The 57671-nt window shown below is 59.4% G+C and carries 47 protein-coding genes and 1 pseudogene (1 of these 48 running past the window's edge); 23 read left to right on the top strand and 25 right to left on the bottom strand.

The genetic code is table 11. From position 1 onward, the window contains the following. Positions 1 to 811: the 5' portion of an alpha/beta hydrolase gene (locus NKI63_RS18025; RefSeq protein WP_352507211.1), read on the bottom strand. The gene continues 50 nt to the left of window position 1, outside the view; only the first 811 of its 861 coding nucleotides appear in the window; its start codon is at positions 809 to 811; the stop codon falls past the left edge of the window. 239 nt (positions 812 to 1050) lie between these two features. Here NKI63_RS18025 and minC point away from each other — a divergent pair, with 239 nt between their 5' ends. The 3 genes from minC to minE are packed head-to-tail and all read left to right on the top strand — an operon-like array spanning position 1051 to position 2874. After that, on the top strand, positions 1051 to 1770 hold the full coding sequence (gene minC, locus NKI63_RS18020) for a septum site-determining protein MinC (RefSeq protein ID WP_352507212.1): 720 nt from the start codon (positions 1051 to 1053) through the stop codon (positions 1768 to 1770). Positions 1771 to 1789: 19 nt separating this feature from the next. Further along, on the top strand, positions 1790 to 2605 hold the full coding sequence (gene minD, locus NKI63_RS18015; protein ID WP_254819515.1) for a septum site-determining protein MinD: 816 nt from the start codon (positions 1790 to 1792) through the stop codon (positions 2603 to 2605). Beyond that, positions 2602 to 2874, top strand: coding sequence for a cell division topological specificity factor MinE (gene minE / locus NKI63_RS18010; RefSeq protein ID WP_023677151.1), 273 nt, complete (start codon positions 2602 to 2604; stop codon positions 2872 to 2874). The genes minD and minE overlap by 4 nt, the downstream gene beginning before the upstream one ends. Positions 2875 to 3057: 183 nt before the next feature. On the opposite strand, the gene NKI63_RS18005 is transcribed toward minE, so the two are convergent. From NKI63_RS18005 to NKI63_RS17980, 6 genes are all read right to left on the bottom strand, one after another. Further along, positions 3058 to 4377, bottom strand: coding sequence for an ABC transporter substrate-binding protein (locus NKI63_RS18005; RefSeq protein WP_352475706.1), 1320 nt, complete (start codon positions 4375 to 4377; stop codon positions 3058 to 3060). Positions 4378 to 4471: 94 nt separating this feature from the next. Continuing rightward, complete coding sequence (locus NKI63_RS18000; protein ID WP_352507214.1) at positions 4472 to 5320, bottom strand: carbohydrate ABC transporter permease; 849 nt, start codon at positions 5318 to 5320, stop codon at positions 4472 to 4474. After that, on the bottom strand, positions 5317 to 6252 hold the full coding sequence (locus NKI63_RS17995) for a carbohydrate ABC transporter permease (RefSeq protein WP_352507215.1): 936 nt from the start codon (positions 6250 to 6252) through the stop codon (positions 5317 to 5319). The genes NKI63_RS18000 and NKI63_RS17995 overlap by 4 nt, the downstream gene beginning before the upstream one ends. 1 nt (position 6253) lies before the next feature. Next, positions 6254 to 7345 (bottom strand): ABC transporter ATP-binding protein, encoded by a 1092-nt coding sequence (locus tag NKI63_RS17990; RefSeq protein ID WP_352507216.1) that lies wholly within the window; start codon positions 7343 to 7345, stop codon positions 6254 to 6256. A gap of 49 nt (positions 7346 to 7394) precedes the next feature. After that, complete coding sequence (gene arfA, locus NKI63_RS17985; RefSeq protein WP_352507217.1) at positions 7395 to 8906, bottom strand: arabinosylfuranosidase ArfA; 1512 nt, start codon at positions 8904 to 8906, stop codon at positions 7395 to 7397. Between the two features lie 185 nt (positions 8907 to 9091). Further along, positions 9092 to 10018, bottom strand: coding sequence for an ArsR/SmtB family transcription factor (locus tag NKI63_RS17980; RefSeq protein WP_352507219.1), 927 nt, complete (start codon positions 10016 to 10018; stop codon positions 9092 to 9094). A 252-nt stretch (positions 10019 to 10270) separates the two neighbouring features. Between NKI63_RS17980 and NKI63_RS17975 the strand changes: the two genes are divergently transcribed. Genes NKI63_RS17975 through NKI63_RS17960 form a run of 4 tightly spaced genes read left to right on the top strand, consistent with a single transcriptional unit; the run spans position 10271 to position 14300 of the window. Next, positions 10271 to 11149, top strand: a complete 879-nt coding sequence (locus tag NKI63_RS17975; protein WP_254819522.1) for an ABC transporter permease — start codon at positions 10271 to 10273, stop codon at positions 11147 to 11149. Beyond that, entirely contained in the window at positions 11146 to 11967 is an 822-nt protein-coding gene (locus tag NKI63_RS17970; protein WP_352507220.1) for an ABC transporter permease, read from the top strand. The genes NKI63_RS17975 and NKI63_RS17970 overlap by 4 nt, the downstream gene beginning before the upstream one ends. 22 nt (positions 11968 to 11989) lie before the next feature. Then, entirely contained in the window at positions 11990 to 13132 is a 1143-nt protein-coding gene (locus NKI63_RS17965; RefSeq protein ID WP_254819524.1) for an extracellular solute-binding protein, read from the top strand. After that, a complete protein-coding gene (locus NKI63_RS17960) occupies positions 13125 to 14300 on the top strand; it encodes an ABC transporter ATP-binding protein (protein WP_352507221.1) in 1176 nt (391 codons plus the stop codon). The genes NKI63_RS17965 and NKI63_RS17960 overlap by 8 nt, the downstream gene beginning before the upstream one ends. A 19-nt stretch (positions 14301 to 14319) precedes the next feature. Here NKI63_RS17960 and NKI63_RS17955 read toward each other — a convergent pair whose 3' ends face one another. From NKI63_RS17955 to NKI63_RS30750, 6 genes are all read right to left on the bottom strand, one after another. After that, the gene (locus tag NKI63_RS17955) at positions 14320 to 15297 is read right to left on the bottom strand and encodes a branched-chain amino acid ABC transporter permease (protein WP_352507222.1); all 978 of its coding nucleotides are present in this window, start codon (positions 15295 to 15297) and stop codon (positions 14320 to 14322) included. Between the two features lies 1 nt (position 15298). Next, positions 15299 to 16186, bottom strand: a complete 888-nt coding sequence (locus NKI63_RS17950; protein WP_352822607.1) for a branched-chain amino acid ABC transporter permease — start codon at positions 16184 to 16186, stop codon at positions 15299 to 15301. A gap of 7 nt (positions 16187 to 16193) precedes the next feature. Beyond that, positions 16194 to 16904, bottom strand: coding sequence for an ABC transporter ATP-binding protein (locus NKI63_RS17945; protein WP_352822604.1), 711 nt, complete (start codon positions 16902 to 16904; stop codon positions 16194 to 16196). Then, positions 16897 to 17670, bottom strand: coding sequence for an ABC transporter ATP-binding protein (locus NKI63_RS17940; RefSeq protein ID WP_352822601.1), 774 nt, complete (start codon positions 17668 to 17670; stop codon positions 16897 to 16899). The genes NKI63_RS17945 and NKI63_RS17940 overlap by 8 nt, the downstream gene beginning before the upstream one ends. 11 nt (positions 17671 to 17681) lie before the next feature. Further along, positions 17682 to 18890, bottom strand: a complete 1209-nt coding sequence (locus tag NKI63_RS17935; protein WP_352737317.1) for an ABC transporter substrate-binding protein — start codon at positions 18888 to 18890, stop codon at positions 17682 to 17684. 311 nt (positions 18891 to 19201) lie between these two features. After that, entirely contained in the window at positions 19202 to 19552 is a 351-nt protein-coding gene (locus NKI63_RS30750; protein WP_352879867.1) for an oligopeptide/dipeptide ABC transporter ATP-binding protein, read from the bottom strand. On the opposite strand from NKI63_RS30750, the pseudogene NKI63_RS17925 reads away from it, so the two are divergent. The 7 genes and pseudogenes from NKI63_RS17925 to NKI63_RS17895 all read left to right on the top strand — a co-directional run. Beyond that, positions 19433 to 19744 (top strand): annotated as a pseudogene (locus NKI63_RS17925) (proline iminopeptidase-family hydrolase); the annotation flags it as partial. The gene NKI63_RS30750 and the pseudogene NKI63_RS17925 sit on opposite strands and share 120 nt — an antisense overlap. 261 nt (positions 19745 to 20005) lie before the next feature. Then, positions 20006 to 20254 (top strand): hypothetical protein, encoded by a 249-nt coding sequence (locus tag NKI63_RS17920; RefSeq protein WP_352803004.1) that lies wholly within the window; start codon positions 20006 to 20008, stop codon positions 20252 to 20254. Between the two features lie 259 nt (positions 20255 to 20513). Then, positions 20514 to 23252, top strand: a complete 2739-nt coding sequence (locus tag NKI63_RS17915) for an AMP-binding protein (protein WP_502900482.1) — start codon at positions 20514 to 20516, stop codon at positions 23250 to 23252. After that, positions 23249 to 24232 (top strand): NAD(+) synthase, encoded by a 984-nt coding sequence (gene nadE / locus NKI63_RS17910; RefSeq protein WP_352737391.1) that lies wholly within the window; start codon positions 23249 to 23251, stop codon positions 24230 to 24232. The genes NKI63_RS17915 and nadE overlap by 4 nt, the downstream gene beginning before the upstream one ends. A gap of 3 nt (positions 24233 to 24235) precedes the next feature. Beyond that, positions 24236 to 26257 (top strand): asparagine synthase (glutamine-hydrolyzing), encoded by a 2022-nt coding sequence (gene asnB, locus NKI63_RS17905; protein ID WP_352737314.1) that lies wholly within the window; start codon positions 24236 to 24238, stop codon positions 26255 to 26257. Continuing rightward, on the top strand, positions 26254 to 27810 hold the full coding sequence (locus tag NKI63_RS17900) for a class I adenylate-forming enzyme family protein (RefSeq protein ID WP_352737313.1): 1557 nt from the start codon (positions 26254 to 26256) through the stop codon (positions 27808 to 27810). Before asnB (NKI63_RS17905) ends, NKI63_RS17900 begins: the two co-directional genes overlap by 4 nt. A 56-nt stretch (positions 27811 to 27866) precedes the next feature. Continuing rightward, complete coding sequence (locus NKI63_RS17895; protein WP_254819389.1) at positions 27867 to 28133, top strand: acyl carrier protein; 267 nt, start codon at positions 27867 to 27869, stop codon at positions 28131 to 28133. 85 nt (positions 28134 to 28218) lie between these two features. Here NKI63_RS17895 and NKI63_RS17890 read toward each other — a convergent pair whose 3' ends face one another. Then, positions 28219 to 28911 carry a N5-glutamine methyltransferase family protein gene (locus NKI63_RS17890; RefSeq protein WP_352802995.1) on the bottom strand — a complete coding sequence of 231 codons (693 nt, stop codon included), beginning with the start codon at positions 28909 to 28911 and terminating at the stop codon, positions 28219 to 28221. A gap of 406 nt (positions 28912 to 29317) precedes the next feature. Here NKI63_RS17890 and NKI63_RS17885 point away from each other — a divergent pair, with 406 nt between their 5' ends. Further along, entirely contained in the window at positions 29318 to 31069 is a 1752-nt protein-coding gene (locus NKI63_RS17885) for a type I secretion system permease/ATPase (RefSeq protein WP_352822594.1), read from the top strand. 242 nt (positions 31070 to 31311) lie between these two features. Then, complete coding sequence (locus NKI63_RS17880; RefSeq protein ID WP_352507233.1) at positions 31312 to 32610, top strand: HlyD family type I secretion periplasmic adaptor subunit; 1299 nt, start codon at positions 31312 to 31314, stop codon at positions 32608 to 32610. A gap of 37 nt (positions 32611 to 32647) precedes the next feature. Here the strand turns inward: NKI63_RS17880 and NKI63_RS17875 are convergent, their stop codons facing one another. From NKI63_RS17875 to NKI63_RS17850, 6 genes are all read right to left on the bottom strand, one after another. Next, positions 32648 to 33910 (bottom strand): polysaccharide biosynthesis/export family protein, encoded by a 1263-nt coding sequence (locus NKI63_RS17875; RefSeq protein ID WP_352507234.1) that lies wholly within the window; start codon positions 33908 to 33910, stop codon positions 32648 to 32650. Beyond that, the gene (locus NKI63_RS17870) at positions 33897 to 35171 is read right to left on the bottom strand and encodes a hypothetical protein (RefSeq protein WP_352507235.1); all 1275 of its coding nucleotides are present in this window, start codon (positions 35169 to 35171) and stop codon (positions 33897 to 33899) included. The genes NKI63_RS17875 and NKI63_RS17870 overlap by 14 nt, the downstream gene beginning before the upstream one ends. Continuing rightward, a complete protein-coding gene (locus NKI63_RS17865; protein WP_352480477.1) occupies positions 35168 to 36172 on the bottom strand; it encodes an SDR family NAD(P)-dependent oxidoreductase in 1005 nt (334 codons plus the stop codon). Before NKI63_RS17865 ends, NKI63_RS17870 begins: the two co-directional genes overlap by 4 nt. Before the next feature lie 74 nt (positions 36173 to 36246). Further along, positions 36247 to 36921 carry a sugar transferase gene (locus tag NKI63_RS17860; protein ID WP_352507236.1) on the bottom strand — a complete coding sequence of 225 codons (675 nt, stop codon included), beginning with the start codon at positions 36919 to 36921 and terminating at the stop codon, positions 36247 to 36249. After that, positions 36918 to 38054 (bottom strand): DegT/DnrJ/EryC1/StrS family aminotransferase, encoded by a 1137-nt coding sequence (locus NKI63_RS17855; protein ID WP_352480475.1) that lies wholly within the window; start codon positions 38052 to 38054, stop codon positions 36918 to 36920. The genes NKI63_RS17860 and NKI63_RS17855 overlap by 4 nt, the downstream gene beginning before the upstream one ends. 47 nt (positions 38055 to 38101) lie before the next feature. Next, positions 38102 to 38824: a nucleotidyltransferase family protein gene (locus tag NKI63_RS17850; RefSeq protein WP_023675619.1), complete on the bottom strand. Its 723-nt coding sequence runs from the start codon at positions 38822 to 38824 to the stop codon at positions 38102 to 38104. Positions 38825 to 39335: 511 nt separating this feature from the next. On the opposite strand from NKI63_RS17850, the gene NKI63_RS17845 reads away from it, so the two are divergent. Next, positions 39336 to 40010, top strand: coding sequence for a LuxR C-terminal-related transcriptional regulator (locus NKI63_RS17845; protein ID WP_352480474.1), 675 nt, complete (start codon positions 39336 to 39338; stop codon positions 40008 to 40010). 181 nt (positions 40011 to 40191) lie between these two features. Here the strand turns inward: NKI63_RS17845 and NKI63_RS17840 are convergent, their stop codons facing one another. Continuing rightward, positions 40192 to 41931, bottom strand: a complete 1740-nt coding sequence (locus tag NKI63_RS17840; RefSeq protein ID WP_352507237.1) for a PAS domain S-box protein — start codon at positions 41929 to 41931, stop codon at positions 40192 to 40194. A 287-nt stretch (positions 41932 to 42218) separates the two neighbouring features. On the opposite strand from NKI63_RS17840, the gene NKI63_RS17835 reads away from it, so the two are divergent. The 5 genes from NKI63_RS17835 (at position 42219) to NKI63_RS17815 (ending at position 48135) form a co-directional block, all read left to right on the top strand. Next, the gene (locus NKI63_RS17835) at positions 42219 to 42929 is read left to right on the top strand and encodes a helix-turn-helix transcriptional regulator (protein ID WP_352507238.1); all 711 of its coding nucleotides are present in this window, start codon (positions 42219 to 42221) and stop codon (positions 42927 to 42929) included. A gap of 243 nt (positions 42930 to 43172) precedes the next feature. Beyond that, positions 43173 to 44255, top strand: a complete 1083-nt coding sequence (locus tag NKI63_RS17830) for an NAD-dependent epimerase/dehydratase family protein (protein ID WP_352689632.1) — start codon at positions 43173 to 43175, stop codon at positions 44253 to 44255. A 447-nt stretch (positions 44256 to 44702) separates the two neighbouring features. Then, positions 44703 to 45953, top strand: coding sequence for a lipopolysaccharide biosynthesis protein (locus NKI63_RS17825; RefSeq protein ID WP_352507239.1), 1251 nt, complete (start codon positions 44703 to 44705; stop codon positions 45951 to 45953). Continuing rightward, positions 45950 to 46993 carry a glycosyltransferase family 2 protein gene (locus NKI63_RS17820; protein WP_352507240.1) on the top strand — a complete coding sequence of 348 codons (1044 nt, stop codon included), beginning with the start codon at positions 45950 to 45952 and terminating at the stop codon, positions 46991 to 46993. The genes NKI63_RS17825 and NKI63_RS17820 overlap by 4 nt, the downstream gene beginning before the upstream one ends. Before the next feature lie 95 nt (positions 46994 to 47088). Next, positions 47089 to 48135 carry a class I SAM-dependent methyltransferase gene (locus tag NKI63_RS17815; protein WP_352507241.1) on the top strand — a complete coding sequence of 349 codons (1047 nt, stop codon included), beginning with the start codon at positions 47089 to 47091 and terminating at the stop codon, positions 48133 to 48135. Between the two features lie 315 nt (positions 48136 to 48450). On the opposite strand, the gene NKI63_RS17810 is transcribed toward NKI63_RS17815, so the two are convergent. Genes NKI63_RS17810 through NKI63_RS17795 form a run of 4 tightly spaced genes read right to left on the bottom strand, consistent with a single transcriptional unit; the run spans position 48451 to position 55141 of the window. Continuing rightward, a complete protein-coding gene (locus tag NKI63_RS17810) occupies positions 48451 to 50667 on the bottom strand; it encodes a GumC family protein (protein ID WP_352507242.1) in 2217 nt (738 codons plus the stop codon). A 1-nt stretch (position 50668) separates the two neighbouring features. Continuing rightward, entirely contained in the window at positions 50669 to 52663 is a 1995-nt protein-coding gene (asnB, locus tag NKI63_RS17805) for an asparagine synthase (glutamine-hydrolyzing) (protein ID WP_352507243.1), read from the bottom strand. A 4-nt stretch (positions 52664 to 52667) separates the two neighbouring features. Further along, positions 52668 to 53924: an O-antigen ligase family protein gene (locus NKI63_RS17800; RefSeq protein ID WP_352752861.1), complete on the bottom strand. Its 1257-nt coding sequence runs from the start codon at positions 53922 to 53924 to the stop codon at positions 52668 to 52670. Continuing rightward, positions 53921 to 55141 carry a glycosyltransferase family 4 protein gene (locus NKI63_RS17795; protein ID WP_352507247.1) on the bottom strand — a complete coding sequence of 407 codons (1221 nt, stop codon included), beginning with the start codon at positions 55139 to 55141 and terminating at the stop codon, positions 53921 to 53923. The genes NKI63_RS17800 and NKI63_RS17795 overlap by 4 nt, the downstream gene beginning before the upstream one ends. An 888-nt stretch (positions 55142 to 56029) precedes the next feature. Here NKI63_RS17795 and NKI63_RS17790 point away from each other — a divergent pair. After that, positions 56030 to 57671 (top strand): calcium-binding protein (locus NKI63_RS17790; RefSeq protein WP_352754661.1); only part of this gene is annotated, 1642 nt, incomplete at its 3' end.

Here is a 57671-nt window from a genome sequence, read left to right as displayed (position 1 = left end):
TGACGGAATCGAGAACCGCGTCCCGTTCATGAGATACGCCTGGCAGCAAATCGAAACGCACGCGCGCACCCGCCTCCTCGAACGATCGACACAATGCCCTGAGGCGTTCCGGCCGTGTTCGCCCGGCATCGTTGGCGCCTGGCATCCAATGGGTGCTGCCTTGGACATGAGTGATTTCCCAAGTCTCCAGGTCAGCGTCGCCGATGATCATCTGGAAAGGCACTTTTGCCAGCGCTGCGGCATCGACGGTGATGCCGAACTTCTCCGGCAGATCGCGAATGCCCACCCACCAGTCATGCGTCGGATCGAGTAAGGTCACCGAGCCTGGCGCGCCGATTGAGGCCGCCCAGAGCCTGTCGGGATGCAGGATAGCAAAACGATGCGTGAAATGCCCGCCGCCGGAAAATCCGAACATGGCAAAGCGGCTCCAATCCTGACTGTATTTGGCGCTGACCTCCTCAATCATGGCGAGCAGCACCTGATCGTAGCGTATGTTGCCCTCGAGCATATATTTGTACCCGCTGCGGGCATCGTCCCCGAGAACGCCGATCGGAAACAGCGGACACAACACGGCGCAGCCGTTCCAGCGTCCGAACTCGGAAAACGCGTCGCGGAATCCAAGAAAAGAGGTGCGGCCGGTGCCATGGACAGCAACCATCAGGTCGACTTTGGCCCCTTCTCCAACCGCGGGAGGCACATACAGGCAATAGTGAAAGCGCGGGTCTGATTTGGAAGCAAAGATGGCGGTCGCGCCAAGGTCATAGGTAACGCGACCGCGATCTGCGACAGACCCCCTGGCAACGCTTGTCAAACCGATAACTCCTTAATAAGCCCGGCGTTCACGACAATCTTATACCGGTCGGCCGACCTCGTGAACTGGATGCGCCTCCAGGCAGCCGCGAGGAGGACCTCGTCGTGCACCGGAAGCAGGGCGCCGGCGGGACGATCGGAGGCAAAAAGAATGCCTCCGCCAAGGCCTCGAGAAGCCGCCATTAACTTTTCGTTAACCATGCCGGGCTAGCCTTAACCAATCAGTAAGGACTCGCCTCTGTGACCTGCGTCGCTCCCATCCAAAACAAGTCCATACGCTTTCGAGCGCGCTCGTTTGTAGCCTTCACCCTCACCCCTGAGGCCCCGCTAGGGGAATGGCTGCAAAGCCTCGATCACTGGACCGAAAACTCTCCCGGCTTCTTTGCCGGCCGCCCGGTTGTGCTCGATCTGACTATGTTCAAGCCCGAGGTGGGCGAGATGCGGGATCTGGTCTCACAACTCGCGGAGCGCGGGATTCGCATTTACGCGATCGAGGCCGATGGCAATGTTGCTCTTGATGCCGATCTGCCGCCGCTCCTCGTTGGCACCAAGGAGGCCACCGCTGATACGCTTTACGCGCAGCCGAACCCGAAGGCCGCCGCTGAGGCCAAGACGGAAGAGCCGCAGGCGCCGAACTCATTGATGATCAAGGCACCGATCCGCTCCGGCCAGTCGATCTTTCACCCCGATGGCGACGTGGTCATTGTCGGCTCCGTCAGTTCCGGATCCGAGATCATCGCCGGAGGATCGATCCACGTCTACGGCACGTTGCGTGGACGTGCCTTCGCCGGCGCCACGGGAAATTCCGCAGCTCGCATCTTTTGCCGGAAAAATGAAGCCGAACTTCTGGCGGTAGACGGCTGGTACCGCACCGCCGAGGAGATGGACGCCTCCTCGCGAGGAAGGCCGGTACAGGCCTTTCTCGAGGACGGCGCACTTTGCGTCGCACCGCTCAACTAACAACATTGGAGGCACAAATATGGGCAAGGTAGTGGTTGTCACATCCGGCAAAGGGGGTGTCGGCAAGACGACCTCGACGGCCGCTCTCGGCGCCGCGGTCGCGAAAACCGGCAAGCGGGTGGCCCTCGTCGACTTCGATGTCGGCCTGCGCAACCTCGATCTGATCATGGGCGCCGAGCGGCGCGTTGTTTTCGATATCGTCAACGTCATTCAGGGAACCGCCAAGCTCTCGCAGGCGCTGATCCGTGACAAGCGGCTCGAAACGCTGTTCCTGCTGCCGGCCTCGCAAACGCGCGACAAGGATGCTCTCACCGAGGAAGGCGTCGCCGACGTCATCGACAAGCTGCGCTCGGTTTTCGACTACGTCTTCTGCGACAGCCCGGCCGGCATAGAGCGGGGCGCGCAACTTGCCATGCGCTTTGCCGACGAGGCGGTAATCGTCACCAACCCCGAAGTGAGCTCGGTCCGCGATTCCGATCGCATCATCGGCCTGCTCGACTCCAGGACGATGAAAGCAGAGCAAGGTGAATCGATTGCCAAACACGTCCTCGTCACGCGCTACGACGCTGCCCGCGCTGCCCGCGGCGAGATGCTCAGCATTGATGACGTTCTCGAGATCCTGTCCACGCCTCTGCTGGGAATAATTCCCGAGAGCCAGGACGTGCTGCGCGCATCCAATGTGGGCGCGCCGGTTACGCTCAGCGAAAACACCAACCCCGCCGCACGCGCCTATATCGACGCGGCAAGAAGACTCGAGGGCGAGGACCTGCCGGTCATTCTGCCTTTCGAACGGAGGGGCCTCCTCGACCGGCTGTTGGGAAGGAGGGCAGCATGAACCTGCTCGATATCTTCAAGCGCCGCGGCAGCGCGCCCGTGGCGCGCGAGCGCTTGCAACTGCTGTTGGCTTACGAGCGTCGAAGCCGCAACCAGCCCGATCTCGTCTCCGTGTTGCGCGAGGAGATCATGGCGGTGATCGCCCGGCATGTTCAGGTCGACCAGGATTTCCTGCAGGTAAGCATGGATCACGGCGAAACGACGTCGAGATTGGAGATCGACATCCAGATCCCCAACAAAGTCGCAATGCCCATGGCCGCGGCGTTCTAACGAAACCCTCCGGTCAGGGCTTGCGTCGGCTGCTGCCGAAATTGCGGCGCCGTGGTTGGTGTGCTTGAGCCGATCGCCACCGGCAAGTTCTCGCAATTCGAGGACAATAACCACTCCCTCACCAAAACCCCGCGGCCGTTTCCAGCCGCGGGGCGCCTTGGGAGGGCCTTTCGAAACCCGTGGTCAAATGTTGGCGAGCAATTCGTTGACGCGGCTTTCCATGTCGGCAAGGGCGGTGTCGACGTCCTTCTGGCCACTGATTGCTGCACTCATCTCTTCGCCGATAATGTCCTGGATCGCAAACTGACGCTGTACGGCGGACGGCAGCGGCTTGCCGAGATCAGCGACCGCAGAGATCGTGTTGCGATGCGGCAGTGCCTTGAAGGCGTCCGAAGTGATGACGGCCTTATAGGCCGGCAAGTGGCCGGTGCGCGACCATTCGAAGTCGTTGTCGGCGAAGAACTTCAGGAATTTACCGATAGCCGCGATCTGTTCAGGCGTGCGGTCTTTCTGCGAAACGGCCCAGGTGTGGCCGTCGGCATATTGCGCATGGGCGCCGCCAAACAGCTGCGGATACGGATAGACCGCATATCCGCCCTTGTTGAGGGCCGTCCCCTTGGTCTCGGACTGGGCGTTGTAATCGCCGACCACCCACGTACCGTTGAGATGGACGCCACCCTCGCCGGCAAGGAAGGCGTTGATCGAGCCGCCATAGTCGAGATCCTTGGTGGTGTAGCCCTTCTCGAAGATCGCCTTGTACATCTCGACGACCTTCTTGGCTTCCGGCGTATTCAATTTCACATGCTTCGGATCGGCAAAGAAATCGGAATCCTGCTGGAAAAGATAGGTGTAGAGGTTGCGTGTGTAGAGTGCAGTCTCATTGGCCAGGTTCTGGACGAAATAAGGCTTGCCCGTCTTCTGCTTGAACTGTTCGGCCTGGGCGAGCAGTTCCTCGGGCGACTTTGGAAAAATCGGCGTGCCGTCGGCATTGACGAGGCCGGCTTGTTTGAAAAGATCCATGTTGACGTGATAGAGCATCGTCCAGCTGTCGATCGGCAGGCCATAGATCTTGCCGTCTTTGGTGGCGCCATTGCGTGCCGCGTCGGTGAAGGCGTCGGGTGTCACGCCGACCGACTTCAAGAGATCGTCGAGCGGCATCAACAGGCCCTTCGACTGATAATCCGACAGTACGGATTCATGGATCGTGACGATGTCCGGAGCGTCGCCTGAAGCGAACTGGGCGGTCAGCTGATCATAGCCGGGCCATTCCACGGTGGTGACGTTGACGTGGACATCGGGATTGTCGGCGTTGAACTTGTTGATCAGCGAGGTAATGATGCCGCATTCGCCAACGGCCTTGGTGGCATCGGTGTTGGTGCCGAAATCAGCATCGCAGGCGCCGAAAAAGCGCTGCACGCTCAGTTCCGTGGCCGCGAAGCTTGGAGCTGCGAGCAGCATTGCGCCCGCAGAGACTGCGGCAAACAGTATTTTCTTCAGTTTCATATCAGTTCCTCCTACTGAGTTTCCGCCGCTCCACCCTGGATTGGCTTTCGTGCTTCAATCGCTGCCCATTCCCCCGGCCGTCAGGCTATCTTCGTTATCTCACCGCAGCGCCGGAGACCGCCGTGACGATGTATTTCTGGAAGAACAGGTAGACGATCAGGATCGGGGCACCGGCGAACACCGCCTGCGCCATCAGGAAGCCGATGCCTTCGGACTGGGCGAAATTGGTCTGGGTCGAGGCCATGCCGACCGTCAGCGTGAACATGTCCTTCCTCGTCGCCGAAATCAGCGGCCAGAAGTAGTCGTTCCACGCGCCGAGAAAGGTGAAGATGCCGAGCGTCGCCTGCGCAGGCAGCGTGAGCGGCAGAAGCACCTTCCAGAAAATCCTGAGCCGGCTGGCGTTATCAAGCATGGCGGCTTCGTCCAGCTCCTTGGGGATGGCCTTGAAATACTGGGTCATCAGGAAGACGCCGAACGGAGCCGAAAGGCCCGGCAGGATGAGCCCTTGATAGGTGTTGTGGAACTTCAGCATGCTGAAAATCTGGTGACGGGCGACCAGCACGGCCTGTTCCGGGACCGCCAGGCCGAACAGCACGATCACGAACAGCACGTCTCGGCCGGGGAAATTCAGCCGCGCAAAGCCGTAGCCGGCGAGCGACGACAGGATCAACGTGCCGAACGTCAACCCGCCTGAGACGATGATGCTGTTGCGCACCCAGATGAACACCGACGAGGTGCCGACGGTGTTGATGTAGTTCTTCAGCGTATAGGGCGCGTGAAACACCGAGTTCGGATCGGCCATCAGCTCCGTATTGTCCTTGAGCGACAGGCCGATGACCCACAGAACCGGCGCGATCATGACGATCGAAAGCAGGATGACGAGGGCCAGCAACACATGGTCGCCAAATGCCCGTCCCTTGATGGAAGCGGCCGGAGCGCTCATGCCTGGTCTCCCCTGCTGCGCGTCACCAGGTACTGGGCCATGGCCGCGACCAGGATGAGGATGAACAGGATTTCCGATGCCGCGGCGCCCAGGCCGAGATCCCAGCGACGGAATGCGGTATCGTAGATGTAGAGCACGATCGGCTTGGTCAGGTTGTTCGGACCGCCCCGCGTCATCAGCCAGGCCTGGCCGAACAGCTGGAATTGCAGCACGATCTGGATGATGATCACCAGGATGAAGGTCCGCTTGATCGACGGCAGCGTGATCGAGCGTAGCGTCTGCCAGCGATTGGCATTGTCCAGCGCTGCCGCCTCGTAAATATCCTGTGGAATCTGCTGGAGCGCCGAGAGAAAGAGCATCATCGGCAGGCCGATGCACCACCAGACGGTGGCAATGGCGATGCCGATCATCGCAAGGCTGGGATCGGAAATGAAGGCCGGTGCGGTTGCGCCGAACCATCCGTAGATCGTCGACAACAGGCCGACATTCGGAATGAAGACGATGCGCCAGATCAGCGTGACGATGGTGACCGACAGCACCGACGAGGAAAAGAACAGCGTCCGCAAAACCGCGGCAGTGCGCGTGCGGCGGTTGAGGCAAAGCGCCAGGAAAAGGCCGATCAGCGCCAGCGTCGGCACGGTCAGAAGCACGAAGTAGAAGGTGTTCCAGATCGATTGCAGGAAGACCTTGTCGTGATACAGCCTGGCGTAATTGCCGAGACCGACAAAATTTCCGGACGAAAACGTGTCGGCCTTGTGGAAACTCAGCCACATCCCCCAGAGCAGCGGGAAGAGCAGCAGCGTGGTGAAGAAGAACAAGAATGGCGCAACGAAAATGAAGTTTCGCCATTGCGGCGCATAGATGTCGGCGGTAGGGGCTCTGACGCCGACAGCAAGCGTCGCGGTCGGGGACGTCGCCAGCCGGTCAACCATCTCAGGCCTCCCTCGCATGCCAGGCGCGGCCGGTCTCGTTGAACAGATGCGATTTCTGGCCGTCGAAGGCGAGCCCGATTCTGTCGCCGACGGCGACGCGGCTGTTGCCGGCATCGGAGCCGACGATCTGCTGGCCATCGCCCAGCCGCGCGTAGATCAGGGTGCGTTCGCCGAGCCGCTCGAGCACATCGACGACGCCGTCGGCATTGCCCTGTCCGGCGGCAACGATGCGCACGTCTTCCGAACGGATGCCGAAAGTGTAGTTGCCATCGGTCAATTGGCTGGAGGCGATCTCGGTCTGCACCGAGATGCCGTCCGCAAATCTGGCCGTGGCGTTCTTGCCCGATCTGTCGAGTGTCGCATCGACGAAGTTCATCGCCGGCGCGCCGACGAAACCCGCGACGAATTTGGTCGCCGGGCGTTCGTAGATCTCCATAGGGGTACCGATCTGGTCGATCTTGCGATTGTTCATGACGACAATGCGGTCGGCCAGCGTCATTGCTTCGACCTGGTCGTGGGTGACGAAGATCATCGTCGATTGCAGCCGCTGGTGAAGCTGGGCAAGCTCGATGCGGGTTCGGGTGCGCAGCGCCGCATCGAGATTGGAGAGCGGCTCGTCGAACAGGAAGGCCTTCGGCTCCTTGACGATCGCACGGCCGATCGCGACGCGCTGCCGCTGACCGCCGGAGAGCTGGCCCGGCTTGCGATCGAGCAGATGCGCCATTTCGAGGATGCGGGCGGCTTCGTTGATGCGCGCCTCGATGACCTTGCCTGGTACGCCGATATTCGCAAGGCCGAAGGCCATGTTGTCGCGCACCGTCATATGCGGATAAAGCGCATAGGACTGGAACACCATCGCAATGCCGCGCTTGCCCGGCGGCAGATGATCGATGCGCTCGTTGTTGATGGCAATCTCGCCGCTATCGACAGCTTCAAGACCGGCGATCATCCGAAGAAGCGTCGATTTTCCGCAGCCGGACGGCCCCAGGAACACGATGAATTCGCGTGCCCTTATGGAGAGCGACAGATGATCCAGCACCGTCATGGCACCGAACTGCTTGCTCACGTTCCTGATCTCGATATCGGCCGTCACGTCGACGCTCCTCCTCAGCGTTTGCGCTTTCTCGATGATCCGCCCGAACTCAGAGCCTCAGGCGTATGAACTGGTAGGAATACGCCGGCAGCGACAGGTTTAGTTTGCCGCCGGCGACTTCGGCGCCCTCACCCTTCCTGGGGCTGACATTGCCAGGGTTTTCGGCCGAATTGACGGCTTTCAGATCGGCGTGTGCCATCACCTGGTGATCGACGATCTCCGCCGCCCCGAAGCCGGAGAGGTCGACCACTGTTTCGATTACCTCGCTCGAATGGCGGTTGACGGCGAAGAAGGTGACGTGGCCGGTTTGCCTGTCGTGCACGCCGGCAACATCGACATAGGCGACGTCGCCCGCAACGCTGGATCTGTAGGTCGGGCTTTCCACCTTGAGATCCAGCGCATTGCCGCGGCCATAGTTGGAAGCAAACAGATAGGGATAAAAAATCGTCTGCCGCCATGCCGGACCATTCGGAACGGTCATGATCGGCGCGATGACATTGACCAGTTGTGCCAGGCACGCGATCTTGACGACGTCGGAACGGCGGATGAAGGTGTTGAGGATCAGGCCGACCTGCAGCACATCCTCGAAATTATAGATGTCTTCGAGCAACGGCGGGGCGAACGGCCAACCGTCGCTGCCGCCGAGTATCTTCTTGTCCTGCTCCTTGGAATGGTACCAGACGTTCCATTCGTCAAACGAGATGTAAACCTGCTTGTTGGAGCGCTTCTTGGCCTTGATATAGTCGATGACGCCGGCGACCGAGACAATGTAGGCGTCGAGCTTTTCGCTCATGGCGAGATAGTTCGGAGCGTCGTTGGCTTCGTTGTCGAAATACATGTGCAGCGAGATGTAGTCGACCTCGTTGTAGGTATGGTCGAGAACCGTCGCTTCCCATTCAGGGTAGGTGGGCATCTTGGCGTTCGAAGAGCCGCAGACCACCAGTTCGAGTGACTTGGAGAAGGCGCGCATGGCCTTGGCCGTCTCATGCGCCAAGCGGCCATACTCGTCCGCGGTCTTGTGGCCGATCTGCCAGGGGCCATCCATTTCATTGCCGAGGCACCAGAGCTTGACGTCGAAGGGCTCCTTGCGGCCGTTGGCGATGCGCTTGTCGCTCCATTTGCTGCCGCCGGGATGGTTAGCGTACTCCAGCAGGTTGCGGGCTTCGTCGAGGCCGCGCGAGCCGAGATTGACGGCAAGCATCATCTCGGTGTTGGCGCAGGTGCACCAATCGGCAAATTCATGCAGGCCGACTTCGTTGCTTTCCGACGTATGCCAGGCGAGGTCGAGCCGCACCGGGCGCTCTTCCTTGGGGCCAATGCCGTCTTCCCAATTGTAGGCTGAGACGAAATTGCCGCCGGGATAGCGGACGATCGGAACATTGAGTTCCCTGACGAGATCGATGACGTCCTGACGCATGCCGTTGGCATCCGCTGTCGGATGGCCGGGCTCATAGATGCCGGTGTAAACTGCCCGCCCGAGATGCTCGATGAAGGATCCGTAGAGTCTCGGATCGATCTCCGAGACAACAAAATGCGGATGTGCCGTAACGGCTGCCTTCATGCATTCCTCCCATCGATATCACAAATGATGATTTAAATCACCTTGCCCGATATCAAAGAGGAACTGGCAACCCTTCGTCAAGTCAAAAATGCCCAAATGTAGGACAATTAGACCAACGCTTTGGCACAGCAGAAAGCCAAACAGTTGAAGTTGCTGCGTTATCTTCAGAACCCGATTTCATGATATCAACCAGTTTTGATCCTGAGCAGAATGTCCTGATCGTAGTTTCCAAAGCCCTTGCCGAAAATGTTGATCCCGCCGGGGCGCTCGGCGTCGTCCTTGACGCCGATACGGACGCGGATTGAATGATGGCTCTTCAGATCGAGAGCGGCGAGGCCGGTTTCGGAAATCCTGAGACCGTCGACATAGGTGCCGTCATTGGCAATTCGCCAGTTCTTCAGCTTGCCGTATTGCGAGCCCTTGAGCTTCCACCAGGAGGGCGTGAAGACGCCGCGCTTGTCGCCGAAATCCCCCGGCGACGTCCAGGTGCCGACATCGACACCATTGATCGTCAGCGTGATGTCCGAGGGCCAATCGGCGCTGGTGCCCGGCACTTCCGAAGACAGCTCTATCGCCACTTCGAGTCCGGTGATCTCGGCATTGGCGAGCTTGGCATTGTTGGGGAACTGGTATTCGACAAAACCGCGCGTGAACCACAGCAAACCGGCTTTCATGCGATCCGGATCAAGGAAAGTGTTCGGCACATCGAGCAAGCCGATGATGCCGTCCGGCGAACAAAGGCCGCAGGGCGCGGTAACCTCAAAGCCGGTGTAAAGCCCGATCGGCATCGACACTTCGATCGCATCGTTCTTGACCGCACGGTATTCGCTCTTGAACACGACAAGCACTTCTTCGGCCGTCGGATAACAGATTTTCTGACTGCCTTTCTTCGCTTTCAGGTTCTCGGTTCGGATCAGCCCCGCATCCTCCAGCACCTGGATGTTGGTTGAGACGGTCGACTGCGGCAGCGACAGCACGGCGGCGATTTCGTTGATATTCATCGGCCCCTTTTCATGCAGCAGTTTCAGCATCGAGATCCGCGCCGAGGAGGCAAGCCCTTTGAGCACGGCAATGCCTTCCTCAGGTTCAATCACCAGAAAATTGCGACTCATGAAATTGCCCGGCCCACGCGAAATCCATATTCGAAATTTACCCTGTATATCGAGATAGCTGATTTAATCAATGCGCAGGCGGAACGCCGGGCAATTTGTTGAATCCGGCAGGGCGAGGGTCAACCGGTGGCCCTGCACAGAGTTTGTGCTGGAGTCACATGCAGAGTGGACACCTGAACGCCGATCGCCCAATCTAGTCCCGAGCCGAGCCCCGGTGATGGCGGCTTGCACATAAATTGGTGTGGACGGGTCGTGACCAAAGGGTGGAAATTATACGATCAGCGACTGGCCTGGGTCCTCGTCGCGCCTGTGCTTATACTGCTTACCCTGCTTCTGCTGCTGCCGATCGCGATGATGACGGTCTACACGTTTTTCACCTTCGTCACCGCCGGAGTTGAGTCGGCGGTGCTGACCTTCGATAACTGGAAGGAATTCCTCACCGACAGCTACTATCACGGCTTTCTTTGGAAGACCGTTCGCGTCGGCGCCATCACCGCGGTGATCTGCGCGATCCTTGGCTATTTCCCCGCCTATTTCATCTGGGCCACGACCTTCAGGCACAAATGGCTGCTGTTGCTGCTGCTCATCGTGCCGTTCTGGATCAGCTTCACCATCCGGACGTTCTCGTGGATCCACATCCTCGGCGAACAGGGGCTGATCAACGTGGCGCTCATCAGGCTGGGCGTCATCAACGAGCCGTTGCCGATGCTCTACACCGAGGGCGCCGTCATCATGGGGCTGTTGCATTTTCTGCTGCCCTACATGATCCTGAACGTCTATGTCAGCCTGGAAAGCATCGACCGCACGCTGATCGCCGCCGCGCGCTCGATGGGCTGTACCAGCGCGCAGGCGTTCCGCGAAGTGACCTTGCCACTATCGATGCCGGGGCTGGGCGCTGGGCTGCTGCTCTGCTTCGTGCTGGCGGCCGGTTCCTATGTGACGCCGCAGTTGCTCGGCGGTAGCCGCGATGCGCTGTTCGGCAACCTGATTTACGATACCATTATGGGGCAGCTCAATTGGCCGATGGGGGCAACGCTTTCCATCGTCCTGTTCGTCCTGCTCGGCGCCGCCGCGGCCGCCTACAGCCGCTATATGGGCCTGTCGCAGATCATGAAGGGCCTCAGCGCATGAGAGCGGATCATCCCGATCGCGAAGGCAGATGGGCCTGGCGGCTGACCGGCGCGATCACGGTGTGCGTCTACATCTTCATGTTTGCGCCGATCCTCGCCACGGTCGTGCTTTCCTTCAACGCCTCGATGTTCGGCGGCTTTCCCCTCACCGGCTTCAGCCTGCGGTGGTATGAGAAGCTGCTCACCAACGAGCCGGTTCTCGACGCCTTCCGGACATCGATGTGGATTGCCCTGGTAACGGCAACGGTGACGACACTGCTCGGCATCATGGCGGCATTAGCGCTGGTGCGCTTCGAGTTTCGTGGCAAGCAGGTGATCAACACGCTTGTCATTCTTCCCGCGCTGGTCCCCGAAACGATACTCGGCGTCGGCCTGCTGGTCATGATCAAAGCCGTCGACCAGCCGCGCAGCATGACGCTGCTGGTGCTCGGCCACATTCTGCTCACGCTCCCCTACGTGGTGCTGATCGTCCAGGCGCGCATGGTCGGCATAAAGCGTTCCTATGAGGAGGCGGCGCTGTCGCTCGGGGCGCCGCGTGTGTCGACATTCCGCGAGATTACGCTGCCGCTGCTCATTCCCGCAGTGCTTGCCAGCGTCCTGCTCGCTTTCACCATTTCGTTCGACAACACTTCGGCCAGCCTGTTCTGGCGGCCGGCGGGCGTCGAGACCATGCCGACGCAAATCCTTTCGATGCTGAAGATCTCGATCAGCCCCGAGGTGAACGCGCTCGGAACCGTCATGATCCTTTTGACGGTCGGCATTCCCTTGGCTGGCGGGCTCATCCTGCAAAGCCTCACCTGGTTCAAGGCAGGCAAGTGAAAATGAAAATGGGAGAACGGAAATGAAAGTGACAACCACCAAACGACTGGAACGGCTGAATGAGCGCTATGCCGATGGCGACATCAGCCGGCGATCATTCCTGACGCTGACGGCCGCCGCTGCCGCCGCCACCGGGCTTTCCATGCCCTGGATGGGACGGGCGCTGGCCGCGGTTTCGGAAGTGCGCTTCGACGGATGGGGCGGCGTGGTGCAGGAAGCGATCGATAAGTACGCGTTCCAGCCTTACACCGCCAAGTCCAAGGTCAAGGTCGTCCAGGGCACCTTTGGCGACGAGAACGAGATCATCACCAAGATCAAGACGTCGAAGCCGGGCGACTTCCAGATCGTCCATTCTTCCGGCGTCAACTACTACATCAAATACGTCAATGGCGGTTTCAATTCGGAGATCAACGAGGCGAACATCCCGAACATGGCAAATGTGCTGACCGCCATGATCGAGCCGTTCCGCAAGATCACGCCAAAGCTGTCGGCTGTGCCCTATGATTACGGCACCACCGGCATCGCCTACAACAACAAGGTCATCTCGCCGGAGGAAGCCAAGGAAAAGGGCGCCAACCTGCTTACCGACAAGAAATATGCCGGCAAGATCGGCGGCTACGCCGATATGACGACGCGCGTCTGGTATGCGGCGCTGCAGACGAAACAGGACCCCAACAACATCCAGGACATGGATGCCATCTGGGCCAAGGTTCGCGAGACCCGCGACCTGGCCAAGAAGTTCTGGAGTTCCGGCGCGGAACTGATGGACCTCCTGTCGCGAAACGAGATCGTCGTCACCGACGCCTGGTCAGGACGTGTCGCCGCCCTGCAGCAGCAGGGCCAGCCAATCGGCTATCTCGACCCTGCCGGCTCATACGCGTGGATGGAGGACATGCTGGTGCTCAAGGGTTCGCCCATGGCCGAATGCGAGGAACTGATCAACTTCATGCTGGATCCGGCAACGTCGATCGCCGTCGCCGAGGGCCAGAACTATCCGCCATCGCTTGACCCGACCAAGGTGAAGCTGACCGACAAGATCGCGGCACTTCCGGCCTTCGATCCGACCGGATCGATGAAGTCGCTGACCTTCGCCGATCCGCTCTACTGGGCGAAGAACGAAGACGCCTGGACCAAGCAATGGGACAGGGTGTCGAAAGGTGCATGACGACAACAGCCACGACCAGCAGCCCCGGCCGGCTTCGGCCGGGGCCGCTGGCGACCCGCTCGCCCAAGGTGAGAGACAGCCGACAGGAAAGCCTGCGGTCGAGTTTCGCGACATCGATATTTTTTACGGCAAGTTCGCCGCTGTGCGCGATTTTTCACTGGCGATCCGCAAGGGTAGTTTCGTCACCTTGCTCGGGCCGTCCGGCTGCGGCAAGACGACGATCCTGCGATCGATCGCGGGCCTGGTCGACATCTCCAGCGGCCAGATCTCGATCGGCGGAAAACGGGTCGACGACATCCCGATCTACAAGCGCAACATTGGTCTGGTGTTCCAAAACTACGCGCTCTTTCCGCACAAGAACGTCTTCGACAACGTCGCATTCGGCCTGAAATATCGAAACGTGCCGAAACCGGAAATCGTGCGCCGGGTCAAGAAGGCGCTGGACATGGTGCGGCTGCCCGGCAGTGAGACAAAGCTGCCATCACAGCTCTCTGGCGGCCAGCAGCAACGCATCGCACTGGCCCGCGCCATCGTCTTCGAGCCGGAAGTGCTGCTGCTGGACGAGCCTCTGTCGGCACTCGACGCCAACATGCGCGAGGACATGCGCGTCGAGATCAAGAAAATCCAGAGGGAGACGGGCATCACCGCTATCTTCGTGACGCACGACCAGGAAGAAGCTTTGTCGATGTCCGACCACATCGTCGTCATGAATGCCGGCCTGATCGAGCAGATCGGCTCCCCCGCGCAGGTCTATGACCAGCCGGCCACCGCATTCGTCGCCAATTTCCTTGGCAAGGCCAACATGCTGCCCGGCAGCGTGACTGTGATGGACGGCAAGATGGCGACGATCGCGCTGGCCAGCGGCCATGTCGTAAAGGCGGCCGCGCCGAAGGCGCTCGCGACCGGCAGCGCGGTCACCGTCGTCGTTCGCCCGCAGAAGCTTACCGTCGGTACCGTCGGTGCTGCCAACAGGCTGGCGGGACGGATAGTCTCGACCTCCTATCTGGGCGGCAATGCGGTCTACGAGATCGACATCGGCGCCGGCACGCTGGTGCGCGCCAACACGCTGATCGACGGCCAGCCGCTGCGTGAAGGCGAAATGGTCGATGTCTGCTTCGATCCTCTGGGCTGCGTGCTTCTCGACGCGCAAGGCTTACGCATCGCGTAGCGAGGCGGAACTGAGCCGTTCAGTCTTTCCCGTTACCCTTTGGCCCGAGAAACCGCGCATAGACCTCACCGACAATACCGCGCCGGAAAACCAGCACGCAGACCATGAAGGTCAGGCCGGTGGCGATGGTCACCGGAAAACTCGAGGTGGCGAGCGTGTTTTCCAGGCCGACGACCAGACTGGCCCCGATGATCGGCCCGACCATGGTGCCGATGCCGCCGAGGAGCGTCATCAGGATCACCTCGCCCGACATCTGCCAGGTGACGTCGGTGAGCGTGGCAAACTGAAAAACGATCGCCTTGAGCGCGCCGGCCAGCCCGGCCAATGTCGCCGACATGACGAAAGCCGCCAGCTTGTAGTTAGCGACGGAATAGCCCAGCGAAATGGCCCGGCTCTCGTTTTCCCGGATGGAACGCAGGATCATGCCGAAAGGCGAGTTGATGATGCGCCAGATGGCGAACACGCCGATGAGGAAGACTGCCAGCACGAAATAATAGATGTTGATCGAGACGTTCAGGTCGAGCATTCCAAGCAGCCTACCACGCGGCACGCCCTGGATGCCGTCCTCACCTCCGGTGAACGGTGCCTGCACGCAGAAGAAGAAGAACATCTGCGACAGCGCCAGCGTGATCATGGCGAAATAGATGCCTTGCCGGCGGATGGCAAAGAAGCCCATCACAAGGCCGAGCAGCGCGGCACCCAGGACGCCGAGCAGGATGCCGGCTTCCGGCGGCCAGCCCAAGACCTTGACCGCGTATGCGGTGAAATAGGCCGCCCCGCCGAAGAACGTCGCATGGCCGAAGGACAACAGGCCGGTGTAGCCGAGCAGAAGGTTGAACGCGCAGGCAAACAGCGCAAAGCACAGCATCTTCATCAGGAAGATCGGATAGACGAAGAAAGGCGCCACCAGCAGCGCCAGGATGCCGAGCCCGACCAGCGCCCATTCAAGCCGTGCGGAATTCTTGGCACGCGTCTCGCGAAGGGTCAGTTCGGCCATCTCAGGCATCCCTTCCGAACAGGCCGGCTGGCCGGACCAGAAGCACGATCGCCATGATGACGAAGACCACCAGATTGGAGGCTTCGGGATAGAAAACCTTGGTCAAGCCTTCGGCGAGGCCAAGCATGTAACCGGTGACGATCGCCCCAAGGATCGATCCCATGCCGCCGACCACGACAACGGCGAAAACGACGATGATGAGGTCAGATCCCATCAGCGGGCTCACCTGATAGATCGGCGCGGCGAGAACCCCCGCAAGCCCGGCAAGAGCGGCGCCGAGGCCGTAGGTAAGGGTCAGCAGCAACGGCACGTTGACGCCGAAAGCCTGCACCAGGCCGGGGTTCTCCGTTGCCGCGCGCAGATAGGAGCCCAGCCTGGTCTTCTCGATCAGCGCCCAAGTGCCGAAACAGACGATCATCGAGGCTACCACCACCCAGCCGCGATAATTGGGCAGGAACATGAAGCCGAGATTGGTGCCGCCGGAGAGCAGCGGCGGCACGGAATAAGGACTTCCCGATACGCCATAGTAGTAACGGAATACCCCTTCGAGCACGAGCGCGAGGCCAAAGGTGAAAAGCAGCCCGTAGAGCGGGTCGATGTCGTAAAGCCTCGACAGCGCCAGGCGCTCGACCACGACGCCGAAGCCGCCGACGATCAGCGGCGACAGGATCAGAGCCGGCCAGTAGCCGATGCCGGACCGGGTGAGAAGCAGATAGCCGATGAAGGCGCCGAGCATATAGAGCGCGCCGTGAGCGAAATTGATGACGCGCAACAGGCCGAATATGACGGCAAGGCCCAGGCTCAACATTGCGTAGAACGAGCCGTTGATGAGGCCGACCAGCAATTGGCCGAGGAATGCCTGAACGGGTATTCCGAAGATCATCGTCATGGCGCCATCATACACCCAGCACTTCATGCAGCAGCGTCATGCGATCCGGCAGTTCGCCGACCGGAAAGGCCGCCACGACCTTGCCGTGCTCCATCAGGTAGAAACGGTCGGTGACGCGGCTGGCAAAGCGGAAATTCTGCTCGACCAGCAGCATCGTCATACCGCGCTTTTTCATCGTCGCCAGCAGATCGCCGATGCGCTGCACGATGACCGGAGCCAGGCCCTCGGTCGGCTCATCGAGAAGCAGCATTTTCACGCCGGTTCTGAGCATGCGCGCAATCGCCAGCATCTGCTGCTCGCCGCCCGAGAGCCTGGTGCCGGGGCTGTTACGGCGCTCCTTCAGATTGGGGAAAAGATCGAATATTTCCTCCACGCTCATGCCGCCTTCGGCGACGATCGGGGGCAGCACTAGATTCTCGTCCACGGTCAGCGTCGCGAAGATGCCGCGTTCCTCCGGCACCAGGCCGATGCCTTGCTGCGCAGTCCGGTGCAATGGCAGGCGCATCAGATCCTTGCCGTCGAAAAAAATCTGGCCGGTCCGCTGGCGGATTAGCCCGATGATGGCGCGCAATGTCGTGGTCTTGCCGACGCCGTTGCGGCCCAGCAACGTCACAGTTTCACCTGGAAAGACCTCCAGATCGACGCCGTGCAGCGCATGGCTCTCGCCATACCAGGCGTTGAGGTCGCGGACTGCAAGAAGCGGCGCGGCGTCAGTCATCGGCGGTGCCCATATAGGCGACCCTCACCCGCTCGTCGCGGCTGACCGTGGGGTAGTCGCCGGCGGCAAGGATTTCGCCGCGCTGCATGACGGTTACCCAGTCGCAAAGATCGGCCACCACCGTCAGATTGTGCTCGACCATTAGCACGGCGCGATCCCTGGCAACCGAGCGGATGATGTCGGAAACCGTGCGCACGTCCTCATGCCCCATGCCGGCCATCGGCTCGTCGAGCAGCAGCACTTTCGGCTCGAGCGCCAGCGTCGTGGCGATCTCGAGCACACGTTTCCTGCCATAGGAGAGATCGGCGGCGGGCCTGTTCTTGGCATCGTCGAGGCCGACAGACCGCAAAAGCTCCTCGGCGCGCGGCGTCAATCTATCGAGCGCCGACAGCGAGCGCCAGAACTGAACGCTGAGCCTGCCCGGTCGCTGCAATGCAACGCGCACATTGTCGAGCACGCTGAGATGCGGAAACACTGCCGATATCTGGAACGAGCGCACCAGGCCCATCCGCGCGACCTTGGCCGGCGAGGTGCGGGTGATGTCGTGGCCGAGCAGTTCGATCCTGCCGCTGGTCGGCGGCAGGAACTTGGTGAGCAGGTTGAACACGGTGGTCTTGCCGGCGCCGTTGGGTCCGATCAGCGCGTGAATATTGCCGTGGTAGAGGTCGAGATCGACATTCCTGACCGCAACAAAGCCGGCGAAGTCACGCCGCAAACCGCGGGCGGAAAGCACTACCCGCGGCCGATCCGGTTCAGGCGGCGCCATCGGTCCGCCAATCACTCGCCGGCCGTGGGACAGCCGCTCTCTTTGGCGCTAAGGAACGCCTCGTTACCGGGGATCGTGGCAAGGGGTTTGTAATAGTCCCACTCCTTGGTGCTCTCACTCGGCGACTTGACCTGATAAAGATACATGTCGTGAACCATGTTGCCGTCGGGCTGCACTTTGCCGTTCGCCGTAAAGACGTCGTTCACCGGCATCGAATGCAATTCCTTGGCGACCGCCTCGGTTCCATCGGTGCCGGCTTTGTCGATCGCCTTCAAATACTGTGTCACCGCTGAATAGGTGGCGGCCTGGATCATATTCGGCATGCGGTTGGTGCGCTTGAAGAACCGCTGGGCGAACTCGCGGCTCTTGTCGTCGCGATCCCAGTAGAAGCCTTCGGTCAGCACCACGCCTTGCGCCGCCTCGAGACCGAGCCCATGCACCTCGGCCAGCGTGAACAGAAGTGCTGCAAGCCGCTGACCGCCCTGCACGATACCGAATTCGGCCGCCTGCTTGATCGAATTGGAGGTGTCGAGGCCGGCATTCGCCAGGCCGATGACCTTGGCGCCCGACGATTGCGCCTGCAGCAGGAAGGATGAATAGTCGGTCGAGCCGAGCGGGTAACGCACCTCGCCAACCACCTTCCCGCCATGGCTCTCGACGAACTTTGCGGTCTGCTCCTTGAGCGAATATCCGAATGCATAATCGACGGTGACGAAGAACCAGCTGTCGCCGCCTTGCTGGACGAGAGCGCCACCGGTCCCCACTGCCTGCGAATGCGTGTCGTAGGCCCAGTGGAAGCCATAGGGCGAGCACTGTTTACCAGTTAGCTCGGTGGTCGCGGCGCCGGTGACGATATCAATTTTCTTCTTTTCCTTGGAAATCCCCTGGACGGCGAGCGCCACCGAGGAGGTGGTGAGTTCCATGATGGAATCGACCTGTTCGGTGTCATACCACTGCCGCGCAATGTTGGAGGCGATGTCCGGCTTGTTCTGGTGGTCGGCGCTGACGATCTCGACCGGCGCACCTTGCACCTTGCCGCCGAAATCCTCGACCGCCATCTTGGCGGCCTCGACCGACCACTTGCCGCCGAAATCGGCATAGACGCCCGACTGGTCGTTGAGAATGCCGATCTTGACCTTGCCGTCGGAAATCTCGGCGGCTGCGGCAGGCATTGCAGTCGCTGCAAGAAGCGCGGCCGAGACCAGGTACGATATCTTCATTGGTGACTTCCTCCCTTATGGTCGACAACCGAGCAACATGTCGGCGGCTGCCTGCTGCGACACGAAGAGTGGCCTCCCACATTCCATCCTCTCCGGCGCAAAATCACGCAGCGCTGTACGGCCGCCGTCCTCAAATCGTAGCATCGCTCGGCAACGCGAGAACAGTTACTTTAGTATTAGGCATCCGCGATGCCCGGCCGCCGAAGCGCAACATAGCGCCGGATCGTGCGGCGTCCAGATCGGCCTCTATTCTCGCCGAAGCAACGATTACGGCTGACGGTCCGGATATCGTTGAACGAGAATTCCCCTCGTCAGCCGTCGGCTGGATGATGGCAGGCGACCAGGCGGCCCTCGCCGATGCTTTGGAGAAGCGGGCGCTCGCTGCGGCAGATCGGGGTGGCAGCTGGGCAACGGGTGTGGAACCGGCACCCCGAGGGTGGGTTCATCGGGCTGGGCAGGTCACCCTTGAGCACCAGCCGGCCGCGCCGCGCCCGGTCGATGCCGGGTATCGGCACGGCGGAACGCAGCGCCGCGGTGTAATGGTCGCCCGGACATTTGCGGCAATCGAGGAAAATCCGACCGTCTATCACACCATGAATGGTCCCAATGAGTTCCACGTCATCGGCACGATGCGGGACTGGACCATCGTCGACCGCCTGCATCGGATCGAGACGCCGACCCTGGTCTTCCGCGGCTTCTACGACGAAGCGACCGAGGCCTGCGTCCAGCCCTTTCTGGATCTTATTCCCTACGTCGAAGGCCTGGTCTTCTCGAATTCCAGCCACATGCCGCAGGTCGAGGAAAAGCACGAGTGCCTCACCGCCGTCGGGCGCTTCCTGGCCAAACACGATTGACGTTCCAGCATCCGGCCTTCTGCTCCAACGGATCGTCGACACGGCGCAGTGGTCATGAAGGCCGGCATGGCCCGAATCAGCCTGCCTTCACCTGTACTGGCTTCCCGTCGCTGAAAAATCTGACGGACGCGGAGTGAGAGGGACCCCCGGCGCCGGTGGGTATGGAAACTATCGCCTCCAAGTTTCGCTAAACACGTTGCAACCGAATTGATTAGCCGTCGTTAAAGTGCGGGTGATCTAGCGGGGCATGGGGAGGCTTTCATGCAGACGTATCTCGTCGAGCGTATGGACGGCGACGATGTTATATCGGTGCGCGTTGTCAATGCGCCGAGTCCGTTCAGAGCCGCAGCTATGATGACGGGCGGGCGTATTACCTTCCGAACGTGGGAAAAGGATTGGATTCGCGTGACCGACGAAAATCGGGGACAGATCTATGCATATTGTTTCGTCCCCGGCAGCTATTCCGACACCGAAGCATCCCCTGTATCGCCCGGGAGAAACACAGAATAGGCAATATGCCTGCGTAGCGGCAATTCCGTCTTCGGCCCACCTTGGTCTTCGATCCCGCCTTGGCATGTGTCCAACAGGCGTTGCCAACTTGGCACAAACGCCAGTGCTTGCCGTGTCATGCGCACCACGGCAGCCAGCGAGCTCGGCATGATTGGCTCGGCCGCGGCTTGCGAAACAGGCGAAGGGCATCATCAGAATGATCGATGAAAAGATCGGGGCGGGGGGCGATAAGTGACCCTAATCTTAACGTAGGCAACTCATGTCTTCGGCATATTTGGGATCAGAAGTCGCGGATCAGGATCTAGCGGTGGATTGTCAGACAACGACCTCCGATAATTGGTCAAGTGTCCCACAATACGCACTGGATCAGGGTGGTCCCGTACTGCGCCCATTTCAAAGATTGGGCGCCGATTTTGCCAACATTGCGGCCTTCGAGCACCTGAGAAATATCGTCCGCCAGTACCCCGACAAGCTTGCGATCAGCGACGGCGCCAATCGTCTGACCTATTCCCAGCTTCTCCGGTCAGTCGAGACGCTGTCCTACCAGATCGCGGCGGCCGTCCCAGATGGACAGGCGATAGGGATTCTTCAGGCCAACTCAGCCTGGTATCCCATCGCCATGCTGGCAAGCATGGCGGCTGGGCGCCCTTCGGTGCCGCTGAACGCACGAGATCCTGGCTCGCGGATTCTTGAAATCGTGGCCGGGGCGCGACTCTCAGCTATTCTGGGCGAGGGCAATGTCCGACCCGACGGTTTGCCTCACCGGGTCAGTTGGATCGATGTGTCGACCAGTGCGGCCTCGCAGGGTGGGCAAGTGCCTCAGTCTTATTCCGCCTCGGTCGATGCGCCCGCCATCGTGCTTTATACGTCAGGAAGCACGGGCCGGCCCAAAGGCATCGTTAACAGCCAGCGCAGCTTGCTGTGCCGGGTCCAGCAATATGTCGATGCATGCCACATCAACTCGGATGATGTTTTCCTGCCATTGACCGGACCCGCCACAATCGCCGGGTGCCGGGAGATTCTTGCAGCTCTTCTCACCGGCGCCACCTTGCATCTGGTCGAAGTCGAAGCGGTCGGCTTGCGCGCCGTGCAACGTCTGGTGCGATCCGCGGGCGTGACAATCACCTATCTGGTGCCGGCACTGCTTCGCGCGCTCATGGCAGACGGACCTGCGGAAGCGTTTCATTCACTCAGAGTCGCTCGGATCGGTGGCGAGAAGGTGCCGTGGAGCGACATCGCCCTGCTGCGCAAGGCCGTCTCCGATACGTGCCTCATCCAGATCGGTTACTCGTCGACCGAGACCACGGGCTCGCAATGGTTCCTGCCGCGAGACTGGCCGGAGCATGGAGATTCGGTTCCAGTTGGCTGGCTACTGCCTGGCATCACCTTTGCAATTGTCGACAAAGCGGGCCGCCGCGTTCAACCGGGCCACCGCGGAGAGCTTCTGATCAGGAGCCCCTATGTCTTGCTTGGCCATTGGGAGGACGGGGCGGTTGTGCAGGCAACATCAGACCCGGACGATCCAAGCCTTCGGATTTTTGCGACGGGTGACCTCGTTCGACTTGATGACCAAGGCCTACTGCACATCGTCGGTCGCAAGGGGCGCCAGGTAAAGATCAATGGTCGACGCGTCGAGCCAGCCGAACTCGAACGGGTGCTGCGTTGCGCACCCTCTGTTGCGGATGCTGTGGCAATCGTGGCTGCGGCGAATGAGCTTGTCGCCTTTGTTGTTCCTCGGCGCTCGGCCGAAGCGGCCTTTTCAGACGAGCTTCGCCAGCTTGTCAGGTCCAATCTGCCGCCACCGCTGCGTCCCCTGCGGTTGCACACGATCGCCGAGATGCCGCGTCTGCCGAGCGGCAAAGTCGACATCACGACACTTGCAGACATGGATCTTTCAGCCAGAGAGACGGCAGCGATCGAGCGTCCGCTCGAGCCGCGAGGCAAGCTGACGGCGCAGCAGGTCGTCCAGCGGGCATGGACCAGCATTCTTAATACGCGGGTGGCGGCAGGACGCTGGGATGACGCCGGAGGAGATTCACTGAAGCTGCTGCACTGCGTCATGGAAATCGAAAGCGCTATCGGGCAGGAACTCGGTCTTGAGGCCTTCACCGTCGGAATGAGCCTGGACGAAATGGTCAAGGCGGTCGTGTCTGCACAGGCAGGCGACCAAAGCGCGCGCGCCGAGAAGCACGACCCTCCCATTCTTTTTCTGTTCCCGGGGTCGGTCGGCTATGGCCCGAGCCTTGCTGCCTTTGCAGCAGCGATGGGCAAGGTCACCCGCGTTGCCCCGATCAGGTATCCGGCCCTGGCTCTGATACTGCGCGGGCAAAACAGCCTCGCCGACATGGCCGATGCCGCCGTCGAGCAGATCCGCCGCACTCAACCTTCGGGTAACATACGACTTCTTGGCCATTCGCTCGGCGGGGCTGTTGCTTTCGAAGTTGCGGCGCGGCTGCTGGCCGCGGGGCGAACTGTAAAGTTCCTCGGCATCCTCGACACCAGCCTCGTCGGCGAGCGAAGCGCCTACTTGGAGACGTTTACGCGCACATTCAATCGAATCCGGACCAACCGCGTATCCGCTTCCCGGATGGCTTGCCGCGCCCTCGCGAAAGTCGCCGTGAAAATGCGGCGAGAGGCGCAACTGGTCCGGTTTCTCGATCGCTACGCTCAGGGACAATTCAATGCGACGAGCTTTAGAACCAAACTGGAACTGCAGGAGGTTTTGCGGGCACGGGCCTTCTTCCAATGGCTGACAGAGCCGAAGCCGGCGCTGCCGATCACCGGCACCCTGTTTCGCTGTGCTCGACCCGGAATGACTCTGGCCATCGGCTGGGATCGCGTTTTCGCCCATCTGGACGTGATTCCGATCGTCGGCACCCATATCGACCTGGTCATAGAGCCTCACCTCGCCACCAACCGTCCCCTTATCGAGAAAGCGGTGGCGCAAACCTATTCGCCAACCGAGTCTCGCAAACTGGAGTACAAGCCATCGACCTGATCTCAACATTCGGCAAAGACGCCCTGGTGCTCGACGCTGGCGCGGAAGTCGATCGCATCGTCCAGATCTTGCGCCAGCAGGTCTTTGGCACGCTGCGACGTCGAGGGGTGGTTGTCGGCCTCTCAGGCGGCATCGACAGCTCAGTCGTCGCGGCGTTATGTGTTCGCGCCTTTGGAAAAGACAAGGTCCTCGGGATATTCATGCCGGAGCGCCATTCCTCCGGCGACTCGCTAAGGCTCGGCCGCACCGTCGCCGCGCAGCTTGGTATCGATACGGTCCTGGAGGATATAACGCCGGCCCTCGAAGCGATCGGCGCCTACAGACGGCAGACCGAAGCAATCAAGACTGTCGTTCCCGAATATGGGGACGGCTGGAAATGCAAGCTGGTGCTCGCCTCGGTTCTCGAGAGCAACGGTCTCAACATCACGCGCCTCACAGTTCAGGATCCCGAGGGCAGGACCGACACGGTGCGTCTGCCGCCGGCAGCCTATCTGCAGATCGTCGCGGCAACCAATTACAAGCAGCGCCTGCGCAAGATGACCGAATACTACCATGCCGACCGCCTCAACTACGCGGTAGCGGGCACGCCGAACCGCCTGGAGTACGACCAGGGCTTCTTCGTCAAGCAAGGCGACGGAATTGCCGACCTGATGCCAATCGTCCACCTCTACAAGACCCAGGTCTATCAATTGGCCGAATATCTTGGGGTGGAGGAAGAGGTCCGGCGAAGACCGCCCACCACGGACACCTTTTCGATGCCGCAGAGTCAGGAGGAGTTCTACTTCGCGCTGCCTTATTATTTGATGGATCTGTGCCTCTACGGCTTGAACCACGGGATAGCCAGCGAAGAGGTCGCTGAGGCAACCGGCCTCACCGAGGCGCAGGTCCAGAAGGTTTTCAAGGATATCGATAGCAAGCGGCGCGCCGCACGTTATCTTCACGCGCGGCCGTTGGTGTCCTCTTCAATGGGCGAGGGCTAGGCGATGTGCGGCATCGCCGGAATTGTGTCGCTGAGCGGCGCCGCGGCTCCCCCTTCCCGGGATGCGCTGATGCGCATGGTGGGCGCGCTGGCGCATCGCGGCCCGGACGAGCGTGGCCTCTACCGGGACAGACGTGCGGGATTGGCACATGCCCGCCTGTCCGTCATCGATCTCGCGAGCGGCCAGCAGCCACTCGCCGGCGCGGGCGACACGATGTGGATCGTCTTCAACGGCGAAATCTTCAATTACGTCGAGCTGCGACAAGACCTGGCCGCGCTCGGTTATCGCTTCCGCACACGCAGCGACACCGAGGTCATCGTCCATGCCTATCATGCCTGGGGCGAGGCCGCCTTCGAGCGAATGAATGGGCAGTGGGCAGTCGCCATCTGGGACTCCGTGGCAGGTCGTCTCGTCCTGTCTCGGGATCGGTTCGGCATCTGCCCGCTGCACTTTTGCGAGCATGGCGGACGGCTTTACTTCGCCAGCGAGGTGAAGGCCATTTTCGCGGCCGATGCGGACATACCCCGCGCGTTCGATCCAGCCGGCATCGATCAGACTTTTACTCTTTGGACTGTCGCGCCGCCACAAGGCGTGTTTGGAGGAGTAAGCGAACTCACGCCTGGGCATGTCCGCATTTATGACCGCGGCGTCGTTCGCGAGCGGGCTTTTTGGAAGCCTGCCTATCCAGAGGTTGACGGGCCTGGCGATGATGAATTCAGCGGCTCGCTTGATGACGCGGTGGAGGAAGTGCGCAGCGCCCTGGAGGCCGCGACGGCGCTCAGGATAGTACGCGCCGACGTGCCGGTTGGCTGCTATTTGTCCGGCGGGCTCGACAGCTCACTGGTCGCCACGCTGGGGAGACGCTTCGCGGGCGAGCGCTTCCAGACTTTCTCGCTGCGTTTTGCCGACGCCGAATATGATGAGACGCATTTCCAGCGCCTGGTTGCCGGCGTGGCCGGCAGCGACCATCATGAGGTGGTTGTTTCGCGCAGCGATATCGCTGGCATCTTCCCTGAGGTGATCTACCATGCCGAGCGGCCAATCCTAAGAACCGCGCCGGCGCCGCTGTTCCTGCTCTCGAGACTGGTGCGCCAGCATGGCATCAAGGTCGTGCTGACCGGCGAAGGGGCCGACGAAATGTTCGCCGGCTACGATTTGTTCCGCGAAGGCAAGGTCCGCCGCTTCTGGGGACGCCAGCCCGCCTCGAAGCGACGCTCCCGTTTGCTGGAGCGCCTCTATCCTTATCTCAGCCGCTCGCCGGTACAGCAGCAAGCGATGGCACGCCAGTTCTTCGGGCGCGACATCCACGCCTGTGACGCGCCTGGTTTTGCGCATGGCACGCGCTGGCGTACCACAAGCGCCATCAAGCGGCTGTTTTCGGCAGACATGCGCGCCCAAACGGAGCGCCATAACGCCGTGTCCGAGCTGCTTGCCCGCCTGCCGTCGGAGTTTTCGCGATGGGGCTCTCTTGCGCAGGACCAGTATATCGAGATCCAGACGCTGATGTCGGGCTACCTGCTGTCCTCACAAGGGGACAGGATGCTCATGGCTCATTCCGTCGAGGGGCGCTTCCCGTTCCTCGACCATGAACTCGTGAGGCTCGCGAATTCGCTTCCGGCCGCCTACAAGCTGCGTGTGCTCGACGAAAAGCATGTGCTGAAACGTGTGGCGCAACCGATCGTGCCGTCGGAAATCGTCACCCGCAAGAAACAGCCTTACCGGGCCCCCAACGCGCTTTGCTTCGTCGCAGATGGCGCTCCGGCCTACATTCGCGAAGCACTTTCGGAGGCGGCGCTGCGCGAAGCGAACGTCTTCGATCCCAAATCGGTTACCCGGCTCCTGAGCAAGTGCCAAGCCAGCGCCGGCGGCGGCGACCTGTCCAACTCCGACAATATGGCGCTGGTCGGAGTGCTGTCGACACAGCTTCTCCATCGGCAATTTATCGCGAGCCGTCCAAGTGGGGCTCGCACGCTCAAGCTCAGCATCGATATCGACCGCGAGCATCGTGAAGAGGTGCTCGCATGATGCATGGCGCCGTACCCCTCCTGCACGACTATCTCACCAACTCTGCCAGCCGGTTCGGCGCCAAGGTGGCCCTGGTGTGCGGCAATCAACGTGTCACCTATGGCGATCTCGACATGCGCTCGAACGCCGTAGCGCACCATTTGACCGAGGCTGGAATTGCGCGTGGCGATCGAGTGGTGATCTTCGCCGACAACACTGTCGAGGCCGTCGTCGCTTTCTGGGCGGTGCTCAAGGCCAACGCCGTGGTGTGCATCGTCAATCCGCTCACCAAAAGTGACAAGCTCGATTATTTGCTCAACGACTGCCGCCCGACCGCACTGATCACCGACAAACACCTGCACTCGATTTTCAGGGACCCGGCGCGGAATTGCCCATCGTTGCGCCGCATGATCGTCTCCGGGCCGATCGAACGCAACGACTTGCAAGAACTGCCGCATGCTGTGCGCTGGGATACTGCGGTCGCGGCAGCCCGCAGCACGCCGCCCGCGCGCCGCTGCATCGACATCGATCTCGCTGCGATCATTTATACGTCCGGCTCGACGGGCGAGCCCAAGGGCGTGATGCTGACGCATCGAAACATGATCGCCGCATGCGCCTCGATTTCCTCATACCTGGCGCTTGCCGAAGACGAGGTGATCCTCAATGTCCTGCCGCTCGCCTTCGACTACGGTCTTTACCAGATGATCATGGCGTTCGGCGCGGGCGCCCGGCTGGTGCTTGAGCGTTCGTTCGCCTTCCCGGCGCAGATCCTTGGGCTGATCAAGCAAGAAAGGGTGACGGGCTTTCCCGGCGTACCGACCATCTTTGCCGCACTCGGGGAGCTCAAGTCTCTGAGGGATCAGGATTTTTCGAGCATTCGCTATGTCACCAACACTGCGGCCGCCCTGCCGCTCAAGCACATTCTCCTGCTGCAGGAGCTGTTTTCTGGCGCCCGTATCTATTCGATGTACGGCCTTACCGAATGCAAGCGCTGCACCTACCTGCCGCCGGACGATCTTGAGCGAAAGCCGTTGAGCGTCGGGATCGCCATCCCCAACACGGAAATGTGGATTGTCGACGAGCATGACAGGCGGGTCGGACCCGGCGTCGTTGGTCAGCTCGTCATCCGCGGAGCGACGGTGATGAAGGGCTATTGGGGCAAGCCGGAGGCGACAGCCAGAAAGCTCAAACCCGGACCGCTGCCGGGTGAGCAGGTCCTGTACACCGGCGACTACTGCCGGATGGACGCCGAGGGCTATCTCTACTTTGTCGGTCGCGGCGACGAGATCATAAAATCGCGCGGAGAGAAGATAGCGCCGAAGGAGGTGGAAAACGCGTTGATGAACATTGCCGGCGTACGGGAAGCCGCGGTCATCGGCGTTCCGGACGAGCTGCTCGGGCAAGCAGTGAAGGCGTTTGTCGTGATGGAGAAGGGAAGCATGCTCGGCGAAAAGCAGTTGCAGAAAGAGTGCCAGAGACGGCTGGAAAACTTCATGGTTCCGAAGTCCATCGTCATCGTACCCAGTCTGCCGATGACCGACACGGGCAAACTCAAAAAAACGGCCCTGTCATGAGTCGGCACCAGAGCGAAGTTGATCAGCATTCATCTTTTGTACCGGAGGCGAAATCAATGTTATCTACCAAGGATAGAACCGATACCTTCAGTGAACAAATTCGCGCTTTCCTGGCCTCGAATTTCTATATAGCCGATCCGGACAGTCTGGAGAGCGACACCTCGCTTCTCGACCAGGGCATCGTGGACTCGACGGGGGTGCTCGAGGTTATCGGCTTCATCGAGGAGACCTTCGGCATCACGGTCGAAGACAGCGAGCTGCTGCCCGAGAACCTCGATTCCATCCAGGGAATTGCGCGATACGTTATGCGCAAGAGAAACTGATTGCCGAAAGCCCGCAGCTCTGTTTCAAATCCCCGGCTGTTTTAAGCCGCGACAGCGCGTCTGAAGCCTGCCGCGACTGTGGCGCTTATGCCTGCGCCTTTGTATGTGCCACAACCACCCGGCCCTCGCCGGCTGGATTGGTGACTGACCGGATACTCTCATAGACCTTGGAACGCTCGAGCAAACTCATGACCTGCCGGTCCTGGCCAAGGCCGACCTCGAAAAGCAGGATGCCTCCGCGCCGCAAATAACGCGGCGCCTCCTTGAGCACCCGCATGTGGATGCTCAGGCCGTAGGGGCCGGCTGCGAATGCTTCACGCGGCTCGAGTTCGACCAGATGCGAACGGTCGCCCTCGAGCCGTTTTTCCGAAATGTAGGGCGGGTTGCAAACGACCACATCGATCGTGCCGTCAAGCTCCAGGCCGGAGAAGGCGCTGAACAAGTCGCCCTGAAGCACCGTTACCCGCTCCTCCAAATCAAGATGGATGACGTTGCGGCGCGCGACCTGCACGCATCCGTCGGTAAGATCGCTTGCCCACACGCGCGCGGTGGGGGCGTGGTGCGCGATGGCGCACGCCAGATTGCCCGCCCCACAGCACATGTCGACAACGCGAGGTACCGGCAAGTTCAGTTGGCTCAGAACATCGAGAGCGGCGTTGCCGAGCAGTTCCGTTTCCGGTCGAGGAACAAGCGCACCGGGCGAGACGAGCAGCTGCAGTCCCATGAAGGTGCTGCGGCCCCTGCCATAGGCATCGGCGACATTGATCTCTTCGCTCACGACACTCGCCTCCCGTTTTATCCGGCGTTGGTGGCCGACAATGGCGCACCGATAAAGTGTATCTTAAAACCGCTTAACTCTCGATCGACAAAATCAAAACCCAATCCCGCCTCAGACGCTTTGAAGCCCTGATGCTACAAAGATGACCATAAGCTTCTGCGCCGTGTCATGATTAGGAATATCTCCTTACTCGAGCCGGTTATCCCCAGGCTGGCGAGCCAGTTGCCGAATTCTCAGCCTGGCGTCACGATTTTGCTACATTTTAATCAAAGAAGGCACATATGTAAGCAATTCGTAATGTTCCAGCAGCGGGGCGGAGCTGCTGCTTCCCGGAAGGTTAAAGTTTGTCCCTCATCGAAAGAATCGACGAGATTGCGCGGCAATTTCGCGTCAATGAGCGCGCATCATGAAGTCGACCAAAGAGCGCTCGCTCGATCTACGCTCCGCAATGTTTGGCTGTGTGCACGCCCTCGTCGGCGTAGGCGTTTTCTCCGCATTGATAAATATCCTCGCCTTGACCGGCTCCGTCTACATGCTCCAGGTCTACGACCGCGTGCTGCCTTCGCAGAGCGTGCCGACTCTTATCGGATTTACCGTCGGGATGCTGGGACTTTACGCGGCCTATGGGCTCCTCGATTTCGTGAGGCTTCGCCTGTTGGTCCGCATCGGCAGCCGCCTGCATAAAAATCTGCAGCAAAAGGCGTTTGCAGCCTCGCTTTCCCTGCCCCTCGTCGCCGGGCCGGATGCGAACCGGATACACCCGCTTCGTGATCTGGACCAGCTACGTGGCTTTCTTTCCGGGCTGGGGCCGACGGTCTTATTCGATGCTCCCTGGATACCATTTTATATGGTGGTCATCTATCTGCTGCACCCCGCCCTTGGCGTGCTGGCAACGCTCGGTGCATGCGCCGTTGTTTTTTTGACGGTGGTTGCCGAGATCATCGGCCGCAAACCTGCGGCTCGTGCATCTGAAACACTCGTCGCGCAGCGGCTGCTGGCCGATTCCGGCCGCCGCAATGCAGAGGTCGTTCAGGCGATGGGCCTGTCTGCTCCGCTTAGCCGGCGCTGGAACGAGGTCAGTCATCTTTATCTGAAGAACCAGGAACGGCTTTCGGACGTCGTCGGCGCAGCGAGCTCACTGTCGAAGACGCTCCGAATGGCCTTGCAATCATGTGTGCTGGGGCTTGGTGCCTACCTTGTGATCGGGGGCGAGGCCTCGCCCGGCGTGATCATTGCATCGTCCATTTTGCTGGGCCGCTCACTGGCACCGGTCGATGTGGCCATCGCAAACTGGAGAGGGTTTCTGGCAACCCGCAAGAGCTATTCCGAGCTGGCGGCAGCGCTGGATGCCTTTGCTAGCCAGCAAGAGACAATGGAACTGCCGCGCCCAAAGGCGGAGCTTGCGGTCGAAGATTTGACTGTCGCGCCACCAAGCCTGCAGAAGCCAACCATCTTCAATGTAAGCTTCCGCTTGGCAAGAGGCGCAGGGCTCGCGGTCGTCGGCCCGAGCGGCTCCGGCAAGACCACGCTCGTGCGCGCTTTGGTCGGGGCGTGGAAGCCGCTTCGTGGCACGGTAAGATTGGACGGCGCCTCGCTCGATCAGTGGAACTCAGAACTGCTCGGCATTCATATTGGCTACCTGCCACAAGACGTTGAGCTGTTCGACGGGACGATCGCCGATAACATTTCGAGGTTCGGCGGCAAAAGCGACGCAAAAGGCGTGCTGGCAGCTGCCAAGGCTGCGGGCGTGGACAAGATGATCATGCGTCTTCCGCAGGGTTTTCAAACACGCATCGGAGAAGGCGGCGCGGCCCTTTCGGCTGGGCAGAGGCAGCTCGTCGGGCTTGCCAGGGCACTTTACGGCGATCCCTTCCTCGTCGTTCTTGACGAACCAAATTCCAATCTGGACGCAGACGGCGATGCTGCTTTGGCCGGCGCAATCCTGGCTGTGCGTCAGCGCGGCGGTATCGTGATCGTCGTTGCGCATCGCCCCTCCGCTCTCGTCAACATCGATCAGGTACTCGTCCTGTCGAACGGGATGCTCCATTCGTTCGGCTCGCGCGAAGACGTTCTGGCAAATGTGGTCCGGCCCTTCCCGCGTCCGGACAAGCCAAACATTGTCGTTCCGCTGCAGCACGGTGCAAGCGGGCATGCGTGAGGTATTGCTTAGTGTCTAACGTGACCATGTCGTCATATGCTGCGGTTGGCGGCGAAGGCCAGCCGACCGGGGCGAAGCCGGAGTCGGATGGCATTCGAGCCAATCTACCCTGGGGTAATCTGGTCCGGAGCCTGGCAACAAATTGTCGTTCCGCCGCGCAAAGGTGCGGCCGAGCATATGCGAGGTATCGCTCCACTGTTACCGTGTCGTCATACGTCGCCGCCGGCGGTGAGAGCCGTTCGTTGGAGACGAAGCCAGATCCGGATGGCATCCGGGCCAATCTGCTCCTGGGCCTGGCAACCAGCTTGCTGTTGGTCTTTGGCGGAGGGCTCTGGTTGGGATTGACCAAGATTGCCGGCGCGGTGATTGCGCCTGCGACTGTGGTGGTCGAAAGCAACATAAAAAAAGTGCAGCATCAAACCGGCGGCACCATCGGCGGAATCTTCGCGCAGGACGGCGATCATGTGAAGGCCGGCGACGTGTTGGTCAGGCTGGACAACACCTTGACCCGAGCAAACCTGCAGATAATCACCGAGGACCTCAATCGCGCCACCATTCGTCTGGCCCGACTGGAGGCCGAGCGCCAGGGTCTGCCGGAAATGCAGATCCCGCCCGACCTTCGCGCTCAAATGGGTGATCCGCAAGTGGCGGCACTTGTCAGTGGCGAGCGTGCCTTGTTTGAAAGCCGTGCTGCGGCGCTGGCTGGCCAGAAAGCCCAATTGCAAAGCCGCTCGAAGCAGCTGGAACGTCAGATCGATGGCCTCAAATCGCAGCAGTCTGCGACGGACGAGTCTCTGGATCTGCTGACCAAGAACCTTGCAGATGTCGAATCTCTCTATGCAAAGAAGTTGGTGTCCAAGGAGAGGTTGAGCAATGTCAGCCTGGAGAAGACCCGGACTCGCGGCGAATCGGGACGCCTTGTCGCGGCGATAGCGGAGGTACAGGCTCACATCAGTGAAACGGACCTGCAGGTGCTTCAGCTCGACGAACAAATGCGGAGCGACGTGACCAACGAACTTCGCGAAACGGAAGCCAAGCAGACCGAACTCAGTGAGCGCAAGGTGGTGGCCGAAGACGAACTCGGCAGGACAGACATTCGTGCCCCGCAGTCGGGCACGGTACAAGAATCCTCGGTCCACACCGTCGGAGGCGTAATTGGCGCCGGAGAGGTGCTCATGATGATTGTGCCCGATTCCGACAACCTTGTCGTCGACGCTTCCATTCCTCCGTCGCGTATCGATGAGATTCATCCCGGACAGCAGGTATCGATCCGCTTTCCGGCGTTCGACGCCGGCACCACACCTGCTTGCGAAGGCTCGGTCAAGCGCGTCTCAGCGGATCTGATCAAGGATCAGCAACGCCAGCTTTCCTATTTTTCGGCTCGCATCGACGTCGAGAATGAAGCGACCTGCCTGACTGGAGAGAAAATACTCAAACCCGGCATGCCCGCCGAAGTCCACATAAGAACCGACGAGCGCAGTGTCTGGTCCTACTTGATGAAGCCTCTTACCGACCAGTTCTCCAGGGCCTTCAGGCAGTAAGGAGGCTGCCACACTCTCAACCGGCAGCCCGGCCGATTCATCGGGTCGCCGCGTTTTCGAGAGCGCTGCTGAACCTGACCTCGATCGTGTCTCCCGGCATGACCTCGGTGTCTTCTTGGACAAGCTGTTTCCGCCATTCTTCGCCGAGCTTGCGAATGATCGTTACCTCGGCCTGGATCCTTTCGCCGGCAACCGGCAACGGCAGGGCGGCCGCTCCCGTGGGCTGCAACTTCTGGCTGGCGGCGCGAAGTCTTGCGCTGACGTCGGCAAGGCGCACGTTGGTATCCTTCAGCTCGGTCAACAGACCGATCCTTCTTTGGTTGTCATTGCGTTCGCGCTGTCTGGCAAAATCGTCCTGCTGACGTCGTGCTCTCATAAGTTCAACCGAGGTTTCGAGTGCCCGGCTGGAAGAGAGCACCAAAGCGCGCCGGACGTCGGCGAGCCGGGTATTGGTTAGATTTCCCGACTCAAACGCTTTCCTTACGCGCGCCAGTTCGTCTTCGTCCGCCTTCACCCCATCCGCTTCGGCCCGCTCGCGCTCGAGCAAGGTCTCGGTTTGCGCTGCAGCATCCTTGCCACTTTTGTCGAGAAAGCTCTGCTCTTTCTGGAAATTGTCCAACGAGAGCTTCAGCCCTTCTGCTTCGGCCTGCGCGATCGCCGACGCAAAACCTGCCGACAACGGCGACCCTTGTGGTGGCTGCATGTCGAAAGTCGACTTACCCTGAAGTTCGGCGCGCAGACGGGCGCTGTGAAAATAGTCTCTCGTGTATTCCCCCCAAAGCGACTCATAATCGCGCCGCAGATCCACCGGATCGGGGCCAACCTGGTTTGCCCGGGACCGCAAAAGGCTGAAGCCACCTGACACCGCAATCGCCTGCCGCACGGTCATCAGCGGGCGATAGGCCTGCTGTCCGGGAGTGAGCACGTCGCCAGTCACATAGATCGGCCTGTACTCTGCAACCACGGCGGTCACGTCTGTCGGCTTGATGACGATCATTTGCTCCCGCCCGTCAGGCAGCCGCTGGTGGAATATCTTGGTTGGCAAGATCGTCTGCATGCGTGTCTGCAGTTCGGCCGGAGTCAGGCCGCCAACCGAAACCATCCCGACTTCGGGAAGCGCGATCGTGCCGTCCATCTGGACCACCGCACGTTGCGTTCGCTCAGAGATGGAGGCAATTCCTATCTCGACGGTATCGCCGGCGGAAAGTCGATAAGCAACCCGTGCTTCCGCCGCAGCGGCCGTTTCCATCGCGGCTAGCATGCCGAGCACGACAAGAAGGATTCGATTAACGAGGACCATTGGCGGCAATCTCCTTCTGGTTCGACCGCGACTCTTCCGGCCAATCGAGACGGGTGATGAATTCGTAGACTGGCCCGCCAGGCACGCCCCAGTTGCTCGACCAGATCACCTGTGAGCCGTCGGGGGACGGCGAGGCATGGGTTTCGCTCCAATAGTCGGACGGGACGTTGTGGGTTTGCGTGACTCGTCGAACCTCACCGCTGCCATCGAGGCGCAGCGCGATCACCTCTCGCGCATATGGCGCCCAGTCGCGATTGGCAGATATCTCATCGGGATTGCCGCCATAGCTCACGAACACCCAGCCGCTCCTGTCCAGTGCCCGCGCGGACGCATGCTCCGCTTCGCCAAATTTCATAAGCGAGGTGACCTTCCCGTCAATCAGTCTCCTTTTGATGACGTGATATTTGTCAGGGTCGGATTTGCTGATGCCCACGAAAACTTCGCTACCGTCATCATCGACCGTCATATCGCCATGGCCGGGCCGATGATGGTCCGTCCACCTCTGCCGCAACGTCCCGTCGACGGAGAAAATAGCTCGCTGTTCTGTGTCTTCGTTCACGTTCTGAAAGCACAGGATGTTCGCTCCCAGCGGGGAGATCGAGCAGGCGCTGACCGTTCCGGCAAGCTGGGCAAGATCGATGTCAGGAAATTTCCGGCGCTGCTTGAGATCATAGGCAAAGGCAACCATCGCACCATCCCCACGGATCGCGCGCACTGCTATGCGGTCGCCGTCGCGGCTAGGATTGCCTTTGGACGGACCGAACTGAAGATCATGGTAATTCGGCGACACGAACAGCACGTCTTCGCGATTGGTCCGTGGCGCCCAGGTCGAAATTTTCCGGTCCTGAACGCAAATCATCAGATCGGGATTTTGCGGATGCCATTCGCATTCAGCCGATCGAGCGCGACGGAAAAGCGGGACATAGGTGTGCCCGTCGAAAAAGCACATGCCATTGCAGCCGTTGGTGATGACGAGGAGGCTCTGGTCTGAATTCCATGCCTGGGAGCTGGAATAACGGTGGCTGCAAAATTTCTTCTCGCATACGACGCCATTGCCAAGAGCGCCAGGCTTGGTGATGCGCATGAAAACTGTCCCGAAGGCTGGATCCGTCGCGGGTTGGAGATAATCGGGCAGATCCATCATCACTGGCGCGACAAACTGTGTCGGCGCGCTGTCTTGCCGGCCGCTGGCCGTGGACAAATCCAACGACAAGGCAGCCGCAATCAACAGCGGAGCCAACCCACGCGGGCGAAAGGTCATGTCATGTAGCCCATTTCGTGTCGCACCCGGCCTTCGCTGAGGCGCCCTTGCCACCATCCGATGGTCCGCTCCAAGCCTTCGCGCAGGCTGGTCTGGGCGCGCCATCCAGTCTTGCTTTCGAGGAGCGAAGAATCGGCCAGCAAGGCACGCACCTCGGAATTCTGCGGCCGCAGCCGGCGCTCGTCGCGGTGAATTGGTTTCTTGCAGCCACTCAACTCGATCACCAGATCCAATATGTCCGAGATCGTCACAGCGCGCTGGCTTCCGGCGTTGTAGGCATGGCCAAATTCGAGCTCGGCCGAACCTGCGGTCAAAAACGCCGCCGCGGTGTCTTCCACGAAAGTAAGGTCGCGGATCGGGCTTGTGTCTCCCACCATGATCGCAGGGCATTTTTTATCGAGAGCCTGACGTATGATGGTCGGTACGATGGCCCGCTCACTTTGGCGTGGGCCGTACGTATTGAAGGGCCGCATGATAACCACGGGAATGTCGAACGATCTGGCGTAGGACTCCGCCATCATGTCCGCACCGATCTTGGATGCCGAATACGGTGACTGTCCCTGCAATGGGTGGGACTCGCTGATAGGCATTGTCAGCGCGGTGCCATAAACCTCGCTTGTCGAGGTGTGCACCACACGCTCTGTCTCCCATTGGCGCGCCGCTTCGAGGACGTTGACCGTGCCCAGGATGTTGGTTTCCACATAGGACTGGGCGGCGGCATACGAATACGGGATAGCGATCAGTGCGGCGAGATGAAACACGACCGCCTGGCCGCGCACGATCCGATTAACGAACGCGCTGTCGCGAACATCGCCGCGGATGAGGTTCAACTGGCTTCGTATAGTGTCCGGTAAATCGTCCAGCCAGCCGTGGCTGTCGAAGGAATTGTAGAGAGCCACCGCGGTGACGTCGGCACCGCTGCGGACGAGCGCCTCGGTGAGATGCGAACCGATGAACCCATCGGCACCCGTAACCAGAACTTTCCTGCCCTTGTATGCCATGACCCAAGCGTTCCCCCTATGACGTGAGGCACTGACTTTGCAAATCCACGAGAGCGCCGATGTCCCATCTGCTCTCAAGTTTCGATCGGCGGCGGCGAAACGACGCCAAGCACCGCCAGCAGGCCGCGCACCATCCAGACGACATCGGAGACGATCGTGCGTTGCGGATAATAGGAAAGGTCAAGCCTGGCTTTGGCCGGAAACAAGACCTCACGGTAGAACAGTAACGGGTCCACGGATCGCGGATAAAAATGCGCTTCATTCCGGAAGAGAACCTGGGCTGGACCAAGCAAGCCTGGCTTGTATTGTAAAATACCCTCGAAGCCCCCGCGAAAACAATCGGCGAAGACAAGGCTCTCCGGGCGCGGCCCGACGATTGCCATCTCGCCCCTGAAGACGTTCCAAAGCTGCGGCAGCTCGTCGAACTTGGTGACGGCGAGGAACCGTCCTACCGGCGTCATGCGGCTGTCATCGGCCATGGTCAGCGCCAAGCCACCGGGATCGCATTTTACGCTGAACTTGCGGAACTTGTACATGCGGAATGGGCGAGCACCGGCCCCGACGCGGGTCTGCGTAAAGAAGATGGGCCGACCGCCTTCCAGCAGCAGCGCCACGGCAATCAGCAACATCAGCGGAGCAAAGACGATCGCCGCGGCCGCAGCAATGACGAGATCAATTGCTCGTCTCACAGTCCCATGGGCGGCACTTGAGACGTTAGGCCGGTGAATGGCTACGTCCAGGGCATTCATGCGGCTGTTCCTGTCTGAGCGCAACCGCTAACCGCTGCGGCAAGAGCGACAACCACCGTTTCGACCAAAGGTGCCGTGACCTGCGGATGCAGCGGTACCGTCAGCTCGCGCTGCGCGAAATCTTCGGTGCGCGGCAAATGAGTATCGGGGATAAGCTCACGATAGAGCGTCATCTGGTGCACCGGCGGGTAGTGGATAGTGGTTTGTATCCCTTGCGCGCGCAGTGCGTCGATGACGTCTTGCCTGTCGGCGTAACGTGGCAAAAGGATAGGCATGATGTGGTAGGCCGACGTCCGCGGCTCGTGGAACGGGATGGTCACGGCCGGACAATGCTTGGCTATGAGACGGCGATACAGCATGACCAGGATACGCCTGATCTCATTCCACTCCTGCAAATTTTGCAGCTGGACGAGTCCGATCGCAGCCCGCAATTCATCCATGCGATAGTTGAATCCGAGCATGGTGACATCATACTGAGGGGTGCGGCTGTTCAGCCTTTGACGTGTCCCGGTGGTCATCCCATGTCCACGCGCCTGGCGGATTGTCTCGAGCAGACCGGCATCCCTGGCGATCACAGCCCCGCCTTCCGCCGTGGTCATGTTCTTGTTGCCGTAGAAGCTGAAGGCGGCCGCGGCACCAAATGTCCCCACCTCCTTCAAGCCCGGCGCATGCGCCGCGTCCTCGACGATATGCAGCCCCCGGGCACGGGCGAACCTCTGCCATTGTTCCCGATCGGCGAGGTAGCCGGCGAAATGGACGAGAATGATTGCCTTGGTGCGGGTCGTGCATTTCGCTTCGGCTTCCACGATCGACATCAGCGGCACGTCGGCTGACTCGATGTCCACGAAGACCGGTGTCGCACCGACATAGAGGACCGCATTTGCGGTCGCCACGAAAGTCAAGGATGGCACCAGCACCTCGTCGCCCGGTCCGATGCCAAGTGCGTGCAAAATGAGATGAAGCGCTGCCGTACAAGAACCGACCGCGACGCAATCCTCCGCACCATGGACGTCGGCAAAAGCTTGTTCGAAGGCTCGTACCTGCTCCCCCATTGTCAGCCAGCCGCTGTCGATGACCTTGGTCAAAGCAGTCTTTTCCGGCACACCCAGGATCGGGGCACTGACCAAGAGCATCACAACCTCCTAGACTGATAATTGTGGGAACCGAGCTCGTGACTTCATCATGCAGCCGTCGCGGTGACCTCGATCGAGGCCGATTGGTCTTCCCAGGAAATGGTCTGTGCGTTCTGGAAGTCGTCGACGCGCCCGATATCGAGCCAGAGACCCTCATGCTTGTACACGTGCACGGTTGTGCCGTTCTGCATCATCTGCAGCATCAGGTCGTCGAACCCAAAGGGTATGCCGGATGGGATAAACTGCAGAACGTCCGGGTTCATGCAGTAAATTCCCATGCTGACCAGATGCGAGAGGGTCGGCTTCTCGCGAAAGACCTGCACGGTATTGTCGACTTCGTCGATGACGCCGAAATCCATCTTGATCAGACGACAGGCTGTTGCGATCGTCACCGGATCGGTGTGCTTACGGTGCGCTGCTACAAATCGACTGAGGCTTAGATCCGTAAGGACGTCGCCATTGAGAACGATAAACGGCTCCGTCAGTTCATCCCTGATCAAAGACAGTGGCCCGATGGTGCCAAGCGGCTCCATCTCCTGCGTATATCGAATTTTCAGGTTCCACTGCGAGCCATCTCCACACACGGTGCGGATCAAGTGGCCGAGATACCCGGTTGTAATATAGACTTCCTGAATACCGTTGCGTCGCAACCATTTCAGAAGCATCTCGAGAACCGGCCGTGCGCCGATCGGCATGAGCGGCTTCGGCAAGACCGAAGTGAAGGGGCGGAGGCGTGTTCCCATTCCTCCACATTGAATCACCGCTTTCATCCTGGTCCTCCCTTGTTCATTCGGCCTGAACGCTATCGTCACGGGCCGGCTATCCTGCCTTGGTCAGCACCCGGGAAACACGTTCTTTGCCCCTCCGAAGAACCGGTGAGATTTCCCGCAGAAGACCGGTGAGATTTCCCCACCGATCCCTGATCCGGACATTGCATCTGGATGGTATGTGGCCGTCGGGGTGGATGTCGTCGTGCATTCGAATGGTAACAATTCGGCCGTTTTGCTGTTCTATATCTTTGGATCTATGGCAGTGCTGAATGACCAGCCGGTCTGTCAGCTTTCCAAAAGGTCAGAACGTATGTTCGACGACGTTCGGCGGGTTCGCTCACAAGGGGCAAAAAAAAGAGGAGCGTTTCCCGTTATTTAAGATTATATTAGAAATTCGGCGTTTGTGGTGTTGGGGGTGCCGCGGCGTCGGCTGGATGAATCGACGAGTGAATGGCTACGACTTCAGGCCCATCACCGTTCAATCCATTCAGATACGCGTTGGGGTAGTTCAATGTATCGAATCGTCATCGCCGACGATCACGGCTTGTATCGTCGCGGCTTGCGATTGGCACTGACCGCAGGCATTCCAGGTGTAGAGATATTTGAAGCGTCTTGTTTCGACGCGGTGCTCAGTTTGCTGGCGGAGCAATCGTTCGTGGATCTCGCGATCCTGGATCTGAATATGCCAGGCCTGTTCAATCAAGAAGTGCTCGGCGGGATCCTGTCCGCCTATCCGGATACGCGATTTGCGATCGTTTCCGGAAACGATTCACGCTCGGAAATACTCACGGCTCTGTCGATCGGGCTTCACGGTTACATCGTAAAGTCGCAGACGGACGAAGAGGTTGTTTTGGCCGTCAATGAAATCCTCTCCGGGCGCATCTATGTTCCCGCACTTCTGTCACGCTCGGGTGCAACGCAAGCAACCCACGCGCATACCCACTCCGAGAAGGGCCCACAGCGACGTACCGCTGGCGTCAACCTTGGCAGGCTGACCTCGAGGCAAAAGGAAGTCCTCAAGCTGATGGCGGAAGGCTATTCAAACAAGGAAATTGCGCGCGATCTGGAAATCGCGGAGGCGACCACGAAAATCCACGCTGCTGCGGTTCTGCGTGAATTGGGGGTACGCAATCGGACCGAGGCTGCCGTTATGCTGAAGACTTGGCTTTCGAGACATGCCAGCTAGAGCGCCGCGCGTCCTTTTGGACGTGCAACGGCATCCCATGACTCCTCACGCATATTACTGCATATCCCAAAGCCACGGCGCAGCTTTGGGCCAACGACATTCTTGGAAAGAACACTGCCCATCTCAAAGGCCGCTCAGCGCCACCCGCCTTTAGATATCTGCTTCCGATTGTAGCACTGCACTACAATCCGATTTCCTTGCGCGACAGCCGCAGCGAATACCGCAACCCTTGGTCCGATATTTCCAGCCTGGGAGAGTGACCGACAAGCGGCGCTCCATCCACTCCGATTATCATGGAACCGAAGCCATGACGGACTACACTTGAGGTCCGCCGCCGCCCCGATTCCACCCACTCGAACACGACATCGCTGCCTGTGTCTTCAGCTGCGAACGTCCAGCTTACGTCGATCCGGCCTTTTGAATCGCCAAGCGCTCCGTATTTCATGGAATTGGTGGCAAGCTCGTGAACGATCATTGCAAAACTCTCGGCGGCGCCTCCCGATATCGCCACGGACGGACCGCTGACCGATATGGCGCGTGTCCCCATATAAGGGTGCAACTCTTGCGCAACGAGATCGTTTATCGCCCCCGATACGCTGCCGTTGCGTGAAAGAAGCAAATGGGTTGCCTCGAGCGCGCGTATCCGATCGATCAGCATTTCCTTGTATTTGGCGACGTTGTTTCCGGGAACATCGACCATCTTCACGAGCGCCGTGATCACCGCGAAAACATTGCCGAATCTATGACGCTGTTCGAGCATGATGCGCTCCCGCTTCTTTGCCGCGGCACGCAGCAGCGTGGTTTGTCGTCTCTCGCTCAGATCGGCAGCCACTCCAAGCCGCTGTCCACCATCATCATGTCTTTCCTCCCTTCCGCGCAGCGCAACCCAGCGGATATGTCCGTCCGGTCGGCGGACACGTATCTCAACATCGTAATTCGTGACCGATGGTGCGGCCTTTCTCGATGCCGCCAGCTTTGGCCAGTCCGCCGGATGGACGACAGCTGACAGTTCCTCCAAACTGCGGCTATTGGCCTGGGCCAGGCCGAGAATGTCCCAGAACGTGTCCGAGCCCGTGACTGTCCCGTCTTTAAGGTCGATGCGCCACGTGCCCAAGCGTCCAGCAGACAGAGCGAGGTCCAGCCATTCCTTCTGAGCCCGAAGCGCTTCGTGAACAGCGCGTCGTTCCGAAATATCGTCGACCACCACGAAGATGCTCTCCGAGAGTCCCCCCTTGGGCACGGACGAAGAAAGCGTTAGCCGAGCCCAGAATGCCATACCGTCCTTTCTTAACAGACGGACCTCGGAAACGAACGAAGAGATGTCATTGCCCAGCCTTGCCAACAATTGCGCCAAGGTATGCCGGTCGTTCGGATGGGCGAGCGTATCGAGCCGCAATTGGGCAAGCTCCTCCTCCTTGTACCCGGTCATCTCGCAAAGGCGTTTGTTGGACTGAAGCAACTCACCTTTCTCGTTGGTGTTCGCGAATCCCAGGGCAGCACGTTCGAAGGCCCAACGATAGCGGCTTTCTGTCGCTTCGACGGCAGCTAGCCTGGCCTCCGCGACTTCCAGCAACTCACGCAAGTCCTGCCGAAGGCGATGGAACGTCATGGCAATTACCCCGCCCGAAACCAGAAGCAGGATTGCGCGTGCCCAATCTCCATTTGAAATGTGATCGTGTCCTCGCGCCCACAGGCCGACAGTCACCATCAGAATGGTCGCAGCAAGCGCTGCCACGCGGTCTTCGAGATAGGCGATAATAATAATAGCCGGAATAAATTCCAGAAAACTGGCGCCTTGCCCAATATAGGCTGACGATTTGATTTCAAATATCAGTGTGGCAGCTAACACCGATGCAGAGGCAATATGAGTTAGCAATCTGCCCGACGGGTTCGAATTCGACCTGCGCGACTGCGAGCTCATGGACACAGACTACAACCTTCTGACTAGCCCGTCGAGACTAGAGCAAAAAACGTACAGCTTAGTACCACTGCCGGATTGCCATACCGCTATCATAGCGCGCATTTTATCGGACGCAGCGGGGCCTAAGAGCTGCCTTAGAACTGTCGGATCATATTAAGTTTTTCAAGGTGGCGATGAACATATTATCCGTCAGCGCATAGAAGACTAGAATCCAGCGACACATAGAAGACTACATGAATCCCGAATACTTATTTCGGGCGTGTGAAACTTTGGGTTAGGGGTAGAAAATGAATCTGATCGATAGACAGGTCAATGCTTCTTCGAGCAATCGGTACATTGCTACGAGGACCAGGTATGATTTTGAAGCGCGGAATACGCGGCCCTCTTCTGGTCACCTTGCCGATCGCGCATCGGATCTATTGGACGCAAGGTTCGGCGAACAAAAAGGCCGCAGTCTGGAATCCATAACCGGCGTGCTTGATCGCATTGGCTGTGGCTATCTCGTGCTGAATCGCGAGAGAAAGGTGGTCGAGTGGAACGCAGCCGCCCAAACCACGCTTGAGCGCCAGGGGGAAGCGGCCGACACTGCGAGCGGGCTTACGACCGCCCTAAGGCGGCTGATCGCAAATGTTCCGGGTCAATTCCTGCCGGGCTCACTATCCTGGGTGGTGATCCGCAGCAGAGGCGACCGTCCGGTGATTCTGAACGAGAACGGCGTTATCGCTCCCGACGGAACGAGCATTGTGGCGTTGCTGGATCGGGATAACAGATCTGGGCCAAATCCTCGCACGTTGCAAAGAATGTTTGGCCTGACGAGCGCAGAAACGCACCTCGCCTTGCGCCTGGCTCAGGGCGACGCTCCTTTGGAGATCGCTCGCAGCTGGCGCCTCAGCCGCACCACGATCCGTTCCCAGCTTGCCTCGCTGTTCGCCAAGACCGAAACAAAACGCCAGGCGGAACTGGTGGCCCTTCTTGGCCGCATTTCGGTCCTGCCGTAGAGGCAGGCCACTGGATACCATCGCCGGACGTCGGCATCCGCCCGGGGATTCAGACGGCGCAAGTTGGAGTGTCATGACTTGGCAGGTCGTGCACCGCATGACGGAAGCCGCAATCCCGGACCGGCCATTCGGTACTGTCGAACGGATTCGAAAGGCGACAAGTTGGACAACGATCTAGGCAGCGAGTCTGTTCTTGCCGCAGCGGAGAAGGTGGAAATCGCTCGATCGCGTTCGGACCGCGCGGTGAAGAGACTGGCACGGACCGGACCGATCGTCGTCACCGGCGCGGCAGGCTTCATTGGTTTTCACGTCGCTTTGCGGCTTTTGCGTCTGGGTGTCGAAGTCATCGGCGTCGACAATTTCTCCCCCTACTACGATCCACGACTCAAGGAAGCGCGATTTGCGCGCCTCTGTACCGAGTCGGGCTTCACTCCGATGCGAATTGATCTGGCGGATGCGGCGCGTGTCCAGTTGCTGTTTTCAGAAGTTCGACCTTCAAACGTTGTGCATCTCGCGGCTCAGGCCGGCGTGCGACATTCACTAGTTGACCCGCATGCCTATCTGCAATCGAACATAATAGCCTTTCTCAACGTTCTTGAGGGCTGTCGGCACTTCGGCGTTAGTCACCTCGTCTATGCCTCTTCGAGCTCCGTCTACGGCTCAAATCGAACCATACCGTTTTCCGAGCATCACGGCGCCGATCATCCTGTCAGTCTGTACGCCGCAACCAAGCGTTCAAACGAATTCATGGCGCACTCATACAGTCACTTGTTCGGCTTACCTATGACTGGACTGCGCTTCTTCACCGTTTATGGCCCCTGGGGCAGGCCCGATATGGCGGTCTATATGTTCACGCGTGCGATTATCGAGGGGAATCCAATCGAAGTAGCCAATGCCGGCCGCGTGTGGCGAGACTTCACCTATATCGACGATATCGCTGAGGGCGTGGTTCGAGCACTTGCTGCACCGCCGCGGCCCGATCCGCATTGGGACCCCTTCACCGCCGATCCTGCTACAAGTTCCGCGCCGCATCGCGTCTACAACATCGGCAACGACTGGCCCGAGGAGATCAACCGGCTCATTTCGATCATCGAGACCGCCCTTGGCTGCCGGGCGCTTCGCGTGGATGTGCCGTTGCCGCCTGGCGACGTTTTAGAGACACGCGCCGACGTCAGCGACCTTCGCAAGGCCGTCGGCTTCGCCCCGACGACGCGGCTTGAGGACGGAGTGCAACGCTTTGTCGAATGGTACCGGGACTTTCATGGAAGGGATGCCGCGACCAGCATACGGCAACAAACGTTGGTGCATGTAGAGGCCACCGTGTGATCCGCGCCTTGTCGGAGCGACGGATCCACGCGTCTGTTATCCTGTCGGGGCTGCTGGTCTGGTCAAAAGATCAGCTGATGCCGCACAGCGTCACGACGACATTTTCCGGTCATCGATGCCCCGCGCGATCCTCGCGCAAATCAGCTTATCGCGGGCAGTTCCAATGAGCGATCTCGATTCGGAGACTGAAGTTGCACTTGGCACGGAGCACAAAGAATTCGCCGCATCCGCGCTCTGCCGAACAATGTCATTCAGATGGATGATGGTGACGTTCGGGCTCCATCGTAAGCTCTATTCGACCGCATTTTGCCTCCTCGGAATCGCGAGCTCATGTCCCAAAGCTACTTTCTGAGATCCAGGACGGTTGCTACGGTCGAGAAAATAATCACCCGTGTTCCTCCAAGCCCGATCGGCGGTATTCTTCGCGCGGCAGGAGGCGTTTCGGCCATGGCGATTGCCGGCCAGCTGACCCTGGTCGCCGCCATTCCCGTTTTGGCCCGGCTCTATTCCCCGGCAGATTTCGGGATCTTCACGATTTACCTGTCGATCGTAAACATCCTCGGTGCGATCGCAGCATTGCGTTTCGAGGCCTCGCTTTATGGGGTCAAGGACAGTGCGCAGGCGTACGTGACCGTTAAGCTCATTCTCCTGGCTGTCTTGGTGACGAGTGTCCTGGCCTTTGGGGCAGGACTGCTGTGGGCGAGCATCGCTCCAGCGCGAGTTGGCCACCTCGCCTGGCTCATTCCACTTGGGATGGGGGGTGCCGGCCTCGTCGAAGCAATGAACTGCTGGAGTCTGCGCGTAGGCCTGCTACGCGACTTCGCCCTCGGCCGCCTGATTTTGCCGGTGACCATGGCCCTGCTGCAACTAACTTTTGGGCTCGCCCATTTCGGAGGCGACGCGATGGTGCATGCTCATATCCTGAGCCAATTCATCTTCATCGGAATCCTCGGCTCTCGGATTCTGAGCAGGAAGGACATAGGCGGCATCGCCCGAGCGCCGTGGCGGACCGTCTTTGCAGTCGCCAGGCGAGAATACAAGTTTCCATTGTTTGACATTCCGTCGGCCCTAGCGAGTTTTGCCATCATCAATCTTCCCGCAATACTCGTTGGTTCGCTGTTTGGCGCCGCTTTTGCCGGCTACCTGGGAGTTGCGTCACGGCTGGTGACTGCACCCGTCACGCTGATCGCCAACCCGCTTAGCAATGTTTTTGTATCTGAGGCGAACAAAACCAGCAGTCGCGCCCATTTGCTCGGCACCGCGCACGGCCTCTTGATGCTTTCAGCCGGCCTCACCGCATTGCCAATATTAGCGCTTGGCCTGGCCGCGCCATATATCGTCGTTCCCCTTTTGGGCGCGCCCTGGGTTCCCGCCGCAGACATTATGACCGCGCTGGCGTTCATGGGTGCCACGCAGGCGTTGTCGACACCGCTTCAAGATGTCCCGGCTCTTCTGCGGCGGCAAGAGGTACGACTTCTCGTCGACGGCGCGCGGACGGCGCTTGTATTTGGCCCGCTACTCGCCGGTGCTGAGGCAGGTTGGGAACCACTCAAAGTCATTTATCTGATGGCGGCCGGCGGCGCCGTCGGGTTTGCACTGAAAACGGCGGCCTCTCTGTATCTTCTCCGCCACTACGTCGAACCATCGGGAGCCGCCATACCAAAGCAGAGTCATCATCTCGAGGGAAAAACACCATGAAGCACTCGCAGCTTGATCAGCTTCTAACGACCGATGTGGTTGACCAACATCATCGCGCTGATGCTTCGCGACTGCGCCCTTTCATTTCAGTTGCCATCCCGACCTTTCGCCGACCGGACACGATCCGCCGGGCGATGGATAGCATTCTGAGTCAAGATTTCGCCAGTTGGGAGCTGGTCGTCAGCGACGACGAGGGCCGAGAGGGAGCGACCTGGGCAATCGTCACCGAGTATGCACGGACCGAGCCTCGCATCCGAATTGTCGAGAACGGTCGGGGCCGGGGTCAGGTCGAGAATACCAACAACGCCATGCTCGCTTGCGTCGGAAAATGGATCAAGCTGCTCCATGACGATGACTGGCTCGCCCCAGGCGCACTCAAGACCTTTGCCGAGGTTTCCACCAAGCATCCCTCGGCTGCATTTATGACCTGTGCCGCGAATATAATTGAAGACGATCGGATGAAATTCCGATTGCCACCGCAAGGGCGACAACGGATCTCCGTCTACTCGAGCCAGCAATGCCTAACGGACCTCTATCTGGTCCGTACGACGCGGAGCCTCGGGATCATCCCGTCGACGCTGTTGATCAACCGCGACGTCATTCACGCGGGTTGCCTGATGCGCGCGCACAATTCTATCCCGGCCGGAGTCGACCAGCTGTTCTTTGTTGACCTGGCATGCCACGGAGACATGGTCGCGATAAATGACGGCTTGATCTTCTACGACGCGACCAATCACCCGAGCATCACTACAACTAAGAATTTTGATGAAGTTGATCAAGTAACTCTTGCCGTCAAAGAGCTTAACTGGAATCTAATTCAGGATCGTAAACACCTCCCTCGCCCCGAGACTTTGTTACGGGCGCTGCGGGTTGCTCGTATTCCCAGCAGATTCCACCAGCAGTCATGGCGAGCGACGATCCAAGATGCCATGCAAATTCTTCGCCCATCAGTTATGAAAATTGCGAGCCAGCACATTCTTACTTACGTGTTCGCCATCCGCCCGAGACTGGGCCGGTTGCGTAGCCAGAGGCGAATTTAGCGTGGCGGCATCATTGAGGCCTGCGTTGGCCGGCTGGCACGCATTCTACACCGTCGAAGGCGGCTTTCCTTCGTCCAGGCTTCGGGGATAGCGAGATGACCATTTGTCCGGCGTGTGGCAGTGTATCAACCGCAAAATTGTTCGAAGTGACAGCAGACGAGGCCTCTCGACATTTCATCAATCCGCGTCAGGACCCCGATCGCTCCCGAAAGTTAACAAGCCACCTGTCGGATCTCTGGGGCCGTAACACTTGCGACATTCGCAAATGCGCAGATTGTGGATTCGGTTTCGCAGATCCGTTCGTCGCCGGCGGCTTTGAGTTTTATAACTTAGCCTGGGCGTACCCTTCTTATCCAACTATGAAATGGGAATATGCAAGAACAATCGAAGAGCTCGCGGGCCTGAATACTGGCGGAAAGACTGCTCTCGAAGTGGGATCGGGGTTTGGGTATTTTCTCGACCGCATCAAGAATAAATTCTTCCATACTTCGGATATTTCTGCCGTCGACTACAACGAAACGGCGCGATCAGTACTGGCGTCAAAAGGCTTCAAGACATTTGCAAATGACTTTCGAGATGGCAGCTTCAATCCCATGAAAGAGGCGTTCGATTTTATTTTCATGTTTCAGGTCTTCGAGCATATGGACCAAGTGGATGAGGTCTTTGCTCGCTTAAAATATCTTCTGAAGGCGGAAGGATCTGTTTTCATTGCCGTGCCAAATGAAAACAGAACGTACTATATGGAGTCTCACGGTTCGCTCGTAGACATGCCACCAAACCACATTGGCCGATGGACGAAAGGAGCCTTCGATGCCATATGTCGGCGGCACGGCTTGCAATTGAGCAAATGCGAGCGCGAGCCGTTCAATCTCGCCAAATTCCTGAAGCAAGACATCGTCCACAGCTTTTTGCGAAAGGGCCAAAAACCAGGTAGTCTGAGTGAGTTCGTTCGGGCCCTGCCGCGAAGCAAAGCGCAACGAATGGCGCAAGGTTTGACCGCCCTTGCGATTTCACCGTCACGCTTGCCGGCATGGGCATACGCCATCAGGAACGCATCTACGATGGGCGGGAGCGCACTCTGGGCGAAAATCGACAAAGTCTCGTCACCTGCGCCACGGATTCATCGCCAAGCCAAGCAGTAATGAGCGGTGCCACGCCGCTTGCAGCGGGAAGGTGATTTTGACACCACCAGGCTGCTGGACCTGCCAAGCAGACGAAGGATGGCATCAGGGGCGTCGCCTCAGGCGTTGCTCCCGAAATTCATGAATGCCCGTCCGGCGGCTCCTGGCCAGTAGGTTCCGTTGTGACACCTCGGCCCCACGCTCCGGACGGATCTCTCCGCGGCAACCCCGGCTACGGGCGAATGGCCCGCGCCGGCAGCCGATCGGCGCGGCGCCTAAAACGGGGATTTTCAACGGGCGGTGGTGGGAAGTAGGCAACAGTAAAAGCCGAGCTCGTCATGCTCCCTCCAGCAAGAGATCAGCGCTGTCCCCAAACCGGTAACCCGCGTGCTTCCTGAGATTAACCTTCGTGAGAACGCTTGCGACGGGAACCGAAGCTGGCGTATCGCCCGCAAGCAAGTCTAGGACGCCTCGCGCGATGCTGCGTCGCGTTTTCGCCCAGCGAATGGCGAAAAGAACCACGTCACCCCAGCCTGTCAGGAGTCTGGCCTCTGGTCCCTCAAGCCCCAGCGGCCCATTTATGATGACCACCCGATAGACCGAGTGCAGTTCATCTTTGAAAGGGGAGCCATCGACACTGGACAGTAAGGGCAGCAGATCCTCCGACGGTGCGAGCGCCATGAAATCGATTCCGATTGCCGACATTCCAGCTATCGCATCACGCAGCGCACAACGGTCATTGATATAGTCTCCAAAAAAATTGTGCGGCTTACGTGCGCTGAATTCCTTCACAAACTCGCCTGTAAGGCGGCGGTCCGTGCGGTCCAGATCAATAAAGAGTACTCGCCCTCCAAGTCTTGTGGCCGCCAAGGCCATGCTCCATGCGAGCTCGGTCTTGCCATCATCCTCACTGCAGGATGTTATCAAGATTATGTTCGAGCAATCCCTCGCCCGCTGGGGCGCTGCAGCGACAAGCAGGGCCGTCACGGCGCGGCTGTATCTTGACTCCTGCTGACCTGAAACCAGCTGCTGCAGTCGCCTCGCGTGCGTTGTGGCAGCCTGGGGTATCAGCCCGAGGCACGGAACTTTGAGCGCGGCTTCAGCTTCGGCCTCTCCGTGCAAGGTGCTATCGAAGCGTTGGCGGACAAGTATGAAGATCCCCCCAATCAGGCCAAACACAACCATGCCGGGCGGAATAAGAAATATTGGCGACAGAGTCGTTGGATTGGTAGGAGGCCACGCCGCTGAGAGAAGCCTGACTCCGGGGGATGGACTTGCGATACGCCGCATCAAGTCTTGTTGCCGGGTCAAAAGGTCGTTGTAGCGCTGCGTCAGGATGCCGACCTGGGGCTCGAGAGCGCGCAATCCGGAAAGCCGGCCGGCTGTATCGGCCACAACCGCATCCAGGACGTCCTTACGCTTTTGCAGCACCGCTATTTGGGAGCGATAGATGTTCGTCTCGGCAGCGACGCGGGCGATTTCTTGTTCGATCTCACGATCGATCGCATTTGTGACATCCTCATCTGTTGTGCCGTTGGCCTGGCGTGCCAAGAGATCGGCCAGCACGGGTGATCCGATGGTTTCGGCTACCGCGGCAACCGACGCGCCCCCCTTTCGCAAGTCCTGAATGTGTTGAAGTCGAGATTCCGATGCGGAGAGATCGGCTTTCGACAAGGAGATTTGCTGGGTGAGTTCGACTATCTCCTTGGCGGCATTATCCGCTGCACCTTGGTCGATCGCGCCATGGCTCAGCCGATACCTCTCAAGACGATCGGTCGCTTCTGCGAGACTGTTCTGTGTAGCTGGAAGTCCGGCAACTATCGATTCAAGTTCCAGTCTGTCCGATGCTTGGCTTTTCCTTGCCAGATCGCCAATATACACTTGGACAAAGGTATTGGCGATCAAAGCAGCTCGCGCCGGATCGTGATCGGTGAAGCCGACACTGATGACCCTCGATCGCAGCTCCTGGCCGATCCTTATACCCTTACGGAGTATCTTGAGTTCAGCCGCATCTGGCTCCGCCGGAGTGCTTCGCGGCCAAATTTTGGCCAGCAGATCGGCTGTACCCGAGCGCAACTTCGGCGGCTCGACGCCCGCAGGGTCAGCAGCAGAATTTTCGGTAACAGCATCAACCTTTCTAGTATTGTTGAGAGCGTCCGTTTTGCGCAGCGCTGCCACCACGCTTCGCAGATGGCCTTGCGACGAGAGCATGGTGATGTGGTCGTCAATGCTGGAATCCAGCACATCTTGAGTAGAGACCGAGCCGCCGGCAGGGGCTGCTCTACTAGGTGCGTCGACGATTACCTGTGCGGTGGCTTCATACAGGGCAGGCCGTGCAAGACCCGCAAGCGCGGCTAATACACCGCCAGTGATGACCATGGCCAGCAGGAACCATTTTTTTCTTGAGAGGGTAATGAGGAGCTGATGGAATGGGGTTTGCGTGTCCATCTGTTCGCGTAAAGGCCGTTTCATGCGCGGAGCGATTTCGCGCGCAGGCACGTGCATTTCGTTAACGTGCGGAAGGTGGATGCGGCTAACTATGGACCCTTCCATCTTAATCTCCTGTAAGTTCGGGCACGCGAGAACCCGTTGCTGTGGGCGATGGCCGCCTTGCCTCGTTGTGCCAGGCCTGGAACATCAAAGCGGGCCACAATTCACGAGAATGGTCGTGCCTGCCGTCAACGTGATCGCGCCAGCACGCATCCACCTCTGCAAGGTCGAAAATCCCGTCTCCGGACAAACGCATATCGGCGACAAGGTCGTTTGCCCAACTCAGCAGCGGGCCTCTCAGCCAGACTGCTATAGGAACATCAAAACCTTGCTTCGGCCGCTCGATCAGCCGCTGCGGAACGTACCGGCGCAACAACTGACGAAGAATCCACTTGCCTTTGCCATTACGAACTTTCGTATTCGTCGGCAGGCGCCAGGCAAATTCGACAACCCGATGATCGAGCAGCGGGCATCGCCCCTCGAGGCTGTTGGCCATGCTGGCGCGGTCCAGCTTCACCAATATGTCCCCGGGGAGGTATCCAGCCATATCGTCATACAAAAGACGGGACAGCAGCCCATCAAGCCGGTGATCGACGTGAATTGATGAGGGTGGCTGGTGGAGGCTCAGGTTCTCGTTCGATGATCCCGTAAGTCGCCGATACAACTCGTCCTCGTTGGCTGCAGCAAGCAGCTGAGCTAGGCGATTCAGCCGATCCCCCCGAAGCGCATGCCGTGCACCCTCCGAAAGCGGCAGCTTGCCGACGAGATCGTGGCGGGCTGCACGGGCCAATAACCCAGTGCCTGCCGCGAGCGCCCGACGCAGTGCTGACGGCAGAATATGCTGTCGTCGCAGGCGGGCCGCCATGAAGTGGCGGGCGTAGCCGGCGAAGCATTCATCGCCACCGTCGCCCGACAGAGCCACCGTAACGTGCCGCCGGGCGAGCCGCGCCACCAGCAGAGTTGGTATCTGCGATTCGTCAGCGAATGGCTCGTCCCAGATCTGCGGCAGTTCTGGAATGACGTCGCGCGCTACGGCAGCCGAAAGGTGGAGTTCGGTATGGTCGGTCCCCAGATGGCGCGCGACTTCCGCAGCGTGGGGAGCCTCATCGAACCCGCCCTCTCCGAAAGCGATCGTGAACGTGCGCACGGGCTTTTCCGATTGAGCCTGCATAAGGGCCACAACCGTCGAGCTATCTATTCCGCCCGACAGGAAGGCCCCGAGCGGGACGTCAGCGATCATGCGCTCCCGAACGGCAAGTCGAAGCAGGCCGTCCAGTTCATTGGTGAGTTCCTCGTCGCTGCCGGCGACCTGTTCCGCCCGCCCTTTCGTGGCGGCTTCGGCCAGCGACCACCAGTGTCGAATGCGATGCGACAGAGAGGCGACACTGCGTTCCCCGGAGAACTCAGCGGCCGTTACCGACAGGACCGAACCCGGCGGCAGCTTGAACACGCCTCGCCAAATGCAGCTGTCATCCGGTACCCATCCCTTCGAAAGCATTGCCGCGGCCGCATCGATATCGAGCTCCTGGCAAAACCCTGGAAAACGGTTGATCGCCTTCAACTCGGAAGCAAAAACAAGTGCATCGCGTGTTGAGGCGATATAAAGCGGCTTTTTACCCATTCGGTCGCGGGCGAGATGGAGCGTCCTTGTCCTAAGGTCCCACAATCCTAAAGCGAACATGCCGGCGAAACGGGTGAGTGCTTTTTCGAGGCCCCAACTCTCAATTGCGGCGAGCATGACTTCGGTATCGCTGGCGCTCCGAAAATGATGGCCTGTACTCTCCAGCTCACGGCGCAAATCACGGAAATTGTATATTTCGCCGTTGAATGTAATGACATATCGGCCGCTTTCAGAATGCATCGGCTGACGGCCAGCCTCTGACAGGTCAACTATGGCCAGCCGCCTGTGGCCGAAGGCCACCCCCGATTCACAGTTTACCCAGAATGCCTCGCCATCCGGCCCGCGGTGACGAAGTGCGGCCGTCATCTGCTCTATTGCCCTGAGCGGCCTCGTGTCGGCTGAATCGGAGGCAAGAAGAATTCCGGCAATACCACACATACCATTACCCCGGATTGTTGGAGATTGCAGAAACTGCTTTCGGCGTACCGGCGACAAGGCAGATGGTTAGCGCAAACCATACGATCGGGTGGCGGATGATCAGATGCGGCATCCCGAAGATGATGATTGACACCACGAGCGCTAACAGCGCGTCGAGCTTCGCACGCCACACCGATATGATGGCGGCGCCGACTATCCAGACCAGCGCCAGAACCGCAATGAGACCACCTTGAGTGTACAGGTCGAGGATCGTGTTGTGAGCCTCGAAGGGCCGTTCCAGAAATTGCGAGTCGAACACTGATGGGCGCTCGAGATGCGGACCTGGACCAAGGCCCAGCGACCCGGATTCGGCGCCCTTCTCCAGCGCTTCGTTCCAGAGATGCACGCGGAGTGCGGCGGTTTCGGCAGTGGCCTCGCCGCCTTTGTCCTTGGTCAGGCCCTTGGCGAAATTTTCGAAGACGCTCGCCTCAGTTACGGCGTAAGGGGTTATCGCGATCGCCAACGGAAGGATACCGACAAGCAACAGGAGGACGGCTTGCCGTGAAAAGCTGACTCTGTTGCCACCGGTCTTGAGCCATGTCCTGATCCGCAGCCCGAGGAACGTCAGGCAGGTCAGGATGCTGGTGTACAGATAGGTATCGCTCTTTGTCAGCCTCCCGACATAGAAGGTCAGGAACAAGCTGGCGATCCCAAGAAACCTGCCCCATCGATTGCTGGTGGTGGTCGCAAGATGCAAGGCTAGCGGGCCAAAGATTGCGCAGTAAAGCGCGAGCTGGTTTGGATTATGCGACCAGCCACGGAAGCGGTCCCAGTACCAGGGATCGACGCCTGCTTGGGGGATCCAGCCCCAGCCCTGTCCCAGCTGAACGGCAAGCGCGATATTCGCGATGCCCACAACCCACCAGCCAGTACGACGCAGCCGGCGATCAGCGTCGGGTTCTGCAGCGGCAAGGCAGGTGATGCTGACCAACAGCAGGTAGGCCATCGTATCGTGCATCAGGCCCGTCAGATATAGAATTGTGGTCAGATAGCCGACGACGGTGCCGATCCCGAGAGCAAGCGCCATGATCGTCCAGAAGCTCACAAGGCGTGTCAGCGCCGGCCTTGTCTCCAGGTGGCCCCCGGCGAGTACGCGCCCAATCGACAGCATGATCCAAAGTACGATGAACAGTTCGCCAACCCCTAAGGGCGACCCTGGAATGTCGAGTTGCACCGCATAGGTCGTTGCGAGGCCGCAGGCCAGGATCGCGTCCCGGATCATCGGCGCCAGTCCAATCTGCTTCTCGCAGCACCCTCTCCAAACAAGATCGGAGACGCCGGTCGGGCGAGATCGCTGTAGGGTTTGGCGCCAAGGATATTTTTGTACAGATCGCAATATTGGGCCACCACCCGCGGCAGCGCGAACTGCTCCCGGACAAGTTCGACGGAACGACCGCCCATGACCTTTCCGCGACTGCGGTCGGAAAGGATGTCAACTATTCGAGATGCAAGACCATCGGCGTCGTGCGGTTGGACAAGATAGCCGTTCCATCCATCCTCGACCACTTCATTGCAGCCGGGCATGTTCGAGGCAACGATGGGCAAACCCGCCAGCCCTGCCTCGAGCAGGACGCGCGGGATTCCTTCCCGATATTGTGTGGGGAAGGCGAACACGTCGGCCATGCCAAGAAGGGCTGAAACATCGCGTCGTGGGCCAAGCGCGATAACATGAGGAGCGTGTCGATCGATTTCCGACTTGTCGACTGCAAATGGACCTTCGGACTCCCAAGGGCCGACAAGCACGAAACGAGCGTTAGGTCTTTTGGAAAGGACGCGGGGCACTGCTTGAAGCAGTATCGGGATGCCCTTCTGGCGGGTCAGCCGGCCCACAAAAATCACGATCTCCGCTGACTGGAGCCCTAATTCCTTGCGCATTTTCGTTGCCGGCGGAGCAAGATGCCTCGCCATGGCGAACGCATCGACGTCGATGCCAGAACTGCGGATCACTCTTCCGCTGCCGGGTTCAATTAATCGAAAGCGCTTGAAGAAGGCCTCATCGTCCCGGTTCTGAAACACCGTCGCTGCCGTCCAGAAGGAAGCAAGCCACTGCAGTCCGCAAAAGATTGGACGCAAGGCCAGAGCCCGCGGTTCCAGCGAGGAGAATGTCCAGCCGAGGCCGTTGATCGTGCGTACGACCGGAACTGTTCCGCGCAGCGAAAGGGGTGCCAGCAGGTTAGGCTTGGTGTCGAAACTTTGGACAATGTCAGGCCGGAGTTCCGCAACCAGTTTCCGAATCGCTCTTACGGCGGTCCACTCGCCACCGCCGCTGGCAAATCGGTCGAAACCGTAGCCGCGATGCGGAATGCCATGCCGCAAAAACGCAGCCTCATCGCCGGTCGAAACCGCTGTGACCCGGAAGCCGCTTTCGCGCAGCGACATTAGGAACGGAATTCTCAGGGCGTGATCTTCGCCTCCCACACAAACGAGATGCGGATTCATCCCGAAGCTCCCGTCCGTGCGCCGTGTTTCGGTCGCATGAAGTAACTACCTTTCGCATCTGCTTTCATGGTTCTGCTTCGTTACTTCTGTGCGCGTGAAAGGGTACGGTAGGAGGAGGCTTGCCTACTGTCCTCGTCTGTTTGAATGAGGTAAACCGCATTGGGATCACGGCCTTACGCATAGCGCGAAGCACCTCGACGGCATCTTGTGGATACGCCGATGAATTGTGCCTCGAACTCTGGCGAGTTCTGCCAAGCCGGACTCGTCACTGATAAGCCAACCGAAGAAAGCCCTTCCGACAGTCGTGCGCTGTACGGCTGCTCTACGCTGGGATTCCTAAGCTCCCTGTCCGGTCCGCGTGTTACCAGGCATGATGATCAGCCCTCTCACCCACAATCCCTGACGCGGCTTGCCTCCTTGCGACCAGCGGGCAAGCCGATTCGACCCCTCCGATGTCGAAAACCTGATCTGCCGACCGATATCCCGCGACGAGCGGGCAGACGCTTACGAATTGTCCACAACTAATTGGTTGCGGCAATGAGACTACGAAGGGCCTTGTCCCTTAGACTAAATGTTCTTCTGATCTGTAAATTTGCAGGTTAACAGCTAAATTAACAACTCAATACCGCAACATGCAGGCTAAATTTTTTAGACAATTAATCTATCGATTTTCAATTAAATTGGATTGATCTGCATAGCTATGCGAGCTTAACTTGATTGTATACTTGATATTTATTTAATACATCTATTGGGATTTCTCCCTCTGTGCAGCATTCCTACTGGCGATCAACCATTCTATCAGAGGCTGCAGGTATGTGATTTGGCGCTAATATACACCCTCTAGTAGGCAATCCCCGGGCGCTATCGAATGAGACAAAGGAATATTGGATGGCAACTCTGCACTACGCCTCGGGTGGCTCCGCCACCGAAATCGCAACCGCCGGGTTCAATCTGGCCGACGTTCAATATGTTAGCCAGGTCAACGCATTGCCGGATGGCATGAAGGGCCTGGTGTATCTGAATGAGCACGAGGGCGTAACCTCATCCTTCATCGAGAAAATGACCCCCTTCCTCGGCAATCCGAACGTGTTCGGATTCTATCTTGTTGACGAGCCCGATCCCACCGGCAGGTGGGGCACCTACGCAACCGCTGAGAACCTGAAGGCGGAATCCGACTGGATCCATGAGCATTTTCCGGGCGCCAAGACCTTCATCACCATGATGAATATGGGATCCCCGACCAATCCGGATTTTACGAACACCTACAATCCGGCCAACACGCATATCGACTATTTCGGAATAGACCCCTATCCGGTGCGCACGGGAACGGACACGGTCGACTACGACATGATCGATCGAGCCGTGGCTGCAGCGGTGAAGTCGGGCATCCCGGTTAGCAACATCGTTCCGGTCTACCAGGCCTTTGGCGGCGGTAACTGGGAGACTTCCGATGGCGGAAGACATGTCATGCCCACCCCCGAACAGATGCAAATCATGATCGATCATTGGGCCGCACTGGTGCCGACGCCCGGCTTCGACTACACCTATAAATGGGGAACGCAGAACGGCGACACCGCGCTTGAAAGCTCCTCCGAACTGCAGGCCTTTTTCCGGGAGCACAACCTCGCTACCACCGGAACCACCCCGCCTCCCGTCGACACAAGCGACATCTTGTATGGCACCAGTGGCGACGATGTATTCCACGGAGCCGGCGGCCACACGATGATCGGCTATGGCGGCAATGATACCTATTATGTCGACGATGTCCGCGATAAGGAGATTGAGGCTGCGGGCGGCGGTACCGATAAAGTACTCGCCTCGGTCAGTCATGCGCTTGCGGCCGGATCGGAGATCGAACTTCTCGCCACCAGTAATCCGTCCGGCACGACGGCAATCAATCTCACAGGCAACGGCTTTGCTCAGACCATTCAGGGCAATGCCGGCGCCAATGTCATCAACGGCCTCGGCGGCGCCGACACGATGACCGGCTATGGTGGCAATGACACCTACTATGTCGACAATGCCGGTGACAAGGTCATCGAGGCGGTGGGCGGCGGCTCCGACCGGGTGATCACGTCAGTGAGCCATGCGCTTTCGGCGGGCACCCAGATCGAGCTTCTCGCCGCAAGATATCCATCCGACACGACGGCAATGAACCTCAGCGGCAACGAGTTCAGTCAGACCATCCAAGGCAACGCCGGCGCGAACATCATCAACGGCGGCGGTGGTGCCGACACGATGACCGGCTATGGTGGCAATGACACCTACTATGCCGACAATGCCGGTGACAAGGTCATCGAGGCCGTAGGCGGCGGTACCGATAAAGTACTCGCGTCAGTAAGTCATGCGCTTGCGGCCGGGTCGGAGATCGAGCTTCTCGCCACCAGCAATCCGTCCGGCACGACGGCAATCAATCTCACAGGCAACGGCTTTGCCCAGACGATCCAGGGCAATGCCGGCGCCAATTTCATCAACGGCCTCGGCGGCGCCGACACGATGACCGGCTATGGTGGCAATGACACCTACTATG

The sequence above is a fragment of the Mesorhizobium sp. M0410 genome (genome assembly GCF_040321435.1).
GTDB lineage: Bacteria > Pseudomonadota > Alphaproteobacteria > Rhizobiales > Rhizobiaceae > Mesorhizobium.
Note: the sequence above shows the minus strand (reverse complement) of the source record. Positions and strands in the feature narration are given on the sequence as shown.

Bases quoted from the DNA above. Each gene is read 5' to 3' on its own strand.
- minD (WP_254819515.1), top strand. From the start codon at position 1,790: ATGGGCAAGGTAGTGGTTGTCACATCCGGCAAAGGGGGTGTCGGCAAG.
- minE (WP_023677151.1), top strand. From the start codon at position 2,602: ATGAACCTGCTCGATATCTTCAAGCGCCGCGGCAGCGCGCCCGTGGCG.
- NKI63_RS18005 (WP_352475706.1), bottom strand. From the start codon at position 4,377: ATGAAACTGAAGAAAATACTGTTTGCCGCAGTCTCTGCGGGCGCAATG.
- NKI63_RS18000 (WP_352507214.1), bottom strand. From the start codon at position 5,320: ATGAGCGCTCCGGCCGCTTCCATCAAGGGACGGGCATTTGGCGACCAT.
- NKI63_RS17995 (WP_352507215.1), bottom strand. From the start codon at position 6,252: ATGGTTGACCGGCTGGCGACGTCCCCGACCGCGACGCTTGCTGTCGGC.
- arfA (WP_352507217.1), bottom strand. From the start codon at position 8,906: ATGAAGGCAGCCGTTACGGCACATCCGCATTTTGTTGTCTCGGAGATC.
- NKI63_RS17980 (WP_352507219.1), bottom strand. From the start codon at position 10,018: ATGAGTCGCAATTTTCTGGTGATTGAACCTGAGGAAGGCATTGCCGTG.
- NKI63_RS17970 (WP_352507220.1), top strand. From the start codon at position 11,146: ATGAGAGCGGATCATCCCGATCGCGAAGGCAGATGGGCCTGGCGGCTG.
- NKI63_RS17965 (WP_254819524.1), top strand. From the start codon at position 11,990: ATGAAAGTGACAACCACCAAACGACTGGAACGGCTGAATGAGCGCTAT.
- NKI63_RS17955 (WP_352507222.1), bottom strand. From the start codon at position 15,297: ATGGCCGAACTGACCCTTCGCGAGACGCGTGCCAAGAATTCCGCACGG.
- NKI63_RS17950 (WP_352822607.1), bottom strand. From the start codon at position 16,186: ATGACGATGATCTTCGGAATACCCGTTCAGGCATTCCTCGGCCAATTG.
- NKI63_RS17945 (WP_352822604.1), bottom strand. From the start codon at position 16,904: ATGACTGACGCCGCGCCGCTTCTTGCAGTCCGCGACCTCAACGCCTGG.
- NKI63_RS17940 (WP_352822601.1), bottom strand. From the start codon at position 17,670: ATGGCGCCGCCTGAACCGGATCGGCCGCGGGTAGTGCTTTCCGCCCGC.
- NKI63_RS17935 (WP_352737317.1), bottom strand. From the start codon at position 18,890: ATGAAGATATCGTACCTGGTCTCGGCCGCGCTTCTTGCAGCGACTGCA.
- NKI63_RS30750 (WP_352879867.1), bottom strand. From the start codon at position 19,552: ATGCAGGCGGTCGACGATGGTCCAGTCCCGCATCGTGCCGATGACGTG.
- NKI63_RS17920 (WP_352803004.1), top strand. From the start codon at position 20,006: ATGCAGACGTATCTCGTCGAGCGTATGGACGGCGACGATGTTATATCG.
- NKI63_RS17915 (WP_502900482.1), top strand. From the start codon at position 20,514: ATGTCTTCGGCATATTTGGGATCAGAAGTCGCGGATCAGGATCTAGCG.
- asnB (WP_352737314.1), top strand. From the start codon at position 24,236: ATGTGCGGCATCGCCGGAATTGTGTCGCTGAGCGGCGCCGCGGCTCCC.
- NKI63_RS17900 (WP_352737313.1), top strand. From the start codon at position 26,254: ATGATGCATGGCGCCGTACCCCTCCTGCACGACTATCTCACCAACTCT.
- NKI63_RS17895 (WP_254819389.1), top strand. From the start codon at position 27,867: ATGTTATCTACCAAGGATAGAACCGATACCTTCAGTGAACAAATTCGC.
- NKI63_RS17885 (WP_352822594.1), top strand. From the start codon at position 29,318: ATGAAGTCGACCAAAGAGCGCTCGCTCGATCTACGCTCCGCAATGTTT.
- NKI63_RS17875 (WP_352507234.1), bottom strand. From the start codon at position 33,910: ATGGTCCTCGTTAATCGAATCCTTCTTGTCGTGCTCGGCATGCTAGCC.
- NKI63_RS17870 (WP_352507235.1), bottom strand. From the start codon at position 35,171: ATGACCTTTCGCCCGCGTGGGTTGGCTCCGCTGTTGATTGCGGCTGCC.
- NKI63_RS17865 (WP_352480477.1), bottom strand. From the start codon at position 36,172: ATGGCATACAAGGGCAGGAAAGTTCTGGTTACGGGTGCCGATGGGTTC.
- NKI63_RS17860 (WP_352507236.1), bottom strand. From the start codon at position 36,921: ATGAATGCCCTGGACGTAGCCATTCACCGGCCTAACGTCTCAAGTGCC.
- NKI63_RS17855 (WP_352480475.1), bottom strand. From the start codon at position 38,054: ATGCTCTTGGTCAGTGCCCCGATCCTGGGTGTGCCGGAAAAGACTGCT.
- NKI63_RS17850 (WP_023675619.1), bottom strand. From the start codon at position 38,824: ATGAAAGCGGTGATTCAATGTGGAGGAATGGGAACACGCCTCCGCCCC.
- NKI63_RS17845 (WP_352480474.1), top strand. From the start codon at position 39,336: ATGTATCGAATCGTCATCGCCGACGATCACGGCTTGTATCGTCGCGGC.
- NKI63_RS17840 (WP_352507237.1), bottom strand. From the start codon at position 41,931: ATGAGCTCGCAGTCGCGCAGGTCGAATTCGAACCCGTCGGGCAGATTG.
- NKI63_RS17835 (WP_352507238.1), top strand. From the start codon at position 42,219: ATGAATCTGATCGATAGACAGGTCAATGCTTCTTCGAGCAATCGGTAC.
- NKI63_RS17825 (WP_352507239.1), top strand. From the start codon at position 44,703: ATGGCGATTGCCGGCCAGCTGACCCTGGTCGCCGCCATTCCCGTTTTG.
- NKI63_RS17820 (WP_352507240.1), top strand. From the start codon at position 45,950: ATGAAGCACTCGCAGCTTGATCAGCTTCTAACGACCGATGTGGTTGAC.
- NKI63_RS17815 (WP_352507241.1), top strand. From the start codon at position 47,089: ATGACCATTTGTCCGGCGTGTGGCAGTGTATCAACCGCAAAATTGTTC.
- NKI63_RS17810 (WP_352507242.1), bottom strand. From the start codon at position 50,667: ATGGAAGGGTCCATAGTTAGCCGCATCCACCTTCCGCACGTTAACGAA.
- asnB (WP_352507243.1), bottom strand. From the start codon at position 52,663: ATGTGTGGTATTGCCGGAATTCTTCTTGCCTCCGATTCAGCCGACACG.
- NKI63_RS17800 (WP_352752861.1), bottom strand. From the start codon at position 53,924: ATGATCCGGGACGCGATCCTGGCCTGCGGCCTCGCAACGACCTATGCG.
- NKI63_RS17795 (WP_352507247.1), bottom strand. From the start codon at position 55,141: ATGAATCCGCATCTCGTTTGTGTGGGAGGCGAAGATCACGCCCTGAGA.